The organism is Flavobacterium sp. (genome assembly GCF_013823965.1).
GTDB lineage: Bacteria > Bacteroidota > Bacteroidia > Flavobacteriales > Flavobacteriaceae > Flavobacterium.
In genome coordinates this window covers 1-41,126 of sequence record NZ_PNNA01000035.1, presented here as the reverse complement: position 1 = coordinate 41,126, position 41,126 = coordinate 1, and the positions used below count along the sequence as shown (strand labels likewise).

Below are 41,126 nucleotides of genomic sequence, written 5' to 3'. Positions count from 1 at the left end.
AAAATGCACAATAATAAATGTGCCGTGCTGATCGAAGTGCTGTGAAACACTTTTGCTTCGAGAAAAGTAGTCTTTAATGCACGCTCAGCTTGTCGCGTAAGGTGTAGATTCTTTTTGTCGTTATTGATTTCTATGTTAGGACTTGCGGGGCTCAAGATTTCTACTTTTCTTCGAAGATGGTCTAAATCTATGGATAAATTGTTCAATATGTTTATTGCTTTACCATTGCCATCTCTTAAAATTCCCAATATCAAATGCTCTGTTCCTATGAAGTCATGTCCTAATCGCAAAGCTTCTTCCTTGCTGTAGGTAATAACATCTTTTACTCTTGGTGAAAAATTATCATCCATAATATTATAATTGTAAACGTAAATTTAGTGAATTTGTGACTGAAAAACAAAAACCATTCCTTTTAAGAACTTCTGTCAGCTAATTGACAAAAAAAGAATCAAAAAAACGTTAAATATCACTTAATTTATTAACTAAAAAACGAGTAAATTTTGTTAATAAATCATTGAAATTAGTAGTGTAAAAAGGCTTTGAAAAAATCAAAAAGGTGTATATTAGCACGTTTTGAAACTAAAATAAATCTATTAAATATAACAACTTATGTCTGAAGGAGAAAAGTTAATTCCCATTAACATTGAAGATGAAATGAAATCAGCTTACATCGATTATTCGATGTCGGTAATTGTGTCACGAGCGCTTCCTGATGTTAGAGATGGCTTGAAACCAGTACATCGAAGAGTGCTTTACGGGATGTATGATTTGGGAGTAACTTCAAAATCTGCCCATAAAAAATCTGCAAGAATTGTCGGAGAAGTTTTAGGAAAGTATCATCCACATGGCGATACTTCAGTTTATGACGCCATGGTTCGTATGGCCCAAGAATGGAGTTTACGCTATTTATTGGTGGACGGACAAGGTAACTTTGGGTCTGTTGATGGCGATAGCCCAGCAGCAATGCGATATACCGAAGCCAGAATGCGCAAAATTTCGGAAGAAATAATGGCTGACATCGAAAAAGAAACTGTTGACTTTCAATTGAACTTTGACGATACTTTATACGAGCCAAAAGTGATGCCTACCAGAGTTCCCACTTTATTAATAAATGGTGCAACGGGTATAGCCGTGGGTATGGCAACTAACATGCCTCCCCACAATCTTACTGAAGTTGTCAATGGAACATTGGCCTATATTGACAATAACGAAATTGAAATAGATGAATTAATGACCCATATCAAAGCTCCGGATTTTCCAACCGGAGGAACAATATATGGTTATGAAGGCGTTCGTGAAGCTTTTAAAACGGGTCGTGGACGTATCGTAATTCGTGCCAAAATTAGTTTTGAAGAAGTGGATGGAAGAGATTGCATCGTGGTTACCGAAATTCCATACCAAGTCAACAAAGCAGACATGATTAAGCGTACTGCCGATTTGGTTAACGAAAAGAAAATAGATGGAATTGCCAATATTCGCGACGAATCCGATAGAAACGGGATGCGTATCGTTTATATTTTGAAACGGGATGCCACGCCAAACGTGGTTTTGAATACACTTTACAAGTTTACGCAGTTACAATCATCATTCAGTGTCAACAATATTGCATTGGTAAAAGGTCGTCCGCAAATGTTGAATCTAAAAGACATGATTCACTATTTTGTGGAACACCGTCATGATGTTGTGGTTCGTAGAACACAGTTTGATTTGCGCAAAGCACGTGAAAGAGCACATATCTTGGAAGGTTTAATCATTGCTTCGGATAATATCGATGAAGTAATTGCTTTAATCAAAGCTTCAAAAAACACGGAAGAAGCCAGGGAAAAATTAATCGAAAGATTCCAATTGTCCGATATTCAGTCTCGTGCCATCGTAGAAATGCGTTTGCGTCAATTGACAGGTCTGGAACAAGACAAATTAAGAGCGGAATATGACGAAATAATGAAGTTAATAGATCATTTACAAGCTTTATTGGACGATATTAAATTAAGAACTGCCTTGATAAAAGAAGAGCTTATTGAAATTCGTGATAAATATGGAGATGCTCGTCGTTCATTAATCGAATATTCAGGTGGAGACGTAAGCATCGAAGATTTGATTGCCGATGAAAATGTGGTAATCACCATTTCGCACGCCGGTTACATCAAACGTACTAATTTGTCGGAATACAAAACACAAAATAGAGGAGGAGTTGGTCAAAAAAGTGCCGGAACAAGAGATCAAGATTTCTTGGAACACATGTTTGTGGCGACGAATCACCAATACATGATGTTCTTTACCCAAAAAGGAAAATGTTTCTGGATGCGTGTTTATGAAATTCCTGAAGGAAGCAAAACGGCAAAAGGCAGGGCTCTGCAAAACTTGATCAATATCGAAAGTGACGATAAAGTAAAAGCATTTATTTGTACCCAAGATTTAAAAGACAAGGATTACATCAACAGCCATAACCTTATTATGGTGACCAAAAAAGGTCAAGTCAAAAAAACTTCTTTGGAGAAATATTCTAAACCTAGAGTAAATGGAGTAGCCGCGATAACCGTTAAGGAAGGCGACGAATTATTGGAAGCCAAACTGACCAATGGAGAAAGCCAAATTATATTGGCCGTGAAATCAGGAAAATTGGTTCGTTTTGAAGAAACTAAAACACGTCCGATGGGAAGAACCGCTTCTGGAGTTCGTGGAATTACTTTAAAAGATGACACAGATGAAGTAATTGGCATGGTTACTGTAAATGACATGAACAGCGAGATTCTGGTAGTTGCCGAAAATGGTTACGGAAAACGTTCCAGCCTTGACGAATATAGAATCACGAATCGTGGTGGAAAAGGGGTAAAAACCTTGAATATCACTGAGAAAACAGGTAAATTGATATCGATAAATGCAGTTACTGATTCAGATGATTTAATGATTATCAACAAATCTGGATTAACCATTAGAATGGCTGTCGAAGATTTAAGAGTTATGGGACGTGCCACTCAAGGTGTTAAATTAATCAACATCAAAGGAAACGATTCGATAGCCGCAGTTACTAAAGTAATGAAAGACGATGTTGCCGAAGTTGAAGTCGACGAAGACGGAAATGTAATAGAAACGGAAGCTATCGAAAGAGTGAAACCTGTTCTTGAAGTCCTTGAAGATGAAGGTGCAGATGACGAGGACGAAGAGGATGAAGATGATTCCGTGGAAGACGAAGATGATTCGGACGAAAACGAAGAAGACGATTCAGACGACGAAAAATAATAAATAACATAACCAACATTATTATTTATGATAAAAATCATAAAGGATAAATGTTTTTCTCGCTATTTTTGGCGCATAAAATTTAAAATAAAAATTATGAAAAGTAAATATGTAATACTAGCATCAGCATTGTTGATATCAGTAGCCACTTTTGCTCAAAAAGATCAAATCAAAGCTGCTGAAAAAGCGCTAAAAGCTGGTAATTCCCAGGAAGCAATAACTATTTTGCAAGGAGCTGAATCATCATCGGCTACTGCTCCCGATAATGAAAAAGCCCAATATTTCTTTGTAAAAGGAAATGCTTATTTGGATTTGGCCAATAAAAAAGTGGAAGAAGGAAAGAATTTATCATTGGCAGCAAAAGCTTACCAGGATTTAATGGCAGTCGAGAAAGCTTCCGGAAAAGTTAAATATTCTGCTCAAGCCACTACTTCAATCATTGACATCAAATACAAATTGATTACCAGTGCCATTGCTGATTCTAAAGTGGATAAACATGTTGAAGGTGGGAAAAAGTTGTACGATGCATATTTGTTGGACAAAAAGGACACCATAAATTTGTATTATTCAGCTTCAACTTACGTAAACGGTAAAGATTATGCCACAGCTCTTAAAATGTATGAAGAACTGAAAACATTGAATTATTCCGGTAAAGGAACGAGTTATTTGGCAATGAATAAATTAACAGGTCAGGAAGATTTGTACACCACAGCCAAAGAAAGAGATTTAGCAGTAAAATTAGGAACGCACGAAAAACCAAAAACGGAAGCCATTCCTTCAAAAAGAGGCGAAATCTATAAAAACATTGCCTTGATTTTAGTTCAAGACGGAAAAACGGAAGAAGCTAAAAAAGCAATTTCTGATGCCAGAAAAGCAAATCCTGAAGATACTTCATTGATTTTGACCGAAGCCAACTTGTACTTAGAGACAAAAGATTTTGAAACTTATAAAAAATTAATTGCAGAAGCATTGGAAAAAAATCCAAATGACGTTGATTTGATTTTTAATTTAGGAGTGCTTAGTGCCAATGCAAAAAATGCTGTAGATGCTGAAAAGTACTATAAAAAAGTAATTGAAATCAATCCTAATTACATTAATGGTTACATCAACTTGGCAGCCTTAAAACTGGAAGACGAGAAGGTAATTATTGACGAAATGAATAAATTGGGAACTTCAGCCAAGGACATGAAACGTTATGAAGTGTTGAAAACAAAAAGAGAAGAATTGTTTAAAGGCGTGATTCCTTTTCTTCAAAAAGCAGTTGAAATCGATTCTAATAATTTAGATGTCGCCAAAACACTTTTGAATGTTTACAGCGCATTAGAAATGACTACCGAATACAAAGCTTTGAAAGAAAAAATTAAAGCATTGGAAGCTTTAAAATAGCAGAAATAAAAAATCCCGATTTAAGAAAATCGGGATTTTTTTTATATTATTTTTTTTATGACCCGAAGTTTATGCGTATGTTTATTGGCTTCGGCATTATAAATGCCTAAATGGTCCAGCCTGTCAATTCTTACTTTTCCGCTGGCATGAATGATGTAATTGTCCTCCATGATAATCCCCACGTGAATGATATTGCCATCCTCATTATCGAAAAATGCTAAATCACCGGGTTCACTTTCTTCAATAAAACTCAATGCTTCTCCTTGTTTTGATTGCTGTGAAGCATCTCGCATCAGTTTGTAACCGTTAAGTTTGTAAACCATTTGTGTAAAGCCCGAACAATCTACTCCAAAAGGTGTTTTGCCACCCCAAAGATAAGGTGCGTTGAGAAACATAAATGCAGTATTTAGCAAACAATCCTTTGTTTTTGTGCCGCTGATTTTAGTGCCTTCAAAATTATAGTTGGATGTGTTTATATCACCATGATTCAAAAAGGACAAAGAGGCTCCCAATGTTATTGGAAGCAGTAAATTATTCGGAGCCGTAATGTATTCAACCAAATCAGCATTTAAAACAATGGCATCTTCCGATAATTGGTGGTATTCGGATTCTGAAATAATTTGATATTGTTTTGAATCTACCCAACCTTCATAATCGTCGTATTGCAATTTAATTTTTGACCATTGTTTCAATTGTTCCAGAACTTCAAAATGTTCGCCAAACAAAACTTGGGAAACTATTTCACTTTTGTCGCTGGGTTCAAACCGAAGAGGGATTATGGCTAGATTACAAATTCCGAACATATTTTATTGTTTTATATTCTAAATTCTAAATTTTGAATTAGGTGTAATTCATTTAAAATTTAACATTCATCATTTAGAATAAAATTTATATTTTTTCAATAACAATCGCCGAAGCTCCTCCGCCACCATTACAAATAGCTGCTGCACCAATCTTTCTGCTATTTTGCTCCAAGACATTTAATAAAGTCACTATGATTCGCGCTCCGGAACATCCAAGAGGATGTCCTAAAGAAACCGCTCCACCATTAACATTTACTTTATTGTTGTCTAATCCAAGGATTTTGGCATTGGCTAAGCCAACCACTGCAAAAGCTTCGTTAAATTCGAAATAATCTACGTCACTAGTTGTCAATCCGGCTTTTTCCAATGCTTTAGGAATTGCTTTTGAAGGAGTTGTGGTAAACCATTTTGGCTCTTGGGCTGCATCGGCGTAACTGCGAATGTAGGCCAATGGTTTTAATCCCAAAGACAATGCTTTTTCCTCACTCATCAACACTAAGGCAGCAGCCCCGTCATTTATTGTGGATGCATTGGCGGCAGTAACGGTTCCGTCTTTTGTAAAAACGGCATTCAATGATGGAATTTTATCCAATTTTACATTCGTGAATTCTTCATCTTTGGAAACTATAATTGGATCTCCTTTTCTTTGCGGAACGGCAACAGGAACTATTTCGTTGTCAAATTTTCCGGCTTCCCAAGCTTTCGCTGAACGCTCATAGGATTGAATGGCGAAATTATCTTGATCTTCTCTAGAAAAGTTATATTCGGCAGCACATAAGTCGGCACAAACACCCATGGCATTGTTGTCGTAAGCATCTGTCAGTCCATCTTTCTGCATTCCGTCAACCATTGTGGTTGGGCCAAATTTATAGCCATTTCTTAAATGCATATAATGTGGAATCAAGCTCATGTTTTCCATTCCTCCGGCAACTACAATTTCGGCATCGCCGCATTGAATGGCTTGTGCACCCAACATCACTGATTTCATTCCTGAAGCACAAACTTTGTTAACTGTGGTACAAGCCACGGAATTGGGCAAACCGGCAAAAATCGCGGCTTGTCTGGCAGGAGCTTGGCCAACGCCGGCCTGAACGACATTGCCCATAAAAACTTCATCAACTAAATTCACGTCTAATTGTATTTTATCCAATGCGCCTTTTATGGCCGCTGCTCCTAATCTTGGTGCGGCAACAGTGGATAATCCTCCCATAAAACTTCCAATTGGAGTCCTGACAGCTGAAACGATGACAACTTTTTTATTCATGATGAGTTTGTATTTTAGTTTAAGTTGCGAATTTAATCATTTTGTGTAAATACCAAATTACATTTTTGATATTATTACGCCATTATTGGGGCAATTTTGAATTATTACTATTTAATGTCCTTTTATTAATATTCATTTGAATAAAAACACAAATTGTTTCTCTAAAAACAAGCTATGCGTTTGATTGTTAATGTTTTTGAATTCGGTATAAAAAAACATTAAAAAAAAGGGGCTAATAATTTGTGAAATATAGAATAGAAAGTTACATTTGCAACCGCTTAAAAGGATTATAAGTTCTTATATTGGAGAGTTGCCTGAGTGGCCGAAAGGACATGTTTGCTAAACATGCGTATGGGAAACTGTACCAAGGGTTCGAATCCCTTACTCTCCGCTTTTTTTGCACTTCGGGGTGTAGCGTAGCTCGGTTATCGCGCCTGCTTTGGGAGCAGGAGGCCGCAGGTTCGAATCCTGCCACCCCGACAAATTGAAATAATGGACGCATAGCTCAGCTGGATAGAGCACCTGCCTTCTAAGCAGGCGGTCGAAGGTTCGAATCCTTCTGCGTTCACGGAATGGGATAAGTCTATTTTTTAGATTTGTCCCATTTTTTTTATTTAGGGAAGCCTTGTCAATACTGGCAATTTTTGATGAGATTGGGTTCAAATCTGCGGTTCGAACTTTTTTATTTTCAAATTTAAAATTACTTGGAAATATCGAACCAATTATTCTTCTTTTAGCATCAATACCACTTCCGATGTATTGATTTTCATTATTTTATTTATCGCATTATTGTATAGTTCTTAAACTTCTTTTTCGTTGATAGCTTCTAATATAAAAAACCACGAATAGATCGCTACTCGTGGTTTTTTCATTTTTAACAAAAATCTCTTTTAATTGACTGATGATGTTTCCTCTTTCAGAAGAAATGGTAATTTTAATGTTGATTGCTTAAATCGAGTCATAATTTAGGGTTTCTATTCTTGTCAGATTATCGTTGAATGTTGCAAAACTTGCTGGAAATCCTGGTTTTATTTTGCCCAATTGATTTTCCATCTTTACTGCACTTGCCACTCGACATGTAGCCATTTTAATTGCTTCGTCCGCAGATACATTTAAATGATTGAATGCATTTTGGACAGCTTCTTTCATCGAAATACTTGCTCCGGCTAAATTTCCTTCTTCATTCCGATAAAAACCATTATCCAGATGAGCATCAAAATTCTCCCATTTGAAATTGGAAACTTTGCGTCCTAAAAAAGCGGCATCAGTAATTAAAAAGAATTTATCCTGTTTTAGTTTATATGCTAATCTTGCAGCTGCATAATCACAATGGGCACCATCTAAAATAACAGGTGCATAAACGCTTTCGTTTTCTAAAATAGCACCAACCAAACCTGGTTCCCGATGACCAAATTGTGTCATGGCATTAAACAAATGAGTTGAGAGTTTGATTCCTTTGGAAAAATAATATTGTGCTTCTTTGTAAGTAATTGTAGAATGTCCGGCTGAAATGACGATGTCACTTTCTAGCAACATATCCAGTTGCTCATCGGTAAAGCATTCTGGAGCAATAGTAATTACTTTTATGACATCTTTGCCATAACGAATAATCTCCTCCAATTCCGAATTGGTGGGTTTGCGAACCTGATTGATACTATGTGCACCGCGTTTCAAAGGATTTAAAAAAGGTCCTTCCAGATGCATTCCCATTACCCCATTATTGTTTTTTGCTTTATAATTGCGAATGGCTTCAATTCCCTGAAGTATGGTTTCCTTAGATGAAGATATCAAACAGGGAAACGTATGTGTTGTAGCATATTGTAAACTGGCTTTTTGGATGTCATTAATCGCTTCTTCTGTTGGAGTTTGGCTAAAATAAAATTGCTCGCCACCGTTTATTTGTATGTCTATGAAACCCGCAGAAATGTGATCTCCTTTCAAATCAATTATAGGAACATTATTTGGGATTTCTTTTTGGACAGAAACGATAATTCCATTTTCTATGATGATAATGTCATTATTTATTTCTTCGCCAGTATGTACTATGCCGTTAATAATAGCTTTTTTCATTTTTTATAATTTCAATTTGTTTATTTGGTGTATTAACTACAAAATTCTTGTTTTCTATCATAAATGTATTGCGTTTTTGTGAATGTTTTAATTTTCAATACTTGAATGGATTTCTAGTTTAAAAGTAGAACAGGGAAGACCTGCTTCATTCACTAAATTAGCTGTTGTAAAAGGTTGCCAACCATATAAAATTGTTTTTATTTTTTCACCTTTTGGGATAGTAATTACCACTTGATTCTCCACGATTGCTGCTTTGCCTTGAATATGCATTCCCTTGTCGTTTAACAATTCAAAACCAATTAATTCTTTTTTATCCGCTGTTGTTAATTGTTTGGTAAAAGTAAATGAAACCAAAATATTTTCACCTTTTTGTATGGCTTTTATGGCGGAAGGACCATTCGCAATAACAGCTTTTCCATAAGTGTACCTCAAGGCTAAAAGAGCCAAACGATTGGCAACTTCTTTTTTCTTGATCGGATGAACATTTAAAGTATCTCCATAATCCATGCTGATGGCCATTCCGCTATTTGGTATTTTATTTTGCAATCTATTTTGGACATCTCTGAATGCTGGCCAAGTTGGTCTATCAATACTTGATAATTGTACATAATAGAAGGGAAATACTGTTTGCCAGGCTTTGCGCCAACTTTCTACCAATGTTGGCATCAGATGCTCGTATAATTCAACATTGTGTGCATTGCTTTCGCCTTGGTACCAAATCACGCCTTTTATTGGGAATTTTGTAAAAGCTTGCACTCCAGCTTCAAAATTGTAGCAAGGATCATAGGGATGCCTTTGTTTTGCATTTGTGGCATTTTTCAAATTTGCATTGGCACGTTCTCTGACCCATGGCATAAGGAAATCTGATTTGTGCCAGCTGGTTAATACATCAACTACTTTATTGTCATGTTCCAATGTATATCTGTCAATCCAAGATTCTATGGGTGATCCACCAACAACAACTTGAATTAAACCCACGGGCACATTTTCTTCGTGGGCGATGTTTTTACCAAAATAATAGGCAATGGCAGAGAAATCTTTTGCACTTATCGAATCACATACCGCCCAACTTCCGGAAAAAAAATGCAGCTGATTGGTTTTAGTCAAAGTGGTTGCATCCCAGGCTGTTTCATCAGTATCATGTATCGCTTTGGCATTGAATAATCGAATAGTTGTATTTGCGATTGCTTTTTTTGCTTCTGCCGAACCATTTTCAGCGTTTTGAAGTTGAAATGCCATATTTGATTGTCCGGAACAAAACCAAACATCTCCAATTAGAATATTCCTTAAAATAATGTTTGTTTCTTTAGAATGGATAGTCATTTCATACGGCCCGCCTTGTTTCATAGCGGCGAAAGTAATTTTCCATTTTCCATATTTGTCGGCAATGACGTTCTTTTTTTGTTGTTTAAAATTTACTTCTATAATATCGCCTCCATTGGCCGTTCCATATATTTGAATAGGCTGATTGCGCTGTAAAACCATATTTTCCGTGAATACAGGAGCTAATTTTAATCCGCCAAAATTTTGAGTTATGTTTTCATAAACGGTCTGGGCCAAAATGGCTGCTCCTTCTTTCGTTGGATGTAAAGCATCGGGAAAAAGATCAGGACGACTGTATAACTTTTCATGTAAATCAATTAAACCAACTTGATTTGCTTTTGCAATGTTGGGTATATGGGATTGAATTTGCCAAAACCAATCTCTCGTTCCTGATTTAAAGCGGGAATGGTCATTAAATATAGGCGTTAATCGACAGATATATATATTTATCGATGGATTTTGTTTTTTTAAGGTTTCTATCAGCCAAGAATAATCAGCATCAAATTCTTCTTTGTAATTGGGCCAATTTCGTGGATCTGTATCATTTAATCCTAAATGAATAATGGCAATATCAGGACTGTATGCAATGGCATCGGCATATTCCTTAGTTTTATAATATGGTTTATGTCCTTTTTTCAAAAGCGTTGCTCCGCTATGTCCAAAGTTTTTCACTTCATATTTTTCACCCATCAGGATTTGAAGTTGCGAAGGGTAGGATTCATTTACTGCATCTGGTAAAAGATAACCCGCAGTTACCGAATCTCCAATACAGGCTATTTTAAGTATTGATTTTTGTGCAGCCAGTTCAATATGGCTAAGTATAGAAATTAAAAATATGAATAAGAGAAGATTCCTTTTCAAATAATTCATCATATTAGATAGTTATTTCTATGAATTTGACAATTTATCAATCAAGGCGAAACATAAAGATTTCGCCTCAACAGATAAAAAACTAATCAAAACCAAACAATTACAAAAACATAATAAAGCTATGTTTGAGAGTTTTATGCGTCAACAAAATCATTCACTTTTGGACGTAGAAAACTGATTTGAACTATTAATGCAATTACAACAACTCCCGCCATTAAGGCAAAACCAGAGCCTAAAGTTCCGCTATCCGATGATTTACCTAAAAGCGAAGTTACTAATGCGCCACAACCAACTCCGGTCATATTCAGGACTCCATAGGCTGTCGCGCGGTATTTTGAAGAAACAAATTGACAAATGATAGGCATATTATTGGCATCAAACATCCCGTAGCCTATACCAAAACAAAGTGCAGCACCCACGACATTGAATAAAGAATGTCCAAAACCAATCAACAATAAAGCAGGAATGGTTAAACTCAGGCCAATTGCACTGGTATAAACCCTGCCTTTTATGTTTTTTTGAACCCATTTATCAGATAGAATGCCACCAAAAATCACTCCCAATAATGATGAAAAAGAGATGGCAATGGTTGCTAGAGGCCCTGCCTGTTCCATTGGGATTCCCAAGTTTTCTGAAAACAAGGTTGGCAACCAGTTTTTTGTAGCCCAGCCCGGCAAGCTTATTATGGCAAAATAGAATAAGATAACCCAGAAAGAGATGTTCGTGAATAAAAGCGCAATACCCTTGAAGACTGAACTTTTTTCCTTTATTGGCATCAAATCGGGATCTATAGTTTTTACTCCGACAACTTTTTTCTCTTTTAAAAAAAACACTAAAACGAAAGTATAAAAAATACCTGTTAGCCCAAAATAATGAAAAGTGGAATGCCAAGAATAGGTAGCGGCAATTGTAGCGCCAAAGCCCCCCAATGCGGAACCCACATAAAGTCCTGTCATATGAATACCAATGGCAAGTGACCTAGTTTTTTGTTGATGGTAATCCGCTATCAACGATAAACCGGCAGGAATATATAAAGCTTCACTCACTCCCATAAGAGCTCTCAACCAATACACTTGATTGTAAGTTGTTGCATATCCCATAGCGTACGTAACCGCTGACCATACAAATAAACTGCCTATAATCAGCCATTTTCGGTTTAATTTGTCCGCTATAATTCCGGATATAGGACTCATTAAAGCATAAATCCAAAGAAAAATAGCCATCAAGCGTCCAAAGTTTTCACCGGACACTAATTCAGCAATGTCTGCTTCCATTGAAGGGCGCATTGTTGCCAGCATCTGTCTGTCCATATAGTTAAGCAAGGCTACAAGCCATAACAAGCCTACCACGACCCAAGGATAATACTTTGTATTTTTCATATTTTGATATGCTTTAAGATTACATTTATAATTTCAATTTCATTTTTCGAATTGAAGAAATGGAATTAAAATCTATTTTGAGCGAAATTATTTTACAGTACCCAACATCACATCAGGAGTGCGAATACCTGGTTTTATTTCCCCATTGGACAAAACAATTTCATTTTTCCACATCGTGGCTGTAGTAGTCACATGAGCAAGAAATGGTAGTTCACCAATTTTGGACCATGAATCGGTGAGGGTGTTGTATAACAAGATTCCTTTATAGAAACCATCATGATTTGTGTTCAGCATATTTTTCTCAGCGGCTAGTTTTGTCTTTTCCTCGGGAGAATCTGTTTTTGAAATTTGGGATAAATAGGTTTCTATTTTATGAAAGACAGTACCATTATCACCGCCAACAATTAAGATTGAATTTTTCCCCACTGCCACACCTGCACCTGCTGAAAAATTGGTTGTATTTACTCCATCGGAAATGTTGGCACGACTTTCCCAGATTTGTTTTTTAAGATTAAAGACAAAAGTAGTGTTATGCAAATCACTTATTCCCGAAGGTGTTTTAGTTCTTCCGCCAATGATATAAATATTCGTCGCATCCTTGTCTTTCTGGGCCACCGCAACCGAATTAGCCAAGGCTAAAGGCAATTTTGGCAATGATTTCCACTCCCGATTAGTACTGTTTAAATCTAGACTGAAAAACAAATCGGAAGATTTAGTCGACTCATCACCACCAATGGCAAATACAACATTGCCAATATGAGTAAGGGCAATATTGGTAATGGCTAAAGGAAAATTGGGTAGGGAAGTAGCTTCAACATCATTTTTAGCATTATTCCATTTTAAGATAAAGGCCTTGTTAGAAAGTCCATTTTCATTTTCACCGCCTACATATACCACTCCTAAATCCGTTGAAGTAGAACCACAATAGGCGATAGGTTCCGGTAAAGTACTGCGGACGTTTTTATTCCATTTATAGACTTCATTGCATTTTTGCAACACATGAATTTCTTTTGAATAGTGTTTTTTTCCTCCTTCCCAAGGCATTTTGTCTTGGAAATTGGCACCTCCCGATACAATTAAAACATCGTTGGTAATGCCATTAATCGCACCGGCAAAACCCAAAGATATGCTTCCATCGGCATTTTGTAGTTGTGCTGCTTTTTTCCATTGAATATGGTTTACAGCTTTTTTTTGAGAAAAGGCATCAGTTGTCGACATAATTAGTATTGAAAGAATTATAGAAGAAAAATAGTTGTTCATGGTTGTTGTTTTATTACAAAACAGACTATGCTATTTTGATTTGAAATCTTCAAAATTGAGGCTTTCCACATCTTTTTTAAATAACTCGAATTGGTCGGCACTCATATTTTTTACAGGCAATCTAAATTCACCTAAATCTAATCCAACCATTTTCATATAGGCTTTACCTACTGAAATTCCACCGTATTTGCCCAATAGACGAATCATGTCAATTGATTTTTGCTGCAAGAGACGTGCTTTAACCAAGTCATTGGCATTAAAAGCGGCAATCAAATCATAATATAAAGGAGCTGCATAATTAAATGTACTTCCTACAGAACCTTTGGCTCCTAAAACCAATGCGGAAAGCATATTCTCGTCGCGCCCCCAAAGCATGTCGTATTTGCCATTTTTATAACTCATGCAACTTTGAAAATCCATAAAATCTTCATGTGTATATTTTATTCCTGCAAAATTAGGAAGTTTACCGTCTAAAACTTGGATTAACTCAAACATAGGCAGGTTTACTCCTGATAATACTGGAATATGGTAGTAGTATAAAGGCATATCAGGAACACTTTCGCCTACTTTGATACAAATTTCTGCAAGTGTGTTTACATTGGCAGGTTTGAAATAAAAAGGAGCTGTCAATGAAACTGCATACAAACCAATTTTGTGGGCGTGTTTAGCCAACTCAATACAATCCGAAAGGCAAGTTCCTCCCAAGAATACCATCACTTTAAAATCGGCATCATGATTAGAGCAGTCAGCCCAAGCTTGAGCTACGGCTTTTTTCTCTTCTAGTGTAATAGAAACTCCTTCTCCAGTAGATCCGTTGATGAAAGCGCCTGTAATTCCGTTTCTTTTTAGAAAAGTATAGTATGCCGGAATTAGGCTGACATCTAATTTTCCATTGTTGTCGAAGGGTGTAAAAGGAGCTGAAATAAGTCCTTGTAAATGTTCAATTTTCATAAGATATTTTTTTAATTGTTTTTATGTTTTCTAATTTAGATAGTAAATTTAAAAATTACCAACTTAATTTAAAACCCTGTTTTTGTTATGGATTTTAAATGTTTTTTGGATTGATGAAATCTTTTTTTAGTGGTAATTTTTACAATTTTTTTCTTTTAAACAAAAGTGTTTTTCTCACTGTTTATTGAAGAGAAAGTAGGAAATAGAGTAAAAAGACAATTTAAAATAGAATTTTCATCGTGTTGTTTATTATCACGATGTAAATATATTAATAAATTTAATAAATACAATATAGTTATTAAATTATTTTAATAACTAAAATTAAAAAGTTAGTTTAGTTATTAATCAATGGAGACAACATTTTTTCTTTTATGACGCAACAAGCCCCAATAACTCCGGCACGACGGCCTAAAGTTGATTTTTTAAGTTTCATGTCTCGGTTAACCAAACCTAATGAATATTTTTTTAATGCGGATTGAATTGGCAAAAGAGTATAGTCGCCTAATTGGGCAAAATCACCACCAATGACCAATAAATCTGGATTAAAGATATTGAGTAGAATAGATAAATAGCGTCCCATTTTCTCACTTTGCTTGGTTACCAAATCAACACATAAAGTATCTTCCAAATTCAAGGCACCGGCAATAATGGCATGATGTTGTAATGCTAAAGCATTATCATCAAGAACTATTTTTGATTGTTTGCCTTCCTTTATGGCGGCTTTAAACTGATTTACTAGAGACCAGCCTGAAATTTCAGTTTCCAGACATCCCAGTTTACCACATTGACACATAAATCCGTTATCAAAGATGGTGCTGTGACCGAATTCTCCTGAATATCCTGATTTTCCGTAGTAAAGTTTTCCGTCAGTTATCATTCCTATGGCAACACCCCAACTATAATTAAGAAAGATTATATTCTGTTCGTCATCGACTACTCCTTCAGAATATTCACCAAAAGCCATGGCTCTAGTGTCATTTTCTAAATGAACGGGTAAATCTAATTGCTCTGAAATGATTTCTGTTAAAGGTCTATTTTCGCTAAAGAAATAATTATAGCTAAATCCCTCCATCGAATTTATTCGACCTGAAAAATTGATGCATGCTCCCACGATCATCTTTTTTTCTACGGAGCTGTCTTCTACAAATGAGTTAATTAAGTTACAAAATTGCAATAGCGATTCTTGGGTGTTTTCTAAAACAAATGAGGTGCCCAATTCAATACTTACAAGCTCATTTTTAATATTTTGTAATCCTATGGATATATTGGCAATACCAACTTCAACTCCTAAAAAGTAAGAACAAGTGGGATTGATGCTGAATAAAGAAGGACGTCTTCCACTGCTATTGGTAATTTTGCCTAAATCTACTACATAACTTTCTGACAATAATTCGTTAACGGCTTTAGTTACCGTTGGTATACTAGATTGTAGTTCAGAACTTAATTCCGCTATCGTGGCATTACCTGCAGATAATAAACGTTTTACGATTGCTTGTCTTAGCATATGCCACTTTTGACCAGAAAGGCTTTTGTCTTTACTTATGTCTAATAAATCTTTTAAACTCATCGTTTACTTTTTAAAAAAATTTAATTTTTCAATTACAAACTTACTATATTTTTTTTAACTCCGTGATTTAAATCTTATTATCATTATTCAATAGTAGCTTATTTACTGTAATCATCATTATGGAAGTTGCGTTTATTTTGAATTTATGTAATAGAAAATAAAATCAGTAATTAAAGAATTTGGTTTGATGTTTATTTTAATACTTTATAATTCATTTAGGGTTTTATAAATTATAATTAAACTGATGATTTGCATTAATTAGAATTAAAAGACTCAAAGCTAATTAGTTTCATATAAAGACATTAAGTAGATACATTGAGATTTATTTTAATTTATAATAAAAGAATGTTATTCGTTGACTAAATTCTCTTTTGATTATAAAATCTAGCGAAGTTTTTTCTGGTTGAAAACTTAAGTGGAAGAAAAAAAATCATTTTATGTTCAAGTATATCTATATTGTGTTCGAACACAATATTTGTTTTGTTTTCTTGTTTTAAATAAAATAAATCTATAATTTCACGCGGTCTAACATTATTAAAAATATTTAAAAAGCTTAATAAAAACGTTTTAAGTACTTTTTAAGGAATTTTAGGATCTAAAAATAGACTATAATTTAAAAATCGAAAGCATTTTTCAAGCAACAAAAAATAAATAAAATCTAGGGAGAGACGATTTATACACTTAGAGAAGTTTACAATAAAAAATGAAAATAGAGTAAAATAGCAAATAAATAATTAATTAAAACGTAAATTATGATTAGATCATTCATCCTTACTTTTCTTTTATGTGGCGCATTTGCGTTTGCACAGGAAATAAAAATCATTCCTCAACCAGTGCAGGTTATTAAAAAAACAGGAAATTTTGTCATTAATCCACAAACAAAATTGGTAGTTGTCAACAAGGATGACAAGGCTACAGCCACTTTCTTGAACAAATATCTGGCAGATTACTATGGTTTTGAATTGCCAATAGTGAATAAAACCGGCAAAAACAGCATTGAGTTCAAAAGTTTCAATAATATTGGTGGAGTTAAAGGTGACGGCTATAGCTTAAAATCAGACAATAAAAGGATAGTAATTGAAGGAAATTCTCCTACTGGCACTTTCTACGGAATGCAAACCCTGATTCAATTGCTTCCTTTGGAAAAAAGCAATAATTTAAAAATTGCATTGGTAGACGTTAAAGATGAACCTCGTTTTGCTTATAGAGGATCAATGCTGGATGTCGGGCGCCACTTTTTCCCGGTTTCATTTGTCAAAAAATACATTGACTATTTGGCTTTGCACAAAATGAATTATTTCCATTGGCATTTGACTGAAGATCAAGGCTGGAGAATCGAAATAAAAAAATACCCTAAGCTTACTGAAGTTGGCTCCATCAGAAACGGTTCTATAATAGGTAGATATCCAGGAAGAGGAAGTGATAATACACCTGAAACTGGTTTTTACACGCAAGAAGAAGTAAAAGAAATTGTTAAATACGCTTCGGATAGATTTATTACTGTAATTCCAGAAATTGAAATGCCGGGTCATAGTAGTGCTGCAATTGCCGCTTATCCTATGTTGAGTTGTTTCCCAAACGAAAAAACAACTATTCCTGATAATATGATTTCCGAGAAAAGCAAACAAGAATTGGCTAGTGGTAGGGTAAAACTGGTTCAGGAAACATGGGGTGTTTTTACTGATGTTTATGCTCCAACGGAATATACTTTTAAATTTTTGGAGGATGTTCTTGATGAGGTAATGGCTTTATTTCCGTCAAAATATATTCACGTAGGAGGAGACGAATCTCCCAAGGACGCCTGGAAAAGAAGCGAATTTTGTCAACAGCTGATTAAAGAAAAAGGTTTGAAAGATGAACACGAACTTCAAAGCTATTTTATCCAACGCATGGAAAAATACATTAATAAAAATGGTAGAACATTAATTGGTTGGGACGAAATACTTGAAGGAGGCCTTGCCCCAAATGCAATAGTGATGAGTTGGAGAGGTGAAGCTGGAGGTATAGCAGCTGCCAAAGAAAACCATCAGGTAATTATGACACCGGGAAGCCACGTTTATTTGGATCATTCTCAAACAAAAAATGAAAAAGAAGTTACCATTGGTGGTTTTACCAACTTAGAAAAAATTTATGGTTATGAGCCTATTCCAAAAGAGCTAAATGAAGAACAGTCAAAGTATGTTCTGGGTGCCCAAGGAAACGTTTGGACAGAATATATGCCTAATCCAGCCAAAGTGGAATATATGATATTTCCGCGTTTGAGTGCTTTGAGTGAAGTCTTGTGGTCTCCAAAAGAAAACAAAAACTGGCCTGATTTTCAAACAAAAATTGAAACCATGAAGAAAAGATACAGTATGTGGGGCGCTAATTATTTTAAAGAAACGGAATAATGTTTTAAAAAAAGCAGTCCAATTTGGGTTACCTTTTTTATTGGCAAACGTTTAATATATTAAAAAAAATGGAATATAGAAATAGCTTGTTTTGGTTTATTATCATTGTCTTGGCAAATCTGACTTTAGAAAGTAACGCCCAAAACAATGCAGTTCTAAAAGATTGGCAATTTCGTCAAGTAGGAACCACAAAATGGAATGTCGCCACTGTGCCCGGCGAAGTACATACCGATTTGTTAAACAACAAATTGATTCCGGATCCATTTTACCGCGACAATGAGAAGAAATTACAATGGATTGAAAAAAAGGATTGGGAGTATAAAACTTCATTTTCGGTAACTCCTTCCAACCTAAAACAAAAATATGCAGCATTAGTTTTTGACGGTCTGGATACTTATGCCAATGTTTACCTAAATGATGTATTGGTTTTAAAAGCCGATAACATGTTTCGTCAATGGCGCGTAAACGTAAAAACAGTTATAAAACCAGGAGCCAATACTTTAATAGTCGTGTTTCAATCGGCACAAAATGTTGTCGATTCGTTGGCAAAAAAAGATTTGCCGTTTGTAATCCCGGACAATCCCCGAGCGTATGTTCGTAAAGCTCAATATCATTTTGGTTGGGATTGGGGGCCTAAATTTACGACTTGCGGCATTTGGAAAGAAGTGCGATTGGAGACTTATGACAAAAAAACTCCCGAGAAAGACTACGTCCCGTCGCGGAAAATAGAGTTGGTGCAACAGCCAGACAGTTTGGGTAAATCGTTTTATTTTAAAATTGACGGCAAACCCGTTTACATGAAAGGCGCCAATTATATCCCATCGGATGCATTTCTTTCGCGTGTAACCAAAAAAGAGTACGAAAAAATCATCAAAATGGCCAAGGATGCCAATATGAACATGCTGCGTGTTTGGGGCGGTGGAATTTACGAAGACGATTATTTCTATGATTTATGCGACAAATACGGCATCAACGTTTGGCAGGATTTTATGTTTGCAGGAGCGATGGTTCCAGGTGACAAAGCGTTTTTTGAAAATGTGAGAGAGGAAGTGAAGTATCAGGTAAAGCGTTTGCGTCATCATCCAAGTATTGTTTTATGGTGTGGAAATAATGAAATCGATGAGGCTTTCAAAAATTGGGGATGGCAAAAGTCGATGAAGATGTCAAAGCAGGATTCCACTCGTTTATGGAAAGATTACGTTCGGTTGTTTCAAGACAGCATTCCAAGATGGGTAAAGGAAGTTGATTCACATCGTCCCTACATCAGCAGCTCGCCATTGTTTGGTTGGGGAAGGGATAAAAGTTATAAAGAAGGAGACAGCCATTACTGGGGATTGTGGTGGGGATTAGCAGATATTGAATCTGTAAAAGATAAAACAGGCCGATTTGTCAGTGAATATGGAATGCAAGCGATGCCCAATTATGCATCGATAGAAAAATTTACTTTGCCGGAAGATCGTTATTTGTTTTCCGATGTGTTGAAAGCTCATCAAAAGGCAGGAAGTGGTTTCGAAAAATTAAATTCTTATTTAAACCGATACTTCATCGATTCGACGAAAATAGCAAAGATGAGCGTTAAAGAGTATACTTATCTCACCCAGTGTCTGCAATATTATTCTATTAAAAACAGTATTTGGATTCACCGTTCCAAGGCACCTTATAATATGGGAACATTGGTCTGGCAACTCAACGACTGTTGGCCAGTGGCCAGTTGGAGTGTCACGGATTATTATAATCGACAGCCCAAAGCATCGTGGTACGCTATTCGAGAAGCTTATCGCGATGATATTATTCCACAAATCGATTTAGTGAGGCCCAAAGATTTAAAATTAGAAAATCCTGAAATCAGTTGGAAAATAAAAGGGAATGAAATTATTATTAAAGCCCGAAAACCAGCCAAATACGTGTATGTAGAAATTAAGGGTTACATAGGGAAATTAAGTGATAATTATATAGATTTGATGGCAGGAAAAGAAACAAGAATTTCATTTGAAGGTAAAATAAACAAGCCTGTTATCAACGTTATGTCGTTGTATGATGTAGTTAATAAGTACAAGTAAAACAATAAAGACCAGTGTTTTAAATTAGTTAATATCAAGTAAAAAATGATTGTAAAAAAGAGCAAAACAGCTTTCTTTGGAATTTTCGCATTTAGCGTATTGTGCACTTTGTCCGTGGTTTCGCAAGTAAAAAGCAAAACCAAAACCAATTCAAATTACACCCAATATGTTGATCCTATCATTGGATCAGCCGGTCATGGTCATGTTTTTGTGGGTGCCAATGTGCCTTTTGGAGCAGTTCAATTGGGGCCAACCAATATTGCCGAAGGTTGGGATTGGTGCAGTGGATATAATTACGCCAGCAATACTATTTTAGGATTTACGCACACCCATTTGAGTGGCACAGGAATTGGTGATTTGAATGACATTCTTTTACTGCCGATAACAGGGAAAGTATCGCTCAAAAAAATGACAAAAGAAGATTTGAAAAACGGTTACGGTTCTCTTTTTTCTCATAATAACGAGGTGGTTAAACCTGGTTTTTACAGCGTATTGCTTGATCGATATAACGTGAAAGCAGAATTGACCGCAAGTGAAAGGGTCGGTTTTCATAAATACACTTTTAATTCAGCGGAAGATTCCCACATTTTACTTGATTTGACCGATGGTGTTGGATGGGACAAACCAATGGAAACGTACATCAAAAAAACAGCCAAAAACACTATTATGGGCTATCGCTATTCGAAAGGCTGGGCTGACGATCAACGAGTGTATTTTGCGATGGAATTCTCGGAATCCATTGAAAATATTTCATTATACGACGATGAGGTTTTGATAAATGAAACCGAAGGCAAAGGCATTCGGATGAAGGCAGTCATCGATTTTAAATCAAAAAAAGAAAATGTAGTTCTTGTGAAAGTGGGTCTTTCGCCAATAAGTTGCGAAAATGCTTCCGCCAATATCAAAGCTGAAATCCCGCATTGGGACTTCGATAAAACGGTGAAGCAAGCCGATTTGAAATGGAACAACAAATTGAACAAAATTCAGATAACAGCAGACGACAAAACCAAAAAAGTGTTTTACACCGCTTTGTATCACACGATGTTTGCACCTTCTATTTTTAATGATGCCAATGGCGATTACAGGGGAACGGACAAAAAAGTGTATCAAAAAGTTGGATTTACTAATTATACCACCTTCTCTTTATGGGATACTTATCGCGCATTGCATCCTTTGTACACCATAACTCAATCCGATAAAATTAACGATATTATAAAATCCTTTTTGGCAATTTACCAACAACAAGGAAGATTACCCGTTTGGCATCTGATGGGGAATGAAACCAATTGCATGAACGGCAATCATTCCATTCCCGTGATTGTGGATGCTTATTTTAAAGGATACAGGGATTATGACACGGCTCTTGCTTATGAAGCCCTCAAAAAAACTGCCATGCAAACCCGTGACGGAATGGATTATGTACAAAAACTGCAGTACATTCCTGCCGATTCACTGACCGAAACGGTTGCCAATGCGCTCGAATATGCCATTGATGATTGGTGTATTGCCCAAATGGCAAAGGATTTGAACAAGATGGAGGATTATTATTATTTTTCAAAAAGAGCCAATTTGTATAAATTGTATTTTGATAAAGAAACGACTTTCATGCGAGGCAAAATGAAAAACGGACAATGGCACGAACCATTCAATCCGCTTTCATCGGAACACCGTAAAGACGATTATGTAGAAGGTAATGCCTGGCAATACACTTGGCTGGTGCCGCAAGATCCTTATGGATTAATTGATTTGTTTGGCGGGGATGAAAAATTTTCGAAAAAACTCGATACCCTGTTTGTCATAAAAGATGGCGTTGTCGGTGCTGATGCTTCCCCGGACATTAGCGGTTTGATTGGGCAATATGCCCAAGGCAATGAGCCGGGACACCACATTCCTTATTTGTTTTCTTATGTGGGACAACCTTGGAAAACGGCAAAACTCATCCGCGAGATTGCCGATAAATTCTACACAACCAAACCGGATGGATTATGCGGCAACGAAGATTTGGGGCAAATGTCGGCTTGGTATATTTTTTCGGCCATGGGTTTTTATTCCGTTAATCCTGCCAATGGAATTTATGTTTTGGGAAGTCCATTAGTGAATAATGCTGTTATAAATTATAAAGAAGGAATTTCATTCCAATTGACGGCAATCAATAACAGCGCTACGAACATTTACATTCAAAAAGCGGAATACAATGGAAAACCATACACAAAATCCTATATCACTCACGACATGATTGCAAAAGGTGGAGAATTGAAATTGTATATGGGAAGTTCGTCTTCAGCGACCTGGGGAGTCAAAAAAGGAGACAGGCCATTGTAGGTCTTAATTAGACATAAAAATATCATGCAAACACGTAGAAAATTTATTAAAAACTCTGCAATTTTTTCGGCTGGATTGTTGGCAATTCATTCCGAAGCTTTTGGCTTTCAGTCTGATGGTTTTAATTTTCCAATGAAAGAATTCGTATCGAAACGTCCGCCATTGGCTGAAAGAAAATTTACCAGTAAAGCAATTGAAGCCGCCATTGTTCGTGTCAAGAAACAAATTGCAAATCCCGAACTGGCTTGGTTATTCGAAAACTGTTTTCCCAATACTTTAGATACTACAATCGATTTTGAAATCATTGACGGAAAGCCGGACACCTATGTGATTACCGGCGACATTGATGCGATGTGGCTGCGGGACAGCACTGCCCAAATTTGGCCCTATCTTCCTTTTATCAAAGAGGATGCAAAATTAAAAGAATTAATAAAAGGAGTCATCAACCGTCAAACCAAGTGCATTTTATTGGATCCGTATGCCAATGCTTTCTACAAAGACTTTAATCAGGTGAGCGAATGGAAAGATGATATTACCAAAATGAAACCAGGAATCCACGAACGCAAATGGGAAATAGACAGTTTGTGTTATCCAATCAGGTTGGCATACGGTTATTGGAAAGAAACTGGCGACACCAGTCCGTTTGACAAGGATTGGAAAGAATCGATGCGATTGGTCTTGCAAACTTTCAAGGAGCAACAACGAATGCACGACAAGGGACCTTACAGTTTTCAGCGTACCACTGCTTGGGCTACAGATGGTGTGCCATTGAGTGGTTATGGTTATCCGATGAAACCTTGCGGATTGATTGTTTCCACATTCCGTCCAAGTGATGACAGCACACTATTTGGGTATTTGATTCCAAGTAACATGTTTGCCATTGAAGTTTTGGGGTATTTGGTCGAAATGTTTTCTTCTCCAAAAATAAAGGACGAAGCATTAGTTGACATATCCAAAGAACTGCAACAACAGGTTCAAAACGGACTGAAAGAAAACGGAATTATCGATCATCCAAAATTTGGAAAAATTATTGCTTTTGAAGTTAATGGCTATGGAAGTTTCCATATGATGGATGATGCCAATGTGCCGTCCTTATTGTCATTACCTTATCTGGGCGCCATTCAACCTAATGAGCCTTTATATCTTACAACTCGAAAAGTAGTACTTTCAGAAAACAATCCATTTTTTTATAAAGGAAAAGCCGGAGAAGGTGTTGGCGGTCCTCACACAGGAACTGATACGATTTGGCCAATGAGTATTATTCTAAGAGCCATTACCAGCGTGGATGAAAAGGAAATACAAATGTGTATCGGTATGTTGCTTAAAACCCATGCCGATACCGGTTTTATGCACGAATCGTTTCACAAGGATGATGCAACTCAATTTACCCGTAAATGGTTTGCGTGGGCCAATACTCTTTTTGGAGAGTTGATTATTCACACGAGTGTTCAATATCCAAAAATATTGGCAAATAAAAATATGTAAATAAATTATTTGGACAATATAGTTTGAGAGAAAAACACACTTGTAATGTACATCTCGAACCAAGGATTTTATGTTGGAGAACACGGTTGGTTTGACAAAAGATTTATATATGAAGAATCTTTTAAAACACCACTGATCATTAGATATCCTCCCATGGCAAAACCAGGTATCCAAGAAAGGAACTGAAAAAGTAACCAAAATACTAAAAGAAAAATTGTCAAAGGCAATAACAAAGCATAAGGATAAAGAAGCCTAAAAAGTTTTTTACAGCCATTTTAATTTCTGTAAAACAGTGTGAATTTCCAAAATAAAGAAGGGTTTTTCGTAACATTTTTTACGCATTATGTCAACAGTATTTAATTCAGATTATTCCATAAATAAATGAAAAAAGAACTACTAGAAATAGCCTGTTTTAACTTTAAATCCGCGATTATAGCGCAACAAAACGGTGCTGATAGGGTCGAATTGTGTTTTGACATGAACTTAGGAGGAATATCTCCGAGTCTTGATATGGTAGAAACAGTGCGAGCAGCACTTTACATCGATTTGTATGTTATGGTTAGACCTCGCGGAGGAGATTTTGTGTATTCAGAGGAGGAATTTGAGCAAATGAAAAACGAAATCAAACAGTTCAAAAAACGAAATGTTGATGGTCTTGTTTTTGGGATTTTAAATAAAGACGGCAGTATTGATAAGGAACGAAATAAGGAATTGGTTGCATTGGCGCATCCGCTTCCGTGCACGTTTCATCGTGCTTTTGATGTGGTAAAAAACGTAAATCAATCGCTTGAATCCGTCATAGAATGTGGTTTTAAAACTATTTTGACTTCCGGACAGCAAAAAAATGTCGTGGAGGGAATTGCTGTTTTGGCAGAATTGGTCAATAAAGCAGACAATCGAATTGCCATTATGCCGGGCGGTGGTCTGCGCTCCACGAATATTAAATCATTAAAAGAAAAAACAGGAGCTGGTTTCTACCATTCTTCTGCAATAGTTGATTTTGGTGAAATTGCCAATACCAAAGAAGTGAATTTATTAAAATCTAATTTAGTGTAATCACAAAATAATTTTTTGTAGGAGTTGGTTATAAAAATGAAGCTGTCCAAAAATTACTTTTTTGGACAGCTTCATTAATTTAAAAAGGAAGTTTATTTCTTGACTTATAGTGCTAGCTATAGTCGCGACAACTTGAATTTGTTAATTGAAATCACTTTGTTCAGATGACAATAAATAGTTTCGATTTTGGCAGCCATTTGATTCGCTGTTTTCAGTGTTTTGCTCATGATTTTTATTTCAATTGAAAAATCCTTTTCGTTCTTTGAAAAAAGTATAACCGAAAACAATCCATTTGGATAATACACTTTCAAACCATCCAATTCTTCCATGAGATACAGGTCAAATTCCCCTTTTAACCAATTAATAAATTGATTGTATACTTCAATGTTTTGTATATTTTTATGTCTAGTTAAAGTATGAATTGCTGTTTCAATGGAAATACTCATTTTTAAATTAGATTTTAATCGTGATATTTATTTTTATCTAATATTCCCACCTTACAAATGCCTCCATTGCTGCATAATATGACAATCCCAATAAATCATATAATTGTGCAGTTTCTCTATTCCTGTCTTCTGCTCTTTGCCAAAATTCTCTTGAGTCAGTTCCTTGAAATACGACACCATCTTTTTGGGATTGGTGTTTGAAAATCCCGTGTCTTTTAGCCAACACTTGGTCTGGACTCATGGGAACTGCCATTTCAATCTCATCGATACCCCATTCCTGCCAAGCACCTCTGTACAACCAAACCCAGCAATCTTTCATGAAATCTTTAGTTTTCAACCGTTTTACAGCTTCAAAAATGGCATCTAAACATACTTTATGCGTTCCGTGTGGATCTGCCAAATCACCTGCAGCATATATTTGATGAGGCTGAATCTTTTCGATAAGATCCATCGTTAATTGAATGTCTATTTCTCCCAAAGGTTTTTTCTCGATAGCTCCTGTTTCATAGAATGGAAGCTCCATAAAGTGAATTTGTTCATCGGTCAAACCAACGAAATTGCTGGTGGATCGCGCTTCTCCTTTTCTAATCAATCCTTTCAAATAACGAACTTCAGGAATGTCTATTTCGCTTGTTTTTTTGTTTTTAAGAAATGTTAAAGCTTTCTCATAAATTTGTTCTGCTTCAACACTTTTGATTCCAAATTTCTCGTTGTAATCGATTACGAATCTAGCAAATCGTTGTGCTTCATCATCTGCGACAGCAATATTTCCCGAAGTTTGATAGGCAACATGTACTTCGTGTCCTTGTTGTTGCAATCGCATAAAAGTGCCCCCCATACTGATGATGTCATCATCGGGATGTGGACTAAAAATCAATACTTTTTTTCTTGCCGGCTCGGCTCTTTCAGGTCTATTGGAATCATCGGCGTTTGGTTTTCCTCCTGGCCATCCGGTAATTGTATGCTGTAGTTTGTTGAATATCTTTATGTTGATGTCGTAAGCAGGCCCTGAATCTGCTAACAAATCGCTCATGCCATTTTCTATATAATCAGCATCGGTAAGCATTAAAATGGGTTTCTTTATATCAAGTGCCAATCCTAAAACTGCTTTTCTGGTCAATTTATCTGTCCAAACAATTTTCTCAACCAACCAAGGTCTGTTGATTCTTGTCAGTTTTGAAGAAGCTTCTTTATCTAATACAAAAACAGCATTGTTGTGCTCTTGCAAAAATGAAGCAGGAATCTGATTGGTTACTTCGCCCTCTACAGACTTTTTGATAATATTCGATTTTCCTTCACCCCAAGCCATTAATATAACTTGTTTGGCCTCCATTATTTTTTTTACTCCCAGTGTGATGGCAGTTCTTGGGGTATTGCTCAATCCAGAAAAATCTCCGCTTGCCGCCACTCTGGTAATATGATCTAGTGCCACTAATCTTGTTTTGGAATTCTGCAAAGAACCCGATTCATTGAATCCAATATGACCGTTTCCTCCAATTCCAAGTATTTGCAAATCAATTCCACCTAAAGCTTCAATTCTGGCTTCATAATTAGCACAGTAATCCGCAATTTCTTCTTTGGTTAAAGTTCCATCAGGAATGTGATAATTCTCGGGTAAAATATCTACTTGATCCAGGAGTAATTCTTTCATAAATCGCACATAGCTATTTATGGAATCTGGTTCCATTGGATAATATTCATCTAAGTTGAAAGTTATTACATTTTTAAAACTTAATCCTTCTTCTTTGTGTAAACGAACTAGTTCAGCATACAATCCTTTGGGCGATGAACCTGTTGCCAAACCCAAAATACATGACTCGTTGTTTTCTTGTTTTGATTTGATAAGCGTTGCTATTTGTTGTGCAACTGCTTTTGACGCCTCGGTTGAATTTTCAAAAACTACTGTTCCAATATTTTCGAATCTTTTTTCGAAACCTGTCGCCTTGTCTATTTTACTTTTTAACATTGTCAGTTTTTTTATTTTTTTTCTAACTTATTCACTATTATTTTCTGGACCAGCTTCTGTATTTATGCCCTTTAAATGCATAAAATATAATCATCAAGTATGCGGGAAGCAACATTAAATAAGCAACTTGATTGCCGCTTTTTGCCGTCTTTGCAACACCATTTGCCTCATTTGCCAAATTGATTGACTCCACTAATGAACCATAAGCTAGTGGGAAAATAGCTCCTCCAATGATGCCCATAATCAATATCGCACTGGCTATTTTGGTATAGCCTCCTAAATCCTGTAATGCCATTGGCCAAATTGCCGGCCAACAAAGTGCATTGGCAAGTCCCATAAGAGCCACTAAAATAATTACTAATGGCAATGCTGGTATTCCAGGTAATTGAAACATGATGTTCGGAGAAATGGAAACGATTAGCAGTACCAAAATAAGACCTAAAATACCCGAAGCTTTTAATGCCTGAACCTGAGAAACATATTTTGGTATTAGTGTAATTCCTAAAATATATCCCACTACCATTGCTGTCATGGTGAATGAAGTTAATTTTAAATAAAAATTACCGTCTTCGCCATAAACCCCTAATTGTTTGCCGAAACTACCAATAGAATCTCCTGCCAAAACCTCGGCAGCCAAATAGAGCATTAGAGTAATTACGCCCAAGACTAATTGAGGATATTTAAAAGCATTTATAATTTGTTTAAAAATGTTTAGATGCGCAACATTTCCATCCTCGTCCAAATCAATTTCCGGCAGAGGAGATAATTTAACCAATACTGCCAATACTAGGATGATTAATCCCATATAAAGATATGGAATTTGCAATTGTAGCGCCAACGTGTCTAATGCCGCTGATTTGGCTATGCTGTCAAGAGCTGCAATTTTATCTGTAGTATAATCTTGCATATTCGACAGCACCAAAGCTGTTAATACTATTGGCGCAATAAATCCTGCCAATTTATTTGCAATTCCCAATACACTAATTCTTGCTGCTGCACTTTCTCTGGGACCAATAACGACTACATATGGATTTGCTGCCGTTTGTAAAATTGCCAACCCGGTACCCATAACAAATAAAGCCACCAGAAAGAAAAGAAAAGTTCGTGTTTCTGCGGCAGGGTAAAACAAAAATGCTCCAATGGCAATAACGACGAGTCCTAACGAAACCCCATTTTTATAACCTACTTTTTCTATTACCCAAGAGGAGGGAATCGCCATGACAAAATAAGCGATATAAAACGCAAAAGCCACAAAATAGGCTTGAGATTGAGACAATTCGCAGGCCAATTCAAAAAATGGAATTAATGGTCCATTCAACCAAGTTACAAACCCCAAAATAAAAAATAATGAGGTTAATATAACCATTGGCATTAAGGCGCTATTTTGATTATTGTTGATTGTATTTTTAATTTTTGACATTCGATTTCTTTGTTATGGTAATAGTTATAGTTTTTTTCTATTAAATTCTTGCAATACTTCTGTAATTCGCTCTGGTTTAATAACAAGAAAAACACTGTTAGAAGTATTGTTTGATATACTTTAAACCTATGTTTTTACTAATTCCTGATGGTAAAAATCAATAGTCTCTTCCAAGGCGCTCGCAATGGAATAATCAGGTTTGAAACCTAATGCATTAAATTTTGATGGATCCGCTTTTGAATGTTTAATATCTCCTGAACGTTCTTCTAAAAATTGTATTTTAGATTTTGAGTTCGTTATTTCAATTATTCTTTCTGCCAGTTCCAGAATTGATGTGCTATATCCTAAAGCAACGTTATACATTTCACTTCCTGTTTGAGAAGCCAATATATTAGCCTTTACCACATCTTTGACATAGATAAAATCTCTAGTTTGCAGACCATCACCATAAATGGTTATTGGTTTGTTTTGAAGTGCATTATTTATGAAAATTGGCACAGCAGCTGCATAAGCTGATTTTGGATTTTGTCTGGGTCCAAAAACGTTGAAATAACGTAACGAAGCAGTAGGAAGACCCCATTGATCCTGATACATTTTTAAATAAAATTCTCCATCCAGTTTTGTAACGGCATAGGGAGTCATAGGTTCAGGAGTCTTTGTTTCTATTTTTGGCAATATGGGATTGTCTCCATAATTTGCTGCAGAAGAAGAAAGCACCACTTTACAGCCGTGATTCTTCTTCGCAGCCTCCAAAATATTTATTGTTCCCAATGTATTGATGTCGATACATTCTTTAATATTTAAGAGGGATTCCGGCACACTTACCAAAGCTGCTAAATGGAATATTCCATTAGCTCCTTGCACGAGTTCTTCCACAAGATTTTTATCCCTAATGTCTCCTTTTTCAAACTGTACATTCAAGTCATCAAGATTTTTTTTAAATCCCGTTCTTAAACTATCCAAAACAATTACTTGATGTCCTTCAGCGGATAAATACTCTGCAATGTGACTTCCAATAAATCCTGCACCACCAGTTATTACATATTTCTTCATTTTTTTTCTTTATTATTACAAGACATCAAGGTCAGACTATTAGTCATTCCAATTTAATATGGGATACTGTTTTTTGAGATAGGCTTTTACTTCGACAATGTCTTCTTTTGCCGTTAAATCAGGTACGTGTTCAGAAAAAGGAATGCCCAATGTGGTATTAGGGTTTTCTTTTAAGGCATTCAAAAGCACCGTGGGCAATTCCTTCTCGTCTCTTTCAGGATGTACAGGACAGTTTTTTAGATGGGGATAGATAAGATTTCCTTTGAATTTAAAAGCATTCATACTCACTCTCAACTTTCCTTCGACATCTTTGTAGCTTTCTAAATTAGCTGCGTTTGGTTTTTCGAGAATATCCAATAATTGATTGTCTTGGTCGAGTTTAGCGATGGCAAATCGTGAAATTCGTTCCGATGGGAATTCCATTGCATCCCTATCGTAACTTATAAAAGCATTAGGACTATCGGTTTCTCTAAGCGCAAGCAGCGCGTCGACTGAATATAAGTTGTCGCTGTTACAAACGGAGTAATACTGGGAATTAAGTTCAGGATATTGCTCTACTGCTTGGAATAATGCATCTGCAGTACCAAATGGTTTTACTCTTCCTTCCGGTATGTATTGAGTGGCAAAAGATATCTTTAAACCATGAAAATTATTGTTGCTGTTTTCACTTCCGTAAAACTCCTTGAATAAAACTCCTTGCTCACCAATAATAATGTAGATGTTTTTATATCCAGCATTTTTGGCATTCAATAAAAGATAATCTAATAATGGTCTACCATTGGGGCCAACACCAATTAATGCCTTGCTTCTTTCATTTGCTTCTTCAATTTCTTTTTTGCTCAAATTAGCTACCGTAGCTTGTTTTTTCATTCTAGAAGAAGCGCCACCAGCTAATATAATTAGATTGTCGTGCATATTGTTTTTTTTAATTTTTAATATTTTCTAGTATTCTCACTCCGGGATCAACGGTAACAGTATAGGCTTCAACTGCACCTGCAGCCAATATTGCTTCCACTACCGGAGCTTCATTTCCGGGTTCGGCCATAACTACAATACTGCCGCCTCCGCCTGAACCAACTATTTTTGCACCATAGGCACCAGCTTTTAACGCAGCGTCAATCATGGAGTCAATTCGTGGCACCGTAATCTTCAATAAATCCCTCAATACGGCATGATGCGCATTCATTAATTCGCCAATCTTTTTTAAATCAAGCGTTGGTTTTTGAAATTCAATTAAAGCAAGTTTTGTATAATGATGGTTTTTAATGGCTCCTTCGAAAAAAGGAATCAATCGATCCGGTAAATAATTACAATATTTTTTTAAGTCCGTGATTTCAGTTTTGTTTAAATCAAAGTTTGGAATATTTTGTTTTAAAATATTGATGGCCAGCAAAGCATTTCCTTTCAAATCACCTATGATACCGATAGTCTCTTTTGGCACACCCGAAACTCCTGTTATCAGACCTTTTAATTCCGTACCGATAACAGTATAAGATAAAGGAGTTTTGGTGTCTATGTGCACAATGTTTCCAATTCCAATGCTGTAATGATCCATCATTCCGCCAGGCTCTCCATGTTCCACTACTTCAGATGCATATCCCATTTTTGCAATAAATTCCGGCGTCACTTCATCGTCAACACCGTACGCTTCTATCAAAAAATTAATCCAAGCCAATAATAAAGCTGAAGAACTTGATGTTCCAGAATTAATAGGAATATTTCCTGTTATAGTGATGTCATATCCAACATTTGGAATACAGCCATGTCTTTTCAATACTCTTAATGAAGATGCAAAATAATCTCGACGCTCTAATTCTGGAAATGTGGCGTGAATGTCTATGACCCTAACTTGGTTTATGTCATTCATTATTAATTTAAAAACTTGCATGTCATTTTGCACAGCGGTTAATTTTATATTTCTATTAATTGCACAAGCTATTACAGGCAAGCCTAAATAATCTTGATGGTCTCCAAATAGACAAGTACGTCCTGATGCTAATGATATGATTTCTTTCATTTTTTGTAATATTAAAACGCTGAAAATGTTGCTATTAAATTATTTTTTAATTTTTAATGAGTTATTTTTTTTAGTTTTAACATTGCGAAGTTATCGATAAAATTATAATTAGCCAAGGAAAAACAAAAAATTGTGCTCGAACACACAATTTTTGTGTTGTCGAGCACAATTTCTAATATAAGATTTGTAGTTTTATGAAAATTAATTTTTAGTGGAATGTGGGAATTCAAATGCGGCATTCAACAACACATTTTTTTATCCATTAATTCACATTTCGTTTGTAATCTTGCAAATAAAAAAATAAACCAAAGTTTTTATATATTTGCCTATTATGGATAAAAAACATACAATTAAAGATATTGCTAAATTAGCCGGAGTTTCTAAGGGAACCGTAGACAGAGTCTTGCATAAAAGAGGAAAAGTGTCTCCAGCGGCTTTTGAAAAAGTAAACGAGGTTTTAAAAGTAATAGACTACGAACCTAATCTTATTGCCAGAAATTTAAAGAACAATAAAATCTACCGAATCAGTATACTGCTTCCGGATCCAAATATTGATCCTTATTGGCTTGCCTGTATCAGCGGGATTGAGGATGCCATAAAAGAATTTAAGGCTTATAATTTAAGCATTGGAATTTTTTATTTTAACCCAGAAAAAAAGAAGTCCTTTTTGAAAGCAAGCGAAACAGTTATGGAATTAGCTCCTGACGCAGTTTTGTTGGCGCCCTTATTCCATAAAGAAACACTGGAGGCCATCCAAAAATTCGATTCCAAGAATATTATAGTCAACACATACAATAACCAGGTCGAATCCAGTTTAGTAAAAAGCTTTGTAGGCCAGGATTTATTCAGAAGCGGGCGAGTGGCAGCAAAACTGTTGGATTCGATTGCAGAAGCAGGTCAAATTGCAATTATTCACATTGATGAAAGCTACAAGAATGCAGTTCACATGCAGGAAAAGGAAAGAGGTTTTAGAACTTATTTTGAAGAAAAAGAAAACTCATCCCACAATATCACCACGTTAAAATTAAAGAATCCAAATGTTGAACTTAATTTCAATACTTTTTTGGATGAAAACACAAATTTATCAGGAATCTTTGTCACCACTTCAAAAGCGTATCAGGTAGCAAAAATAATCAGCGAGGCCAAAGAAAAAAAAATCAGCGTTGTCGGATATGATTTGATTGACGATAATGTTACGTATCTTCAGGACGGAATAATCGATTTTATTATCCATCAAAATCAGAAAAGACAAGCCTATCTTGGGGTAACTTCTTTAGTGGAATATTTTCTTTTTCAAAAGGAAATTCCAGAAAAAATTCTTTTGCCTATCGATATTGCCAATTCGGAAAATGCAGTCTATTACATTGAATAGGATTCCTTTATTCTTGTAAAACAAAGTTCCCGAAGGAAGAAGCGACGTGAAAATTGGGTGTTTCGGTATTTGGGTTTACCCACGTTATCCAAGTTGGCTCAAACCCAAAATAATCTTTCTGGTTGTACTTTGCCCTAAAAACACCCGTTTCAATTTTATTGTTTTTAATTAAATTCAACCGTTTTAAAGATGCGATGCTAATGGCGCCTTCTACCGTAAAAGAATCCACATTCACGGATGATTTGACATCTATGGCGTCCTTTGGCCAATTCCAATTGAAGTCAAATTTTTTGCCGGGATAGGCTATAAAATCCATTATTCGAGCCGCTGTATCTATTTCTAAACAATAATATGGATTCAGTGAATCATCAGGTCTGAAAAAGAGTTCGACTCTATCGGAATTTCCAATGCTCCCAACACTTGTGTCTGTTTTTTCAAGATGAATTGCAGTATCTAAAACCGTGAAGTTAAAAAAGAAATTTTCTCGATCCCAAAGTGCTTTAAATATAATTTCGGATTGTTTTTCTTCATTCCAAGGAGAACAAAAATCGGTCAAAACTTTGGCAGTATGCCATAAAGAATCATCTCCTTTTCCGGAGATCAACAGTTGTTTTTTTTCGATTAATTTCACTTCGTATTCTTTTGGCTCTAGATTCATTTTGTTCCGTATTTGCTTTTTATTTGAACGTTTATTTAGGGCTGTCATACAGGACCAGATTAAAAATCCTGACAATAGAAAATAATGCTTTTTGGTTTCTTTTCAATGATTTTAATCAAAAAAGCAGCTATTTCTATTTTTATGTTCCTTATTAATTCTCCGTTATTACCAAATCATCCAAAACAAAATCGGATGTTTTCCCATTAAGCTTTTCGATTCCAAACCAAGAATTACCATTTTCGGAACCCAAGAAAGTGAAAGTTGCTGTTGTAGTAGTAGTTGCGGTATTTAGGGCAATTGATATTTTTGTGGTGGTGCCGTCACCTACTATTAGCGCATAATCCGCTGCTGAAGTTTGGTAGCTAAAGGTTACAGTATATGTTTTTCCGGCTTTAAATCGAATAGTTTGAGGGATGGTTTGCAATAAAAGACCTTGCTCTTCGCTATGTGCTTTTAGTGACCAATTCCCGTTTATTACATCATCAATAGGTTTTCCGTTCCAGCCTTTTTGTGTATATGGAGCATGCAGTTCAGACAAATGCGTTCTTGGGTCGTTAACTCCTCCAGCAACTCCTTTGATAAAAGGATACAAACCATCAGGTATATTTTCGAAATTTTCCTTGAAAAAGATATTTCCTGGTTTTGATTCCTGTTTCATCGCCACCACGCGGATATCATCAAATACAATTGTTTCAGTACCTGCATCAGCGTGTAAAAATAGTTTTGCGGAAGTTTGACCTTCTGGTATTTTGAAGTAAATATACATACGTTGAAGATTGGTGTCGTGTTTTGAATCGGCTGAGATGTAATTTTTCCATAATGAACTGTTGGTGTAATTGCTTACTTCTTGTCCGCCATACTCTTTTACTCCCAAATAAGCTCTTCGGTTGTCCTTAGTGGCCACATACACAGATGCGTAATAAGTTCCTGCCGTTAATCCGGAAAGTGTTTGGCTTATTGTTACTGATGCAGTACCGTTTATTTCCAATTCATATTGTCCAATTTTATTTCTCGTTACAGATGCTCCAGAACCTTCAACAGTCCAGTTTTTTAAATTTCCGCTATTAAATCCTGGATCTTTTATAAAAGTTCCTTCTCCCCAAGTAACGGCAGAATTAGGAATGCTTTTGGTTTTGGAAACAACATAGGGTATGTTTGGTTCAGCACTAAGGATAACTTGACCATTTTTGATTTCTACTAGTTTTACAAATTCCCTTCCTTGATCTGTTAGTTTATAAAAAGCAACCGTTTTTAGATTTTTCCAGCTTTGGGGCAAATCCCAAGTAGTTGTTCCTCCCGCTGCATTCCAGTGATATAGCTTTTCTTCGGCATGGGGACTCCAAGGCAAAAGATAGGTATCGCCGTTTAATACGATTCGCCCCTCTTTGGTTATAATTCTTTTGTCTGAAACTATTTTTACGGCTACATTTTCCTCTGAGGAAATAGCATTTTCCTCCCAAGTTAGAATAGGAAAATGTTGTAGGTATTTTGTTGGAAGATCAGTGCCAAAAGTCATTGAGATACAATCATCGAAATTATTTCTTCCTTGCCAACCTTCAAAATCTTTCATTTCGGTTCCGCCAAGTAAAGGATGTCTTGCAATCCAAGTGTCTTTTTGATGATTGCGAATGAATCGAACAATTTGGCTGTTAAATCCTTTGATGTCTTTTCCACCATAATCATAATCAACTGCCCAATGGTTCCAAATGGCATCGTATTCATGGTCGTTCGGGAATTCAGTAGTCAGGGTTAAGCCTAATGAATGGATTTCGCGGCCTAGTTTTTTACTGTCCCAGCTCCCTTTGGCATACCAAACATCACAATAAATAAAACCAAGTGAAGGTACCTGATCCTTTAGTGATTTAAGTCTCATTATCCTGTTGTTGGTACTGGCATCATAACGCTTGTTGATGTAGTAGGAGGGATCAAGCCAATCCCAGCCTTTTTTTGTTTTGTCAACCAATGAATCGTCAAAGGCTGTGGCTTCAGGATAGGATTCTGTTCCATTGATGTGTACGCCCATAAACGCATTGTATTTAAGTGCTTGTTTGCAAAGTATTTCCATATCTTTGGCACCACCTTGCCTTTTTCCAATGTCTCCATAATCGGGGTGTTTGGAATCATGTCCTTCGGATCCGTATCCTTTTAGGATAACATATTGGCCCAAGCCATCTGTATTTAGAAATATCCTTTTGGTTTCGTCCAATGTTTTTGTAAAAGGATTGGTGGCTTGACTGGCAAAGTTCATCGGTATGCGTTGTACCACCAAATTAGGTATTTTTTCGCTGCCAATAGGATTGTTCATAATCTTTCTATAGGCTATGGCGCCATCTTGCCAATCTATTTTTTTGTCGTTGTTGGCGTCATCGGTGATGACAATCTTTGCAACAGGAAGGGGATCGGTGGATTTCATTTCTTTGGCACGATAAATCCAAGAGCCACTCCAAATTCCGGTTCTGGAATAGTTCTCTTTTTTAACGGTTTGTTTCAAAACGCGATCCTCATCCGATTTTTCTCCAGTCGAGTTGCTCCATATACTTGCAGCCAGTTGATCGTTATTCACGATGCCATAAAGATAGCCTTTCGGAATGCTGTCTTTGGCGATGGTAGTTGTTAGCGGCACAAATACATCGCCAGTTCCCTTAATGGCTGTATACATTTTTGCCCCGGCGAAAGAGGCTCCTTTTTGAGTGCTTCTTACCGAAAGTAAACTGTGGTTGGGTATCTCGAAAGTACTTATTTTGAAATTTCCCTTTTCTGCGATTTGGGTCACGTTAAATTCGACAATATTGGCAACTACTTTTATTTGAATTTTTACTGTTGCGCTGATTTCTGGGAAGTTTAATATATAGTTTGCCTCATTTTTTAATAATGAAAAAGAAGTTTTTGGGGTATAAAGTTTATCGTTAATCATGACCTGTGATAATTGGTCTTCTTGTCCATAAAAAATAGCGCCGTTTGCAATCCAGTTGTATTGGGTTATTCTTGGAAACGTTGAGTCCAGGGATATTCTCAGCGTTTTTGATTCTATAGTCTGAATGCCTTCTTTATCAATAGAAAAACGGTTGTTTTTTGCCTCACAATCTTGAATAAGTAGAAAATGAAAAACGAGCAAGAAAAGCGAACTAAGGCAGAATGATTTCATTTTGTTATTGTTGAGGTGTTAATTTTTATTTATGTTTTTATTTATTAATGTATTGTAATAGTGTGGTTTATGTTGTTTTTGGCTTGTGAAATAAATTATTTTTTCTAGTTTCAAGAATGCGAAACTAGAGTATTAGTTTTAATAAAACAAGCAAATATTAATTAATTGTGTTCGAGCACGCTCTTTTTGTGTTCTAGACATATAAGGAGAAAAAAGTAAATAAAATCCATAAAAAAAAACTACAATCTAATAAAGGATTGTTTGAAATACCAAAACATTTTCTTAATATAATTACAAATTAGTTTGAAGGCATACATTGATTAAGCAATCAAAAATTACAGTTCAAGTTATGCGACATTTTTTGTAATTTTTTACCAAATATCAATGTTTTTGTTCAAAAATAAACAGACTAGGTATTTTTTAAACACAATGACGTTAAATTATGTGTTCGAGCACATTTTTTCTTGTTTTTTCTTGTTTTATTAAAAGTAAATATTTAGTTTCGTTTTTTTATAAAATTTTCGATTGTTTTTAAACAGCATTTGGACTAAAAAAAAGTTTTAAACTGACTTTGTTTTAGAAGATAAAATAAACAGATTGGTTTTAGAAACCGTCAAACGGAATGGAGTCTAATCATTAAAGGAAACCAACGTAAATAGAAATCCTAACTTGTATTATTTCAATAGCATGAAATTTTTAAAAAAAATGCTTCCTTTTTTTACGCAGGTTTTTCTTGGCTTCAATGTGTTTGGACAAAACTTGTCTACTGAGTTTTCTTTACCTTTAGCAGGGAATGCTTATAGCTCATTTCATCTGGATGGTGACCAAACCATTACAAATGAAGGAATATCCAATTGGACCAATCCTGAGGAATATTTTACAGTTTACTTTAGGATTTCGAAACCAGGAGTGGTAAGAATTTCATTAGATGAACCTCTTTCAATAGATGGAAAATCAGTTTTAGAATTTGGCATTAAGAATAAATCCAAAAAAATTAAATTTGATGAATCAAAAAAACATCCAAATTTAATTGGAGAATGGAAAATTAACGATATTGGTTATGTTGCTTTAACTATTAAGGGAATTAGCAAAACAAAAAACAATTTTCCTTCTATTTCGAATTTAACTATTGATGGATCGGCAATTCAATTAAAAACAGCATTTGTACCGAACAATGAAGGGAATTTTTTTTATTGGGGTAGGCGAGGTCCTTCGGTGCATTTGAATTATCAGGTGCCGGAAAAAATAAATGCAGAATGGTATTATAATGAGATTACGGTGCCAGTGGGTCAAGATATTATCGGTTCTTATTATATGGCAAACGGTTTTGGAGAAGGGTATTTCGGTATACAAGTAAATTCTGAAAAAGAGCGTAGAGTATTATTTTCAGTTTGGAGTCCTTTTGAAACTGATGATCCGAAAAGCATTCCGGAATCCTATAAAATCAAAATGCTTAAAAAAGGTACGGACGTCAAAACAGGAGAATTTGGAAATGAAGGTTCCGGAGGTCAAAGTTATTTGAGATACAATTGGAAAGCAGGGAACACGTATAAATTTTTACTTCGCGGAGCTCCTCAAAACGATAATACAACAACTTACACCGCTTACTTTTTTGCCCCAGAATTAGGAAAATGGTTGCTAATGGCCAGTTTTAATCGTCCGCAAACCAATACTTATTTAAAAAGATTTCATTCTTTCTTGGAGAATTTTATTCCGGAGCAAGGAGACACATCCCGCAAGGTACTTTTCAATAATCAATGGTATTGTGATGACAAAGGAAATTGGTTCGAAATAGATTCAGCAAGATTTACAATTGACAACACGGGGAACAAAGGATATAGAATGGACTATTCAGGTGGCATGGACAAAGATTTTTTTTATTTAAAAAACGGTGGTTTTTTTAATGATTACACCAAGACCCAAAGTGTTTTTACAAGACCGTTAGGTCAGCATAAACCGGACATCGATTTTAATAAATTGCCATAGAAAGGATTTATATGAGCCACTAACTTTTCTAGTTAAAAGTTTACGTCTTCATGCAAAGAAAATAATATAAAGATAGCTAGAGAGACTATCAAACATTTTTTTAACTCAATTATTTAATTCAATTATGAAAACTAGTATTTTTAAATTACTTGTACTTTCCTGTCTTTTTCTGGGATGGGCTAATTCATCCGCACAAATGATCAAAACTAAAGCTCCAAAACGAGCTAAACGACAAACGGATGTTTTGCGTTTGGCAACTGCTCCATTGCCAACGGTTCGTGTTGCTTTTATTGGGTTGGGAATGCGTGGTCCTGGTGCTGTTGAGCGTATGACACATATTCCAGGGGTCGAAATTGTTGCTCTTTGCGATATGATGGAAGACAGAACTAAATCAGCAAATGAAATACTTGTGAAAGCAGGATTTCCTAAAGCCAAAGAATTTTTTGGTGACGAAAATGCTTGGCGAAAAGTTACTGCGCTTCCTAACGTAGATTTAATTTATGTGGCAACAGACTGGAAACACCATGCTCAAATTGGCGTGCAAGCTATGAAAGACGGTAAACACGTGGCAATTGAAGTACCGGGTGCCATGACAATGGATGAGATTTGGGATTTAATCAACACTTCCGAGAAAACGCGTAAACACTGTATGCAATTGGAGAATTGTGTGTATGATTTCTTTGAACTTACTACATTGAATATGGCGCAACAAGGATTGTTTGGAGAAATTCTTCATGCTGAAGGGGCATATATTCATAATCTTGAACCATATTGGGCAGATTATTGGAATAACTGGCGCCTAGATTATAACGCCAAACATCGTGGTGATATTTACGCAACCCATGGTATGGGGCCTGCTTGTCAAGCATTGAATATTCACCGTGGTGACAAGATGAATTATTTGGTTTCCATGGATACTAAAGTAGTTGGTATTCCTGCTTTCATTAAAGAGAAAACAGGAAAAGATATGAAAGACTTTAAAAACGGGGATCACACCATGACCATGATTCGTACCGAAAATGGTAAAACAATTCAAATTCAACATGATGTAGCAAATCCACGTCCGTACAGTCGCATGTATCAACTTACAGGAACAAAAGGATTTGCAAATAAATATCCTATAGAAGGATATGCACTGGATTCAAAAGATATTGGGGCGGATATTGCTCCAAATCATGAAAACTTAACGGCACATAGTTATGTTCCTGCAGATGTTAAAAAGGCTTTGATGGAAAAATACAAACACCCAATGGTAGCTGGAATTGAAGAAAAAGCCAAGAAAGTTGGTGGTCATGGCGGTATGGATTTTGTAATGGATTACCGTTTGATTCATTGTCTTCAAAACGGACTTCCTCTTGATATGGACGTATATGATTTGGCTGAATGGTCTTGTCTTGCACCATTGACAGAAAAATCCCTAGAAAATAATTCTGCACCAGTTGAAATACCAGATTTCACTCGTGGAGGCTGGAACAAACTTAAAGGATTAGAATTTTCTAAATAAAATTTGTAACGCAATTTTGCAAAAAAGAGGGTGATATTTTATGTATTACTCTCTTTTGTGTTTTTGGGAAACATTTTTATAATCGTCATCAAAAGCTATTATTGTCATAATTCCACATAAGTTTTTATTAAAG

At 35.8% G+C, this 41,126-nt stretch carries 28 protein-coding genes and 3 tRNA genes; 14 read left to right on the top strand and 17 right to left on the bottom strand.

Annotated elements, in window-relative coordinates; translation table 11 throughout:
* Positions 1-350 (bottom strand): Clp protease N-terminal domain-containing protein (locus tag C0430_RS04215; protein ID WP_290865803.1); only part of this gene is annotated, 350 nt, incomplete at its 3' end.
* 259 nt (positions 351-609) lie between these two features.
* Here C0430_RS04215 and gyrA point away from each other — a divergent pair.
* Positions 610-3,240 carry a DNA gyrase subunit A gene (gene gyrA / locus C0430_RS04210; protein WP_290865801.1) on the top strand — a complete coding sequence of 877 codons (2,631 nt, stop codon included), beginning with the start codon at positions 610-612 and terminating at the stop codon, positions 3,238-3,240.
* A 96-nt stretch (positions 3,241-3,336) separates the two neighbouring features.
* Positions 3,337-4,626 carry a tetratricopeptide repeat protein gene (locus C0430_RS04205; protein WP_290865799.1) on the top strand — a complete coding sequence of 430 codons (1,290 nt, stop codon included), beginning with the start codon at positions 3,337-3,339 and terminating at the stop codon, positions 4,624-4,626.
* Positions 4,627-4,667: 41 nt separating this feature from the next.
* Here C0430_RS04205 and C0430_RS04200 read toward each other — a convergent pair whose 3' ends face one another.
* Both C0430_RS04200 and C0430_RS04195 read right to left on the bottom strand, forming a co-directional pair.
* Positions 4,668-5,429 carry a C40 family peptidase gene (locus tag C0430_RS04200; protein WP_290865797.1) on the bottom strand — a complete coding sequence of 254 codons (762 nt, stop codon included), beginning with the start codon at positions 5,427-5,429 and terminating at the stop codon, positions 4,668-4,670.
* Positions 5,430-5,514: 85 nt separating this feature from the next.
* On the bottom strand, positions 5,515-6,693 hold the full coding sequence (locus C0430_RS04195; protein WP_290865795.1) for an acetyl-CoA C-acyltransferase: 1,179 nt from the start codon (positions 6,691-6,693) through the stop codon (positions 5,515-5,517).
* Between the two features lie 304 nt (positions 6,694-6,997).
* On the opposite strand from C0430_RS04195, the gene C0430_RS04190 reads away from it, so the two are divergent.
* The 3 genes from C0430_RS04190 to C0430_RS04180 all read left to right on the top strand — a co-directional run bounded on the left by C0430_RS04190 (position 6,998) and on the right by C0430_RS04180 (position 7,261).
* A tRNA-Ser gene (locus C0430_RS04190) sits at positions 6,998-7,084 on the top strand.
* Positions 7,085-7,098: 14 nt separating this feature from the next.
* A tRNA-Pro gene (locus C0430_RS04185) sits at positions 7,099-7,173 on the top strand.
* A gap of 14 nt (positions 7,174-7,187) precedes the next feature.
* A tRNA-Arg gene (locus C0430_RS04180) sits at positions 7,188-7,261 on the top strand.
* Positions 7,262-7,641: 380 nt separating this feature from the next.
* On the opposite strand, the gene nagA is transcribed toward C0430_RS04180, so the two are convergent.
* The 6 genes from nagA to C0430_RS04150 form a co-directional block, all read right to left on the bottom strand.
* Positions 7,642-8,763 carry an N-acetylglucosamine-6-phosphate deacetylase gene (gene nagA / locus C0430_RS04175; RefSeq protein WP_290865793.1) on the bottom strand — a complete coding sequence of 374 codons (1,122 nt, stop codon included), beginning with the start codon at positions 8,761-8,763 and terminating at the stop codon, positions 7,642-7,644.
* Between the two features lie 87 nt (positions 8,764-8,850).
* Complete coding sequence (locus C0430_RS04170; protein ID WP_290865791.1) at positions 8,851-10,959, bottom strand: GDSL-type esterase/lipase family protein; 2,109 nt, start codon at positions 10,957-10,959, stop codon at positions 8,851-8,853.
* A 131-nt stretch (positions 10,960-11,090) separates the two neighbouring features.
* Positions 11,091-12,335: an MFS transporter gene (locus C0430_RS04165; protein ID WP_290865789.1), complete on the bottom strand. Its 1,245-nt coding sequence runs from the start codon at positions 12,333-12,335 to the stop codon at positions 11,091-11,093.
* Positions 12,336-12,422: 87 nt separating this feature from the next.
* Positions 12,423-13,595 carry a galactose oxidase gene (locus C0430_RS04160; protein ID WP_290865787.1) on the bottom strand — a complete coding sequence of 391 codons (1,173 nt, stop codon included), beginning with the start codon at positions 13,593-13,595 and terminating at the stop codon, positions 12,423-12,425.
* Positions 13,596-13,625: 30 nt separating this feature from the next.
* Positions 13,626-14,546, bottom strand: a complete 921-nt coding sequence (locus C0430_RS04155) for a dihydrodipicolinate synthase family protein (RefSeq protein ID WP_290865785.1) — start codon at positions 14,544-14,546, stop codon at positions 13,626-13,628.
* Positions 14,547-14,880: 334 nt separating this feature from the next.
* A complete protein-coding gene (locus tag C0430_RS04150; protein WP_290865783.1) occupies positions 14,881-16,113 on the bottom strand; it encodes an ROK family protein in 1,233 nt (410 codons plus the stop codon).
* Between the two features lie 752 nt (positions 16,114-16,865).
* Between C0430_RS04150 and C0430_RS04145 the strand changes: the two genes are divergently transcribed.
* The 6 genes from C0430_RS04145 (at position 16,866) to C0430_RS04120 (ending at position 25,426) form a co-directional block, all read left to right on the top strand.
* Complete coding sequence (locus tag C0430_RS04145) at positions 16,866-18,503, top strand: beta-N-acetylhexosaminidase (RefSeq protein ID WP_290865781.1); 1,638 nt, start codon at positions 16,866-16,868, stop codon at positions 18,501-18,503.
* A gap of 68 nt (positions 18,504-18,571) precedes the next feature.
* On the top strand, positions 18,572-20,563 hold the full coding sequence (locus C0430_RS04140; protein ID WP_290865779.1) for a glycoside hydrolase family 2 protein: 1,992 nt from the start codon (positions 18,572-18,574) through the stop codon (positions 20,561-20,563).
* Positions 20,564-20,608: 45 nt separating this feature from the next.
* The gene (locus tag C0430_RS04135) at positions 20,609-22,885 is read left to right on the top strand and encodes a GH92 family glycosyl hydrolase (protein WP_290865777.1); all 2,277 of its coding nucleotides are present in this window, start codon (positions 20,609-20,611) and stop codon (positions 22,883-22,885) included.
* Between the two features lie 24 nt (positions 22,886-22,909).
* On the top strand, positions 22,910-24,370 hold the full coding sequence (locus C0430_RS04130) for a glycoside hydrolase family 125 protein (RefSeq protein WP_290865775.1): 1,461 nt from the start codon (positions 22,910-22,912) through the stop codon (positions 24,368-24,370).
* Between the two features lie 45 nt (positions 24,371-24,415).
* Positions 24,416-24,556 (top strand): sulfatase/phosphatase domain-containing protein, encoded by a 141-nt coding sequence (locus tag C0430_RS04125; RefSeq protein ID WP_366559299.1) that lies wholly within the window; start codon positions 24,416-24,418, stop codon positions 24,554-24,556.
* 195 nt (positions 24,557-24,751) lie between these two features.
* On the top strand, positions 24,752-25,426 hold the full coding sequence (locus C0430_RS04120; RefSeq protein ID WP_290865773.1) for a copper homeostasis protein CutC: 675 nt from the start codon (positions 24,752-24,754) through the stop codon (positions 25,424-25,426).
* A 116-nt stretch (positions 25,427-25,542) separates the two neighbouring features.
* On the opposite strand, the gene C0430_RS04115 is transcribed toward C0430_RS04120, so the two are convergent.
* The 6 genes from C0430_RS04115 to C0430_RS04090 form a co-directional block, all read right to left on the bottom strand.
* Positions 25,543-25,872, bottom strand: coding sequence for a hypothetical protein (locus C0430_RS04115; RefSeq protein ID WP_290865771.1), 330 nt, complete (start codon positions 25,870-25,872; stop codon positions 25,543-25,545).
* Positions 25,873-25,909: 37 nt separating this feature from the next.
* Entirely contained in the window at positions 25,910-27,838 is a 1,929-nt protein-coding gene (gene nagB / locus C0430_RS04110; protein WP_290865769.1) for a glucosamine-6-phosphate deaminase, read from the bottom strand.
* Positions 27,839-27,875: 37 nt separating this feature from the next.
* Positions 27,876-29,258 (bottom strand): sugar MFS transporter, encoded by a 1,383-nt coding sequence (locus tag C0430_RS04105; protein WP_290865767.1) that lies wholly within the window; start codon positions 29,256-29,258, stop codon positions 27,876-27,878.
* Between the two features lie 126 nt (positions 29,259-29,384).
* On the bottom strand, positions 29,385-30,311 hold the full coding sequence (locus C0430_RS04100; RefSeq protein ID WP_290865765.1) for an SDR family NAD(P)-dependent oxidoreductase: 927 nt from the start codon (positions 30,309-30,311) through the stop codon (positions 29,385-29,387).
* A 39-nt stretch (positions 30,312-30,350) separates the two neighbouring features.
* Positions 30,351-31,226, bottom strand: a complete 876-nt coding sequence (locus tag C0430_RS04095) for a sugar phosphate nucleotidyltransferase (RefSeq protein ID WP_290865763.1) — start codon at positions 31,224-31,226, stop codon at positions 30,351-30,353.
* Between the two features lie 10 nt (positions 31,227-31,236).
* Positions 31,237-32,328, bottom strand: coding sequence for a galactokinase family protein (locus tag C0430_RS04090; RefSeq protein WP_290865761.1), 1,092 nt, complete (start codon positions 32,326-32,328; stop codon positions 31,237-31,239).
* Between the two features lie 331 nt (positions 32,329-32,659).
* Here C0430_RS04090 and C0430_RS04085 point away from each other — a divergent pair, with 331 nt between their 5' ends.
* Entirely contained in the window at positions 32,660-33,700 is a 1,041-nt protein-coding gene (locus tag C0430_RS04085) for a substrate-binding domain-containing protein (RefSeq protein WP_290865759.1), read from the top strand.
* A 7-nt stretch (positions 33,701-33,707) separates the two neighbouring features.
* On the opposite strand, the gene C0430_RS04080 is transcribed toward C0430_RS04085, so the two are convergent.
* Both C0430_RS04080 and C0430_RS04075 read right to left on the bottom strand, forming a co-directional pair.
* A complete protein-coding gene (locus C0430_RS04080) occupies positions 33,708-34,358 on the bottom strand; it encodes a sugar-binding protein (RefSeq protein ID WP_290865757.1) in 651 nt (216 codons plus the stop codon).
* 151 nt (positions 34,359-34,509) lie between these two features.
* On the bottom strand, positions 34,510-37,503 hold the full coding sequence (locus C0430_RS04075; RefSeq protein ID WP_290865755.1) for an endo-alpha-N-acetylgalactosaminidase family protein: 2,994 nt from the start codon (positions 37,501-37,503) through the stop codon (positions 34,510-34,512).
* Positions 37,504-38,190: 687 nt separating this feature from the next.
* Here C0430_RS04075 and C0430_RS04070 point away from each other — a divergent pair.
* Both C0430_RS04070 and C0430_RS04065 read left to right on the top strand, forming a co-directional pair.
* The gene (locus tag C0430_RS04070; protein WP_290865753.1) at positions 38,191-39,489 is read left to right on the top strand and encodes a DUF3472 domain-containing protein; all 1,299 of its coding nucleotides are present in this window, start codon (positions 38,191-38,193) and stop codon (positions 39,487-39,489) included.
* Positions 39,490-39,613: 124 nt separating this feature from the next.
* A complete protein-coding gene (locus tag C0430_RS04065) occupies positions 39,614-40,993 on the top strand; it encodes a Gfo/Idh/MocA family oxidoreductase (protein WP_290865752.1) in 1,380 nt (459 codons plus the stop codon).
* The last annotated feature ends 133 nt before the right edge of the window (positions 40,994-41,126 follow it).

Coding starts and splice junctions, on each gene's coding strand:
- C0430_RS04080 (WP_290865757.1), bottom strand. CDS start 34,358: ATGAATCTAGAGCCAAAAGAATACGAAGTGAAATTAATCGAAAAAAAA.
- C0430_RS04115 (WP_290865771.1), bottom strand. CDS start 25,872: ATGAGTATTTCCATTGAAACAGCAATTCATACTTTAACTAGACATAAA.
- C0430_RS04145 (WP_290865781.1), top strand. CDS start 16,866: ATGATTAGATCATTCATCCTTACTTTTCTTTTATGTGGCGCATTTGCG.
- C0430_RS04085 (WP_290865759.1), top strand. CDS start 32,660: ATGGATAAAAAACATACAATTAAAGATATTGCTAAATTAGCCGGAGTT.
- C0430_RS04195 (WP_290865795.1), bottom strand. CDS start 6,693: ATGAATAAAAAAGTTGTCATCGTTTCAGCTGTCAGGACTCCAATTGGA.
- C0430_RS04125 (WP_366559299.1), top strand. CDS start 24,416: ATGTACATCTCGAACCAAGGATTTTATGTTGGAGAACACGGTTGGTTT.
- C0430_RS04170 (WP_290865791.1), bottom strand. CDS start 10,959: ATGATGAATTATTTGAAAAGGAATCTTCTCTTATTCATATTTTTAATT.
- C0430_RS04075 (WP_290865755.1), bottom strand. CDS start 37,503: ATGAAATCATTCTGCCTTAGTTCGCTTTTCTTGCTCGTTTTTCATTTT.
- C0430_RS04065 (WP_290865752.1), top strand. CDS start 39,614: ATGAAAACTAGTATTTTTAAATTACTTGTACTTTCCTGTCTTTTTCTG.
- C0430_RS04155 (WP_290865785.1), bottom strand. CDS start 14,546: ATGAAAATTGAACATTTACAAGGACTTATTTCAGCTCCTTTTACACCC.
- C0430_RS04150 (WP_290865783.1), bottom strand. CDS start 16,113: ATGAGTTTAAAAGATTTATTAGACATAAGTAAAGACAAAAGCCTTTCT.
- C0430_RS04205 (WP_290865799.1), top strand. CDS start 3,337: ATGAAAAGTAAATATGTAATACTAGCATCAGCATTGTTGATATCAGTA.
- gyrA (WP_290865801.1), top strand. CDS start 610: ATGTCTGAAGGAGAAAAGTTAATTCCCATTAACATTGAAGATGAAATG.
- C0430_RS04135 (WP_290865777.1), top strand. CDS start 20,609: ATGATTGTAAAAAAGAGCAAAACAGCTTTCTTTGGAATTTTCGCATTT.
- C0430_RS04120 (WP_290865773.1), top strand. CDS start 24,752: ATGAAAAAAGAACTACTAGAAATAGCCTGTTTTAACTTTAAATCCGCG.
- C0430_RS04165 (WP_290865789.1), bottom strand. CDS start 12,335: ATGAAAAATACAAAGTATTATCCTTGGGTCGTGGTAGGCTTGTTATGG.
- C0430_RS04140 (WP_290865779.1), top strand. CDS start 18,572: ATGGAATATAGAAATAGCTTGTTTTGGTTTATTATCATTGTCTTGGCA.
- C0430_RS04160 (WP_290865787.1), bottom strand. CDS start 13,595: ATGAACAACTATTTTTCTTCTATAATTCTTTCAATACTAATTATGTCG.
- nagA (WP_290865793.1), bottom strand. CDS start 8,763: ATGAAAAAAGCTATTATTAACGGCATAGTACATACTGGCGAAGAAATA.
- C0430_RS04105 (WP_290865767.1), bottom strand. CDS start 29,258: ATGTCAAAAATTAAAAATACAATCAACAATAATCAAAATAGCGCCTTA.
- C0430_RS04100 (WP_290865765.1), bottom strand. CDS start 30,311: ATGAAGAAATATGTAATAACTGGTGGTGCAGGATTTATTGGAAGTCAC.
- C0430_RS04070 (WP_290865753.1), top strand. CDS start 38,191: ATGAAATTTTTAAAAAAAATGCTTCCTTTTTTTACGCAGGTTTTTCTT.
- nagB (WP_290865769.1), bottom strand. CDS start 27,838: ATGTTAAAAAGTAAAATAGACAAGGCGACAGGTTTCGAAAAAAGATTC.
- C0430_RS04095 (WP_290865763.1), bottom strand. CDS start 31,226: ATGCACGACAATCTAATTATATTAGCTGGTGGCGCTTCTTCTAGAATG.
- C0430_RS04090 (WP_290865761.1), bottom strand. CDS start 32,328: ATGAAAGAAATCATATCATTAGCATCAGGACGTACTTGTCTATTTGGA.
- C0430_RS04200 (WP_290865797.1), bottom strand. CDS start 5,429: ATGTTCGGAATTTGTAATCTAGCCATAATCCCTCTTCGGTTTGAACCC.
- C0430_RS04130 (WP_290865775.1), top strand. CDS start 22,910: ATGCAAACACGTAGAAAATTTATTAAAAACTCTGCAATTTTTTCGGCT.